The sequence below is a fragment of the Cellulosimicrobium sp. SH8 genome (assembly GCF_025818875.1).
Lineage (GTDB): Bacteria > Actinomycetota > Actinomycetes > Actinomycetales > Cellulomonadaceae > Cellulosimicrobium > Cellulosimicrobium cellulans_D.
Map to the genome: position 1 here is coordinate 115,343 of NZ_JAMXMH010000004.1, position 57,070 is coordinate 172,412.

Below are 57,070 nucleotides of genomic sequence, written 5' to 3' on the forward strand. Positions count from 1 at the left end.
TCGCTCGACGAGGGCGACTCGTTCTCCTACCAGCCGATCGCCTTCACGCACGCCCCGACCGGAGACCCGATCAACAGCGTGACCATGATCGGCCGCGGCGAGGGCACCGTCTCGCTCGGCTGGGTGGGTGCGGACGGCGAGACCGTCGACTCGCTCGCCGAGTTCCGCTTCGCCGGTGACACCTGGAAGGACGCCAGCCGCACGCTCACCGAGGTGCCGGAGGGCACCGGGACGCTCGTCGTGACGAGCACCGGCGGTGTGGACGTCGACAACCTGACCTTCGGGCGCAATGTCGTCGTCCCGGCCGACCAGGTGTCCATCCAGCTCTACTCGCTGATCCCGTGGGTCCGGGCGGACGGCCAGCAGGCCGTGCTCGACCGTCTGGGCGAGATCGGGCTCCAGAACGTCGAGCCGTACGGCGGCAACTACGCCGGCCTGACGGGCGAGGAGTTCCGTGCGCAGGCCGACGCAGCGGGCCTGAAGGCGCCGTCGTCGCACTACAACGTGGGCGAGGCGGACTTCGACACGACCCTCGAGTACGTGGGCGAGGTCGGGCAGCAGTACGTGGGCTCGGGTGGCTTCCCCTCCCCGGGGATCGGCACCTACGAGAACACGCTGGCCACCGCCGAGGCGATGAACCGCCTCGGCGAGCGGGCCGTGGCCGCCGGGTTCGAGAAGTTCTTCGGGCACAACCACGACCGCGAGTTCACCACGAAGTACGTGCACGACGGCGTCGAGATGTCCGCCTGGGAGATCCTCGTCGCGGAGACGAACCCGGAGTACGTGACGTTCGAGGTGGACGTCGCGTGGGCCGCTCACGCGGGCGTGGACGTCGCGGCGCTGCTCGAGCAGCACGGCGACCGGATCGAGCTCCTGCACATCAAGGACGCGACGGGGCTCGGCTCGAGCATCAGGTTCACGAACCTCGGTGACGGGGACGTGCCCCTGCAGGACATCCTGTCCGCCGCGGCCGAGGCCGGTGTCGTGTACTACGTCATGGAGTACGACCAGGCCCCGGACGGCGAGGACTTCGCCACCACCGGGTACGAGTACCTCACCGGCGAGCCCGCGGGCGGTCCGGACGAGCCCACCGAGCCGGTCACCGTCCCGGTGGACCAGGTCTCGATCCAGATGTTCTCCCTGATCCCGTGGGTCAACGAGGTGGGCCTGCCGGCCGTCCTCGAGCGCCTGTCCGAGATCGGGTTCCAGAACATCGAGCCGTTCGGCGGCAACTTCGCCGGCTATACGGCGGAGGAGTTCCGGGCGCTGGCCGACTCGTACGGCCTGAGCGTGAAGTCCTCGCACTACGACGTCGGCGAGAGCACGTTCGACGCCACGCTCGACTACGTCTCCACGCTGGGCCAGGAGTACGTGGGCTCGGGCGGCTTCCCCTCCCCGGGGATCGGCACCTACGAGAACACGCTAGCCACCGCCGAGGCGATGAACCGCCTCGGTCAGCGCACCGTGGACGCTGGGCTGGTGAAGTTCTTCGGTCACAACCACGACCGGGAGTTCACCACCACGTACGAGCACGAGGGCGAGACGCTCTCCGCCTGGGAGATCCTGGTCCGCGAGACAGACCCGGAGCTCGTGACGTTCCAGCTGGACGTCGGCTGGGCGACACACGCCGGTGTGGACGTGCCGGCGCTGCTCGAGCAGTACGGCGACCGGATCGCGCTCACGCACATCAAGGACGCGGTGAACCTGGGCGAGGAGGACGGCCCGACGTTCACCAACCTCGGTGACGGTGACGTGCCGCTGCAGGAGATCCTTGCGGCCGCGCAGGAGGCCGGCGTCGACTACTACGTGATGGAATACGACCTCGCCGCCGACGGCGAGGGCTTCGCCACCACCGGGTTCGAGTACCTCACCGGCCAGCCGGCCGGGGTGAACGAGCGGACGGTCGCGGTGACGGCGCAGCCGCGGTGCCTCGCGGGCAAGGCGTACCTCGCCGTCCGTGCGCTCAACGACGAGGACGTCCCGCTCGACATCACGATCGAGACGCCCTACGGCACCAAGACGTTCGAGGACGTCGCACCGGGCAAGAACGCCTACCAGTCGTTCGGCACCCGGTCGGACGAGCTCGGCGCCGGCAGCGTCAGCGTCGCGGCGACGGACGCCGAGGGAGGCACGGGCACGGTCACCGCGGAGCACGGCGCCCTGTCGTGCGGCTGACGGCAGCCTGACAGCGGCCTGACGGCCAGGTGAGGCGGACGTCCGACGTCGCCTCACCTGGTCGCACCACCGGCGGCCCGGGTGACGAGGAGCCCTCGTCACCCGGGCCGTCGGCGTGTCGGGGCCCGTGGTACGGCCGCTGGGCTCGCGAGCAGGGCCGAACGTGGACAGCATGGCCGTGGTGTCGAGCAGGGGCGCCGACCACGCCAGAGCGAGGACCGCCATGACCTCCACCGCCGTACCCGCCCAGGTCTCGGACACCGCAGCGGCGACCGCGACCTCTCCGACCACCGCCGGGACCGTGTCGGGCGCTCCCGCGGCGCCGGGCGCGGGGTGCCTGCCGATGCCACAGCCTCGCGGTCCCCTGACCGCCGCGCTCCTCTCCGCGCTCGGCGCGGGTGCGCCCGGGGAGGACGCGGCCGAGCGGCTGCGACCCGTCCGAGACGTCGTGCCCGCCGCGCTCGACGCGGCCACCGGCGCGCTGCTCCGGGACGACGACGTCCAGCTCGCCCTCACGGTCCTGTACGAGCTCCACTACCGCGGGGTCGACGGCGTCGACGACGCCTGGGAGTGGGCGCCGGACCTGCTCGCCGTCCGTGCACGGCTCGAGGCCCCGTTCGAGACGGCGGTGCGAGAGCGCGCCGGGCAGCCGGAGTGCGCGACGACGGACGCCGCGGGCGTCGCACGGCGGCTCTTCGAGCTCGCCGCCGCCGACGACGGACCGAGCCTGTCCCGCTACGTCGCCCGGCGCGCCGACGCCGAGCAGGCGCGCGAGCTCCTGGTGCTGAAGTCGCTGTACCAGCTGAAGGAGGCCGACCCCCACACGTGGGCGCTCCCGCGGATCTCGGGCGCGCCCAAGGCCGCCCTCGTGGAGATCCAGGCCGACGAGTACGGCGGGGGACGGCCCGGACGCATGCACGCGGAGCTGTTCGCGCGCGCGATGCGCGGGGTCGGGCTCGACGACACCTACGGGCGGTATGTCGACGCGGTGCCCGCCGTGGTCCTCGCGGCGGTCAACACGATGTCCCTGTTCGGCCTGCACCGCCGGCTGCGCGGGGCGATCGTCGGGCACCTCGCCGCGTTCGAGATGACGTCGTCCGTACCGAGCCGCCTCTACGGGAACGGGTTCCGCCGCCTCGGCCACGACGCGGACACGACCTGGTACTTCGACGAGCACGTCGAGGCGGACGCGGTGCACGAGCAGATCGCCGGGCGGGACCTCGCCGGCGGCCTGGTCGAGCAGGACCCCACGATGCTCGACGACGTCCTGCTCGGGGCGGCCGCCTGCCTCGCCGTCGAGGAGGACGTCGGCGCGTTGGCGCTCGACCGCTGGGAGCGGGGGGAGTCGGCGCTGCGGGTCCCGATCGGTCCGTCCGGGGTGACCGGGGGAGGCCGAGGGTGACGGGGGAGCCACGCGCGGCGCGCACCGAGGAGGTCGTCGTGACGGCCTGCCCCGACGGTCCGCTGCTCGTGCGCGGGCCGGTGCGGCTCGTCGACCTGGCGGGGCGAGAGATCGAGCGGCACCGCGCGACCGTCGCGCTCTGCCGGTGCGGCGGGACGGCGATCCCGCCGTGGTGCGACGGCACGCACAAGGTCAACGGCTACCGCAGCGGTGACGGGTCCTGAGGAGGTGCAGGGGGAGCAGCCGCGGACGGTCGCGTCAGCACCGCCGGCCGCAGGCGGTCGAGCAGCGCCGTCAGGTCGTCTACCTGTCGTCGCGCCTGCCGGTCGAGCTCCGCGAGGCGCGCCCGGTCGACGTCGACGTCCGCGGGGAGCTGGGCGAGGGATCGCCACCCGCTCTGCTTGCCCATGACCGCCGAGCGCAGGAGCTCGACCTCCAGGAGGGCCGAGAGCGGCGAGGACCGGGACAGCCGTCCGTTCGGCGCGAGACGCCCGATCCGCTCAGCCGCGGCGGCGAGGAGGATCTTGGTGCGACTGGCACGAAGGCCGAGGCGCTCGGTCGTGACCAGGAGGAACGCGCGCTCGTCCCGAAGCTCGTCGGCCAGCGGGCCCAGGACGGCGCCCACGGGCGTCCCGGCGTACGCGCGGGCCATCCTCGCGACGCGGCGCACCCCGACCGTCGCGCCCGCCACGTGGTCGTCGAGGTAGATCGCCAGCAGGTCGCGGTCGGTGTGCCGGGTGCTGGTCATCGAGTCACTCGGACCACGGGTCGAGCACGACCTTGACGCAGCCGTCCTCCTTGCGCTGGAACATCCCGTACGCCGCGGGCGCGGACTCCAGGGAGAGCCGGTGCGTGCGCAGGTCCAGGACCCCGAGCGGGTCGGAGGCATCGGCGACCAGGGGCAACAGGGTGTCCGTCCACCGGCGCACGTTGGCCTGTCCCATGCGCAGGGTCAGCTGCTTGTCGAAGAGCTGCATCATCGGCAAGGGGTCCTTGGCGCCGCCGTAGACGCCCGAGACGGAGACCGTGCCCCCGCGGCGGACGAGGTCGAACGCGGCGTACAGGGCCGCGAGGCGGTCGGCCCCCGCGCGCTCGGTGAGCGGGGCGGAGAGCAGGTCGGGCAGCAGGCCCACCACCTTCTGCGTCGCCTCCGCGACGGGAGATCCGTGCGCCTCCATGCCGACCGCGTCGATCACGGAGTCGGCACCACGACCCGCAGTGAGGTCGCGCACCGCGGCGGGGAGGTCGTCGACGGCCGTGGGATCGAGCGTCTCGACCCCGTGCCGCTCCGCCATCGCCCGTCGTTCCGGGACGGGGTCGACGCCCACGGCGCGCGCCGCCCCGCGGTGGAGCGCGATCCGCGCGGACATCTGCCCGATGGGGCCGAGACCCAGGACCACGACCGTGCCGCCGGTCGGGACGTCGGCGTACTCGACCGCCTGCCACGCGGTGGGCAGGACGTCCGACAGGTAGAGGTAGCGCTCGTCCGGCGACCCGTCGTCGGGCACGACGACGGGCCCGTACTGGGCCTGCGGCACACGCAGGTACTGGGCCTGGCCCCCGGGGACCTGGCCGTAGAGCTTGGTGTACCCGAAGAAGGCCGCACCCTTGTCCTGGGAGCGCACCTGCGTCGTCTCGCACTGGGTCTGCAGGCCGCGCTCGCACATCCAGCAGTGCCCGCACGCGATGTTGAACGGGATCACGACGCGGTCGCCGACACGCAGGTCCCCGGCCTCCGGGCCCACCTCCTCGACGACGCCCATCGCCTCGTGGCCGAGGACGTCGCCCGCGTCGAGGAACATCCCGAGCACCCCGTACAGGTGCAGGTCCGAGCCGCAGATCGCGGTCGACGTCACACGGACGATCGCGTCCGTGGGCTGCTCGATCCGGGGGTCGGGCACGTCCTCGACGCTCACCTTCTCGCGTCCCTGCCAGGTCAGTGCTCGCATGGGTCGTCGTCCTTCCGTGGTCGTCGTGCCGACCGCGGCGGCGTCAGCACGCCTGAGACGCCACCGTGCCCGACGGCGTCGGCGGGACTCTGCACCGACTCCGACAGTGAAGCACCGGCCCGTCCCGCTCACACCCCGGGCCGCCGCGGCCGAGGCGACGTGCGGGTGCGGGCACGGCGGGCGATCCTCGTGCTCGTGACGACCGACGACCGGGCAGCGCCCCACGTGCCAGGGGGCGAGGGTGCGACCTGGGCTCGCCGTGCGCTCGCCAGCGCGGCGCGGCGCTGGGTGCGGCACCCCCGCTGGTCGCTCGCGGTCAAGGGCGCGGTCGCGGCCGCGCTCGCCTGGTTCGTCGGCGAGCTCGCGCCCGAGCCGTTCTCCGACTACCCCTACTACGCGCCGCTGGGCGCCGTCGTCGCGACGACGAGCACGCTCGCCCGCTCGGTCCGCGAGTCCACCCAGGCGATCCTCGCGATCCTCGTCGGCGCGGCCATCGCGCGCGGCGTGGACCTCGTCCTCTCCCCGAGCGCGCTGTCCGTCGCGCTCGTCGTCGGCCTCGCGCTCCTGTGCGCGGGGTGGCGTCGCTTCGGCGAGATGGGCACGTGGGCGGTGACGTCGGCGCTGTTCGTCCTCATCATCGGCAACGCGGCCAAGGTCGAGTTCGTCGGCGCGTATGCGGGGCTCGTCGTCGTCGGCGCGGCCATCGGCGTCGGGATCAACCTCCTCCTCCCGCCGCTGCCCCTCACGCCGACCGAGGAGGCGCTCGACGAGCTGCGCGACACGCTCGTCGACCAGGTCGAGGCGCTCGCGGACGGGCTCGACGGGGAGCGGCCGCCGTCCGCGGAGGAGTGGGAGGAGCGCCGCCGCGAGGTGGAGCCGACGCTCGCCCGTGCGCGCGATGCCGTCGCACGCACGCGCGAGGCCGCGCGGGCGAACCTCCGCCTGCGCCGGCACCGGTACTGGGCGGTCTCCCAGGTGCGGCGCTCGCACGAGCTGGAGGTGTCCGCGGACGTCGTGGGGTCGCTCGTCCGGCTCCTCGTCGAGTGGGAGCGCGAGGGGCGCGACGACCTGGCGCTGGGAGCCCGCCTGCGCCCGCTCGCGGCCCGTGCGCTCGGCGCCTACGCCGCCGCCCTGCGCTCCGTCGGCACCGAGCCCGCCGACGAGGAGGCGCTGCGCGCCCTGGCCGCCCGCGCCGAGGACCTGCGCAGGGCGGTCCGAGAGGCGCGGCACGAGGTCGACGAGGACTACTTCGTCGCCGGCTCGCTCGTCCTCGCGGTCCGGCGCGGTGGGGTGGCGCTCGCGGCCGGGTGACAGCCGGCGACCGCGGCCCGCGCACGCACGAACCGCCCCGGTCCCGCGGGCTGGTCGGACGCAGCCTGGGCGGACCCGGGGCGGTTCGTGCGGTCAGGCCCGGGGGTCAGGACCCCCGGGCCAGGAGCCGGGCGTTACCCGCAGGCGTGCGCCGCGTGCTCGACGACTTCGCTCGACACCTCCTCGCCGTCGACCGTGGCGGTCGCGGAGACCGTGACCGTCCCCGCGTCGAACGCCGTCGCCCGCGACGCGAACGACTGGTAGGCGGCCTGGCCGGGCTGGACGGCCGCGACCGTCCGCGACCCGAACGCCGTCGTGAGCGTCACGTCCGCCGGGACGTCGGACGCGTTCGTCGCCGCGACGGCGAGGTACGCCTTGCCTGCGAGGCACCGCGGGGAGACCGCCACGTCGAGCTCGACCCCGGCCGGCTCCGCGGCCGGCGTGACCACGAGGCCGCGCAGGCTCCCCGTGTTGTCGAACGACCCGAAGCCGGCGCGACCCTCGGTGAACGTCGTGTCGTTCGCCGTGAGGAGCGGGGTGTCGAGGCCGTCGAGGTACACGGCGATGTCGCCGCTGTCCGCGCAGCGCACGACGCGCACGTCGTGCCACTCCTCGTCCGTCACGGCCGGGGGAGCACCGACCGCGCCGTCCCACTGGTCGTCGATCCGCTCCCGGTCCTTCCCGTCGACCTTGAAGATGCCGTTGTGGGCGTAGATCGTGTTGTCCTGCGAGAGGTGGGCGTAGTAGTACTCCGTGTCCGACTGCCAGCCGAACACCACGATCACGTCCCGGTTGTTCACCGAGGCCGGGGCGTCGAGCTTGACCTCGGCGTCGAGCGCGAACGAGCCGAGCTCGGGGCCCTCGGTGAGGACGGCGTACTCGAACGGGCGGCGGATGCCGTCGTTCGGGTTGTCGCCCACCTGAGCGAGGACGACCGCGTCGCCGGGGAACTGCCACTTCGACGGCGTCCGCGGCGCCCAGCTCTCGGCCGCCATCACGTCCGTGATCGGCTCGCCCGCCGGCGCGCACGACGGCGGCGCCGGGGGCTCGACCGGCTGCGCGCCGAACCGGGCGTACTGCGCCGCGACCTGCTCCGGCGTCGGGACGGTGTCGAGGAACATGAGGTCGTCCATGCGGCCGTGGAACGGGTTGGCCTCGCGCGTGTCCTGCGGGAAGCTGCCGCCGATCTTGATCCCCCGCGGGTCGGTCGGGGACGTGGCCCCGGCGCCCCAGGGGTTCGAGGCCGTGTACCGGCCCGCGAGCTCCTCGCCGTTCCTGTAGAGCTTCATCTCGCCGCCCGCGAAGTCGAACGTCGCCGCGAGGTGGACCCAGCGGTTGCGCTCGAGGATCTGGTCCCACGGGAGGTCGGCCGCGAACGTCCACGAGCCACCGCCGTCGACGCGGCGTCCGAGGGCGACGAGCTTGAGCTCGTCACCGACGGTGATGACCTCGAGCAGCGCGCGCACGGCATGACCGTCGGAGTCTCCGGTCAGCACCCCGGCGAGGCCGATCGCGTTGTAGCGGTCGTCGGGGTTCGCCGTGCCCGAGTTGAGGGCCGGGTGCTCGCCGGTCGGCTTGAACCAGCCCATGACCGAGATCTCGTCCGCGTCCGCGAAGGCGCCGAGCGAGTCCACGCCCGCCGGGTCGTAGACGCCGGCCTTCCAGTCGTCGTTCGACGACGTGAGCGGGCTCATCTGCTGCGTCTGGAGCGCCTCGCCCGCGCCCGGGTAGGCCCGGTCGGCCACGCGCATCTCGACGCCGCCGTTGACGAGCTGGATGTTCGTGCCGGACCAGCCCTGGTCCGCCTCCCACGTCGTCGAGCCCGCGACCGGGTGGTCGAAGTCGTAGTGCGCCGCGACGTTCCCGGCGAGCTCGGGGAGCACGACGGGCGAGGACGCCCCGGCGCGCCGCGCGCCGGTGACCTGCCAGATCTTCCCGTTGGCCTTCGAGATCAGGTACAGCTCGCCGTCGGCGTCGGACCCGAGGCGCAGGTCGACGCGCTGGTCGCCGACGAGCTCCTGGAACGTCGTCTCCTGCCCGTCGGCGAACACGCGCAGGTGCTCGATCTCGGCGAGGTCCTCGAGGTCGCCGTCGTTGCGGACCATCTCGTCCGCCTCGGTGGCCAGCACCCAGCCGCGCACGAGGTCCGTGAAGAGGTAGCGCCCCCGCAGCTCGGGGATGTCGCCGCGGTAGACGAACCCGCCGTTGAGCGCGACGCCCGCGTCGCCGGTCTGGCCGGGGTCGCGGTTGTGGTCGTAGGCGGCCACGGGGTACGTGAAGCCGTTCTCGGCGTCGTTCGCGGGCAGCGGGTAGATCTGCCGGTTGTCGGCGCGGAACGACCCCTCGCGCACGGACCAGCCGAAGTTGTCGCCCGGCTCGACGGCGTACACCGACTCGACCTGCCACTCGCCGATGTGCCCCAGGTACATCGTGTGGTCGCCCTCGGGGTCCCAGCTGATCCGGTGCGGGTCGCGCATGCCGACCGCGTAGATCTCCGGCAGCGCGCCGGCCGTCCCGACGAACGGGTTGTCCGCGGGGATCCCGTACCGCCCGTTCGCGGCGTTCGTGCCCAGCGGGTCGATGCGGAAGATCTTGCCCTGGGGCGTGGCGAGGTTCTGCGGGTTGCCGTTGCCGACTCCGTTGCCGCCGTCGCCCACGAGGACGTAGAGGTTGCCGTAGTCGGCGTCGCCCTCGGAGACCGTGGGGTTGAACGCGATCTGCTGCACCGTGTGCACGCGGCCGGCGAACGGCACGCGCAGGACCTCGCGGCTCGTGCCCGCGAAGACCGGCGCGGACGGGTCGGTCGCCTTCCACTCCGTGACCACGCTGTGGAACTGGGTGTTGCCGTACGCCGGGTAGTCCGGGGTGTCCTCCGTCAGGGCCGTGCCGCCCTCGGTGTGCACCGTGTAGAACAGGCCGTTCTCGGCGAAGTCGGGGTGGAACTCGGCGGAGCCGAGGCCGGTGCCGAGGCCCGCGCTGTTGTGGAAGTTGTCGAGGAACTGCTGGCGCACGTCGAGGTACGGCACGTACGCGCCCGTGTCCTTGTCGACGGTGTAGAGGACCGCGTTGTTGTCGGGCACCATGAGGCGGCCCGAGCCGTCGGGGATCTCGTCGAGGTGCGTGATGCGGTTGTGGCGCACGAGGCGCGGGTCCTGCGTCGCCGGGGTCGTCTGCGACGCGGGGAGCTGGGCGAGCTCCGTCACCTCGATGCCGAGGGTCGACGGCGTCGGGTCGGGCAGCGGGTTGAGCAGCGGCTCGTTGGGCGTCGTCCCGCCCGCGGCGCAGTCGGCGGGGTTGCCCGTCGGGATCGCGAGGTTCTGCCCGGCCGTGTCGACCGCGACGTCGTCGAGCATGAGGCGGCCCGCGCTGCTGGCGCCGTTGATCCAGAAGAACCGGTCGAGCGCCGAGGTCACGCCCTGGCGGAAGCCGAACTGCTGCTCCGTGCCCTCGGGGAGCCGGGTGATCTCCTCGTACGGGCCGCCCTGGCTGTAGACGCTGACCTTGTCCGTCGCGTTGTCGGCGACGATCCAGACGCACTGCCACGTGTCCCGCGACCAGACGCCGGCAGGCTTGAAGGCGCCGCCGTCGCGCACGAGCATCACGTCGTTGTTCTGGTTGTTCACGTACGCGCGGCTGTGCGCGTAGTCGGACGGCGCGTCGTTGTCCGTGATGCCGAACGACGTGTCGACGCTCCCCGTCCGCAGGAAGCGGAAGAACACGGTCCCGGTCGTGCCGTCGGCGATCCCGGGGACGGCGCGGTGGGCGCGCTGGGTGCCTCCGACCATCTCGAGCACCTGGTTGTTGCCGTTGAGCGGGTCGGCGACGACCCGGGCGGCGGACGAGGCGGTCCAGCCGTCCTGGCCGTTCAGCGCGGTGCGCTGGTAGGCCTCGAAGCTGAGGACCTCGCTGAACTCGTCGGCGGCCTCCTCCGCGGCCGCCGGTGGTCCGAGGAGGGTTCCCCCCAGGACGGCCGCGAGGGAGAGGGCGATCGCGGCTCTCCCTCGTCGGCTCGAATGCGTAGACGTCATCGTCTGCTCCGTTTCGTCGGGTGGTGCTGGCACGACAGCGGTGAGCGCTGTCATGTCTCCGACCCGCCGGCCGTCCGTCGCCGGGTCGGGCTCCTGCACTCCGCCGGTTCTCCTCGGCCGCGTCGTTGCGCCGGGGTCCGCACGGGCCGCGCGCACGGTCGGTGGCGGCCCCTCGGCCGCCGCGTCCTGGCTCTCCCGTCCGGCTCGAGCTGCACGTCCGTGTGCGCGACTCTCGCAGCGTAGGGAAGCGCTTTCCGCGTGTCAAGAGATCCGTCCGCGCGCCGCCGAGGCGGCCGCGGAGACGACGACGGCGGGCGACCGGACGTGCCGGTCGCCCGCCGTGAGGGCGTCGCGCGGACGGGTCAGGAGGCCCGCGCGAAGGTCTGGATGCGGTCGATCTGGAGTGGCGGCTTCTTCTCGCCCGCGGTCACCGCCACCGGCAGCCGGTTCTGCGCCGGAGCGAGCGGGCACGTCACGAAGTTCGTGAACGCGCACGGGAAGGAGAAGGCGCGGTTGAAGTCGACCACGGTGTCACCGTCCCGTTCGGTGTCGGGGACGCGCACGAGCCGGCCGTTGCCGTAGGTCTCCTTGCCGCTCGTGGTGTCGGTGAAGTGCGCGTTGCCGCGCTCGATGCCCGTGTCGTCGTCCGGGCGCCCGGCGACGAGGAGCGTGTGCTCCGTCCCGTCCAGGGTGAACGTGACGGTGCCGATCACGCGCTGCTCCTCGAACACCCCGCGCTCGACCGTCGGGTAGTCCGACGCCTGCTCGGCCGTCCGCGTGAACCGCGCAGGGAGGACCCAGCGCTCGTCGAGCGGGAACGTCTCGATGTCGTCGAGGCGCTTGCCGGCCGCCTCGCGCGGGTCGCGGACGCGCACGCCGAAGATCTGGCGGCCGGTCGCGTCGGTGCGGCGGATCGTCTCGACGCGCAGGTCACCGAAGAACGCGGGCACGAGGGAGTACTTGTGGCCGGTCGACACGGGCGTCGGCGCCGTCACGGGTGCGCCGTCGAGCGTGACGGTCTCCCCGCTGCCGTCAGGCGTGTACACGACCTCGTCGTCCTGGACCGACCAGGTGCCGGGCACGCCCTCGACCTCGAGCGGCTCCGGGCCCGTCAGCCAGTCCTGGCTGACCATGGACATCCACCCGTACGGGCTCGTCAGCTCGTCGATCCGGGCGCGGTGCCACCGCTCCCACTCCTGGCGGTACTCGGCGCTCACTGCGGACATGTCGGTCCTCTCGTCGATGGGTCGGGTCACAGGTCGGGACAGGTTCAGGGTCGAGGGGTGCGCGTCAGGGCACGCGCGTCGCGCGCTCCACGAACGCGCACACCTGCGCGAACGAGTCGGCGTCGGCGAACGCGTTGCCCGCGGGGGTCCCGCCGGCCGACAGCTCGATGCCGGAGACGGGGTGGCGGGTCGGGCCCTGGGCGACGGGGAGGTGCGGCAGGGCGATCGAGTGGCCCGCGTCGGGGTAGTCGAGCAGCAGCGTCTCGTGCGCGTGGTCCGCGGCGCGCAGCGTCTCGACGACCTGGCGCGCGTACATGCTCGAGGGCCACAGGCCGTCGGCCATCCCGGAGACGCACGCGACGGGGCCTGCGATGCGCTCGACGGGGATGCGCGACGCGGCGGCGAATCCCCGGTCGCGGAGGCCGTCGACGTAGACGTCGCGGTACCGGTCCGGGGGCGGCCCGCCCGTCCACGGCTGCCACGTCACGCCGGGGTTGCCCTGCCACAGGTGCGGGAGCGGCTCGCCGCCCAGCGTCCACGTGGGTGAGTCCCACCCCTGCGCGGGGTCCGCGGCGCCCTGGGCGCCGTGCACGTGGGCCCCGGGCACGTAGGCGACGACGGCGCCCACCAGGCCGGGGTAGGTGGCGCCCAGCAGGAGGGCGAGCTCGCCGCCCCGCGACTGGCCGCTCACCACGACGACGCCGGCGCGCGGCGCGAGCTCGCGGTGCACGTGGCGCAGCGCGGTCTCGAAGTACTCCAGCGGCGTGCGGGTGATGTGGTCGGGCAGGCCGGGCACGCCGAAGTAGCCGAGCGCGAGCGCCTGCACGCCGCGCGACGCGTAGAGCGCGCCCCGCTGCTCGTTGATGCCGCCGCCGGAGCCGTTGAGCACGACGATCGTCGGGTGCGGGCCGTCGCCCGGCGGCACGAAGAGCGTGCCGACGAGCCCGCCCTCGCGGACGTCGCGGCGTCGCACCCCGGGTCCGGTCCAGCGCTGCACGAGGTCGGCCGTCGCGCGCTGCGTGCCGTCGGACTCGTCCCACGCGTCGAGGCGCGAGCGCAGCGGACGCGCGACGTCGGTCGTGGGCGGCCGACCGGGCGCCGCGTCCGGCGTCGTGCCGGGCGTCGGGTCGGGCCGCTGCGACGTGAGGAGCGCCATCCCGTCGACGCGCCCGTAGTCGCCGGACACCGGCGGGTCACGGTCGAGCCGGACGGTGCCGGCCCGGTCCGCGCGGTAGGTCGCGCGGGCGGACCAGGCGGTCCCGGCGCGGTCCGTCGTCGCGCGGACAGTGACGAGCGCGCCGGGTGCGGCGCCGCTCACCTCGATGCGGCGGGCGACGTCGAGCAGGTCGTCGGCGGGGCTGACGGTGAGCCGGAGCGTCACGGCGCGCCTCCCGTCGCCGGGTCCAGTGCGTCCCAGACGTCGCGGTCGACGTCGAACGCCTCCGCGTCCGGCCGGGCGCCCGGGAGGCGTCCTCCGGCGCGCGTCCAGTCGTCGCCGAGGCGGTCCGCCCGGTCGGCGAGGTCCTCGGCGCCGAACGCGCGGGGGTCGAGCGCGAGCACCCAGAGCCCGCGCCCGACGGCGTCGCCTCGTGCGCCGGTGAGCAGCCCGGCGAGCGCCTCCACCGTGAGGCCGAGCAGGGACCCGAGCAGACCGGCCGGGAGCAGCGTGCCGACGGCGCCCGCGTCCCGGGTGGGCTCGCCGTCGGGGCTGAGCGCGGCGCCGTCGGGCAGGGGATCGCCCTCCCGGGCGCGGCGCCGCGCGTCGGCGAGCGTGACGGCGCTCGTCGCGGCGTCCACGACGAGCGCACGCCCCTGCCCGTCCCGCGGCACCGCCACGGCGAGCGGGTTCGTGCCGACCACGGGGGCGGTCCCGCCGTACGGGGCGACGGTCGCGGGGGACTGGGCGAGCGCGACCCCGACCAGCCCGTCCTCGGCGAGCGCCCGGACGTACGCGCCGACGCGCCCCGTCCCGCCCGCGTGGCGCACGGCGACCACGCCGACGCCGTGCCCGCGCGCGAGCCCCGCGGCCCGGCGGACCGCCGCGGCGAGCGCGACCGGCCCGGGGAGGTCGTACGCGTCGAGCGTCGCGGTCGCGCCGGTCACGACGGCGGACGGTCCCGCGGTCCCGGCCCGTTCCGCCGTCGTCCGCTCGTGCGCGTCCCGCAGCTCGCGGACGAGGAGCGCGAGGCCGAACTCCGGCCACCCCGACGCGTCCCCCGCCACCACGGCGCGGGCCGCGAGGTCGGCATCGGCGGGGTCGTGGGCGGCGAGCGCCGCGCGGGCCCGGGCACGGGCGTCCGCGGCGTCGACGCGCACGGTGGGGGTGGCGGGCACGGCGGTCCTCTCGGGTGGTCGGGGTGGGGCGGGTCGTGCGGGTGGATCGGGGCGGGGGAGACGCTCAGTCGTCGCCGAAGAACGCCCCGGAGTCGATCGCGAGGCCCATCACGACGCTGCGACCGCGGCGGATGTGCTCGAGCTCGAGCCGGGCGGCGCGCTCGCCGTCGCCCGCGCGCAGCGCCTCGATGAGGAGCCGGTGGTCGTCGAGCGGCGGCCCCGGCTCCAGGGGTTGGCGGCCGCAGAGCCGGAACGCCCGCTCCAGGTCCTCGAGCGCCAGCTCGGTGATCGCGTGCAGCCGGGGGTTGCGCGAGTACTTCGCGACCCGGCAGTGGAACAGGTGCGACGCCGACAAGATCGACTGCACGTCCTGCGCCTGCGGGTACGTGCCCTCGGCGATGGCCGCGAGCTCGTCGACCTCGGCCGGGCTCGCGTGGGCGGCCGCGAGGCGCGTCGCCATCGGCCCCGTCGCCTCGCGCACGTCGAGCACGTCGACGAGCGTCTTGAGGGTCACCGGGGCGACGCGGCACAACGCGCGCGGGCGCACGTCCACGAGGCCGTCGTGGTCGAGGCGGTGCAGCGCGTCGCGCACCGGCGTGCGCGACGTCCCGAACTCGGACGCCGTCTCGGTGACGTCGATCTCCTCGCCAGGGCGCAGCTCGGTGAAGATGATCCGGCGTCGCAGCTCGTGGTAGATCCGGTCCGCGGCCGGGACGACGCTCATGCGTCGGCCCCGGGCACGCGGGACGGGTCGTGGTGGGTTCGGTTCATGCTGCCTCCTACTGACGGGACCAGGGCACGAGACGTCGTTCGAGCACCGTGACCAGGGTCGTGGAGAGGTAGCCCAGCACGGAGATGGTGACGATGCCCACGTACATCTTCGCGACGGCGAACGTCGTCCAGGAGCTCCAGATGAGGTAGCCCAGGCCGTTGCGCGACCCGACGAACTCCGAGGCCGCGATGATGACGAACGCGCCGCCCACGGCGAGCTTGAGCCCGGTGAAGATGCTCGGCAGCGCGGCGGGCAGCGCGACCGTGCGCCACCGCTGGAGCCGGCCCGCCCCGTTCGCGGTCGCCACGTCGAAGTAGATCTGCGGCGTCTGGAGCACGCCGCCCATCGCGTTGTAGAAGACGTAGAAGAACACGCCGATCGCGACGATCACGTACTTGCTCGCCTCGCCGAGGCCGAACACGAGGAGCAGCAGCGGGAAGATCGCGACCTTGGGCACGGGCAGCAGGCTCGCGAAGATCGGCCCGAGGAGCGTGCGCAGGGTCGTGACCGACCCGAGCGCGATCCCCAGGACCAGCCCGGGCACGGCGCCGAGCACGAACCCGATCGCGATGCGCGTGAGCGTGATGCCCGCGTGCTCGAAGAGCTCGCCGCTCCCGACGAGCTGCGCGAAGGTCTCGGCGATCGACGACGGCGGCGGGAAGAACCGCGCGTCGAGCACGTTCGTCCGGCTCGCGAGCTCCCACACGGCGAGGAGCAGGAGCGGCGTGAACGGCCCGACGATCCGCACGACGCGTCCCGTCCGCTTCCGGCGCAGCTTCTCCGTCAGCTCGCGCGTGATCTCGGCCGTGCGGTCGTCGGCGTCGCGGGGCGCGTCCGGGGCGCCGCCCCTCGCGGCAGGACCGGTCGGGCGGGCGGTGGTGCGCTCGTCGGTCGGGGTCGTCATGCGACCGCCTCCCGGACGCCCGCGGCGGAGCGCTCGTCCGCCCCCGCCGCGTCGTGCGCCTCGGCGTCCTGCGCCTCCGCGTCCCGCAGCAGCCGCCACAGCTCGTACGTGATCTCGCCGTGGCGGGGGTCGCGGCGCAGCTCGAGGATGTCGCGCGGGCGGTCGAACGGGACCCGCACGTCGGCGAGGATGCGCCCGGGCCGGGCCGACATGACGACGACGCGGTCCGCGAGCACGAGCGCCTCGTCGACGCTGTGCGTGATGAAGAGCACCGACCGCGAGGTCTGCGACCAGATCTTCAGCAGCTCCTGCTGGAGCACGACGCGCGTCTGCTCGTCGAGCGCGCCGAACGGCTCGTCCATGAGGAGGGTCGCGCCGTCGTCGGCCAGCGCCCGCGCGACCGAGGTGCGCTGCCGCATGCCGCCCGAGAGCTGATGCGGGTAGAAGCCCCGGAACTCCGTGAGGCCCACCATGTCCAGCAGGGGGGCGACGCGTTCGCGCCGGGCCGAGCGTCGCACGCCGCGCAGGCGCAGCGGGTACTCGACGTTCTGCTCGACCGTGAGCCACGGCAGCACGCCGTGGTCCTGGAAGACGACGGACGGTCGCGCCGCCATGGTCACCGTCCCGCGGTCGGCTTCCTCCAGGCCCGCGAGGATGCGCAGGAGGGTGCTCTTGCCGCACCCGGAGGGTCCGAGCACGCAGACGAACTCGTTGTCCTCGATGGTGAGCGACACGTCCTGGAGCGCGACGAGCACGTCGTCGCGGCGACGGTCGTGGAACCCCTTCCAGAGGCCCTCGACGGAGACGGCCGTCACGAGCCGAGCTCCGCGGCCCGCTCACGCGCCTGCTCGAGGAGGTCGGCGCGGAAGATGCTCTCGACGTCCGCCTCGCCCTCGTACTCGAGCGTGCCGCGGTCGCGGAAGAACTGCTCCTGGGCGTGCACGTCCTCCCAGTCGATCTCGCCCGTCGGGTCCTGCTCCGTGAGCGCGAGCGACGTGAGCGTCTCGACGGGCAGCTCGGTGTACCGCGCGATGATCTCCTGGTTCGCCGGGTCGTCCCAGCCGCCCGCCTCGAGCTCCGCGGCGGCGCGCAGGTACGCGGCCGTGAACGCGACGACCGCGTCGGGGTGCTCGTCGACGTACTCGGTGCTGAAGACCAGGGCGCCGAGCTCGGTGCCGGCGTGGTAGTCGATCGGGAGGATCTCGGACGCGATGCCCTCGCTCTCCAGCGACGACGAGATGGGCTCGATCGACCAGGCGGCGTCGACGGAGCCGCCCACGAGCGCGGGACCCGTCTCCGGCGGGCCGACGTTGACGAGCTCGACGTCGTCGAGCGTGAGGCCGCCGGCCTCCAGTGCCTTGGCCACCGAGTAGATGCCGAAGCCCCCGTCGCCGGGGATGCCGACGCGGCTGCCGGCGACCTGCTCGATCGACGTGATGCCGGAGTCGGCCGCGACGACGAACGGTGCCGGGTTCGGCCCGCTCTCCGGCACGCGCGAGACGCTCGCGATCACCGAGAGCGACGCGCCGGCCTCGGTGGCGTTGAACAGGCCCGCGCCCCACGTCGCGCCGCCGGCCGTGACGTTGTTCGTGCTGACGAGCTGGTAGGTCTCGCCGGACGTCCCGCCCTTGGCGAGGAGCTCGACGTCGACGCCCGCCTCCTCGAAGTACCCCTTGTCCTCCGCGAGGAAGAACGGCGCGTAGTCCGCGTAGGGGGAGTAGAGGAACGAGATCTGCGGCGCGGCATCGTCCCCGCCGCCGGACGGGTCGCTCCCGCCCGCACAGCCCGCGAGGACCCCTGCCGCCGCGACGAGCGAGATGGTGATCGACGAGCGGCGTGAGATAGCCATGAGTCCTCCTGGGTCTGACACACGAGCAAGCGCGTCGTGATGTGCTTGGCACTATGCGCTAGTGCATCAGTTGGCCCTAGCGGGACCCCGGATGTCTCGGATGTTGGGACGATGTAACGTCGGACGGCATCGGCCCGTCATTTCCCCAGGATGTGCGCCTTCTGCTCCGTGAGCTCGGCGTCCGTGAGGATGCCCTGGTCGCGCAGAGCGGCGAGCTCGCGCAGCTGCGCGATCCGCACGTCCATCGCGTCGGACGCGCGCTGCCCCGGCGTGGCGGGCGGGTCCGGAGGAGCAGTGGGCGGTGGGTCGTCGCCGGAGGCGGGTTCGCGCAGGCCGGAGGCCACGGCGAGCAGGCCGGCCAGGTCGGTGTCACGGAGCCGGTAGGACGTGAGCGACCCCGGGAGGGCGTGGCCGACGTCGCGCAGCATCTCCTGCACCAGCGCGCCCACGGGACCGCGGACGACGACCTCGACGTCGGCCCGCTGCCCCGGCGTCGCGGTGCGCAGCTCGACGAGCTCGAGACCGAGCGCGGCGAGCCGCTGGAGCAACCCGTAGAGCGCGGCCTGGTCGCGCACCGTCGCCTCGAGCAGCGTGCACTCCGCGGTCCGGCGCACGCCCAGCTCCGCCAGGTCGGCGGCAGGGAGCGTCACGGGCCCCAGCACCGTCACCTCGACCATCGTCGTGCCGTCCATGCGCCTCTCCCGGCTCGCCCACGTCGGTCCAGGATGTGCGCGCACCGGGCGGCGCGGATCACCCGGTGCGGGTGGCCCCTGGACGGTACGTCGGCGACTACCCCCGGCGGGTGAGCACCGATGGCGCTCCTCGACCCACAGTGAGAGCATCGCGAACGTTCGCGACCTGACACGAGGGGTGCCCCATGGACGGCTTCTGGGACTGGTTCTGGCTCATGGTGTGGTGGTTCTTCTTCATCGCCTACCTCGTCGTCCTGTTCCAGATCGTGGCCGACCTGTTCCGCGACAAGGCGCTCAGCGGCTGGTGGAAGGCGCTGTGGATCATCGCCCTGATCTTCGTCCCCTACCTGTCGGCGCTGGTCTACGTCATCGCCCGGGGTCGTGGCATGGCCGAACGGCACGCCGAGGAGGACCGCGCGCGGCGTCAGGTGATGGACGACTACGTCCGGGCGACCGCGAGCACCGGCCGTTCGCCGGCGAGCGAGATCGCGGACGCGAAGGCGCTCTACGACGCCGGGACGATCGACGCGGACGAGTTCGCCCAGCTCAAGGCGCGAGCGCTCGCCTGAGAGGCCGGGGATGACCGACGAGAGCGAGCCCGGGACCGGGGCCGGCACCGCGACCGACGACGTGGCCGCACGGCTCGCCGCGCTGGAGCGCGAGAACGCGGAGCTGCGGCGCCGCCTCGAGGAACGACCAGCCCCGGGCGGCGACGGGGCGGGGCTGGGCACGGGCACAGCGCCGCCGACCGCCGTGCGCCGTCCGCGGCGCCGGCTGCGGGCCGTGGCGTGCGCCGTGCTCATCACCCTGGGGGCGCTGCTCGCCCCACTGGGCGCGGTCTCGGCGTGGGCGCAGCGCGAGCTGACCGACACCGACCGGTACGTCGCGACCGTCGGCCCGCTCGCCGCGGACCCGGTCGTGCAGTCCGCCGTCGCGGGACGCCTCACCGAGGAGGTCATGTCCCGCATCGACGTCGGGGCGCTCGTCGACGACCTCGTCGGAGGGCTGGAGGAGCGGGACGTCCCGCCGCGCGCCACCCAGGCGCTCGCCGCGCTCGAGGCGCCGCTCCAGAGCGGCGTCGAGTCCCTGGTGCACGAGACCGCGACCCGGCTCGTCGAGAGCGACGCGTTCGAGGGCGCCTGGCTCCAGGCGAACCGCGTGGCGCACCAGCAGCTCGTCTCGGTCATGCGCGGCGAGGACGGGGACATCCTCCAGGTCGACGACGGCCGCCTCAGCATCCAGCTCTCCGGTCTGATCGACCTGCTCAAGGAGCGGCTCGTCGACCGCGGGCTGGACGTGGCCGCGCGCATCCCGTCGGTCGACGCGACGTTCACCATCGCGCAGTCCGCGGAGCTCGTCATGCTCCAGAACCGGTACGCGCAGATCGTGACGCTCACGACGTGGCTGCCGTGGGTCGCGCTCGGTCTGCTCGCCGCCGGTGTCCTCGTCGCGAACCGTCGGGCGCGTGCGCTCGTCGTCGCCGGGCTTGCGCTGACGGGGGCGATGGTCGGGCTCGGCGTCGGGCTCGCGGTCGCGCGCGGCCTCTACCTCGGGGCGCTCTCCGGGCAGGTCCTGCGGCTCGACGCGGCCGAGGTCGTGTTCGACCAGGCCGTGGGGTACCTGCGCCTCACGCTGCGCACGGTCGGGGTGCTCGGCCTGGTCGTCGCGCTCGCCGCGTACCTGGGCGGCTCGAGCGAGTCCGCGCGCAGCCTGCGAGCGGGGCTCGGGCGCATGGGCGCCGCCGTGCGGGGGTGGGGCGAGGGCCGCGGGGTCTCGGCGGGTCCCGTGGGCGACTGGCTCGGGCGGCACAAGGCGTTCGTGCGCGTCGTGGTCATCGGGGCGGCGGCGGTCGTCCTGCTGCTCGCCGGATCCCTGACGCCGGGCCTCGTGGTCGGCGTCGCGCTCGTCGCCGGCCTCCTGCTCGTCGTGGTCGAGATCCTCGCCCGACCGCCCGTGGTCACCGAGCCGGCGAGCTCGTCGTGATCGACGCCGTCGAGCCGCCGCCCGGGGCCCGGCCGGCCTGACCTCTTTCCACCCGGCGTTCGCCCTGCGCTTCCCTGGCCCCGGGAATAGCCTGCCCTCATGACCTCGGTCGAGCCGCGTGCCGAGCTGGAGGACGTCGCGCTCGTCGCCGACAGCTTCGAGACGATGCATGCCCGGACCTCGGTCCCGGCGCTCCCCGCCTCGACCGTTCCGCGGCCCGCGGTCGAGGCGCTCGTGGCCGCCGCGGTGGCGCGGCGCCTGACGCTCGTGTCGGCCGGGCCCGGCTGGGGCAAGACCACCGCGGTGGCTCGGTGGGCGCGTGCCGAGACCGGCCCGCGGGTCGCCTGGCTGACGCTGGAGCCGTTCGACGACAAGCCGGCCGTGTTCTGGGCCGACGTCCTGTCTGCGCTGCGTGCCGCCGGCGCCGTCCCCCCGGGGCACCCGCTCGAGACGCTCGTCGTCCCGCCGCGGCTCTCGCCCGCGCTCCTGCGCCGGATCCTCACCGCCGTCGAGCAGCTTCCGGAGCCGGTCGTGCTCGTGCTGGACGACTTCCACCACGCGGCGCGCGCCGACGTCGCCGCGACCGTCGACGACATGCTGCGCTACCCGCTGCCCCTCCACCTCGTCGTGCTCACGCGCGTCGACCCGCTGGTCCGGCTCCAGCGGTTGCGCGCGCAGGGTGAGGTCGCCGAGGTGGGTGCGGCCGACCTCGCGTTCGACGCCCCTGCCGTCACGACGCTCGCCGCGGTGCAGGGGAAGCCGCTCTCGGCGTCCGACGCGGGGCGCGTCCTCGGCGAGACGGGCGGCTGGGCGGTGGGCGTCCGCCTCCGGGTCGAGGCCGACGACGCCGCGAGCCGGGCCCGTGCCGACCGCTCGGCGGCGGAGTTCCTCCTGGCGGAGGTCCTCGACGGCCAGGACCCGGCGACCCGCAGCTTCCTCCTGCGCACGAGCGTGACGTCGGCCGTGTGCCCCGACCTCGCGGCCGCGCTGGACCCGGGGGCACCGGCGGAGCGGCTCCTCCCGGGCCTCGCCGCGGCCGACGGCTTCGTCATGACGGCGGGCGAGCATCGCACCTGGTACCGGTACCACCCGCTCCTGCGCGAGATGCTCCTGAGCCAGCTCCGGGTCGAGGACCCGGCTCGGCTGCGCGACGGGCACCGCGCAGCGGCGCGCTGGTTCGCGCGGGACGGCGAGGCGGTGCGGGCGCTCGAGCACGCGGCCGCAGCGGAGGACTGGCCCCTCGTGGGCGAGGTCTTCGTCGAGGGGGCCGCCGCGCAGCTCGCGGGCCCGCACCGGGAGACCGTCGCGGACACCCTGCGACGCGTGCCGTACGCGACGATCGGGGTGGACGCGCGGTTGCACCTGTGCGCGGGCGCGCTGGCGTACGTCGACGAGCGGTTCGACGCCGCCCGCGGCCACGTCGCGACGGCCCGCGACCTCCTCGACCCCGCCGAGCAGCCCGCCGCGGCCGTGCTCCTGGAGCTCCTCGACGCCTCGATCGCGCGCGCGACGGGGGACGTGCGCGGCCTCGCGACGGCGGCCGGCGCCGCCCTCGCGACCGCGGACGGGGCGCCGTACCCGTTCCCCGCGCTCGACACCTACCGCGGCCTCGCGCGAGCCCACCGCTCCGCGGGCCTCGCCTGGTGCTCGGTCGGCCCCGAGCCGGCGACGGCCTCGTCCGCGCTCGCGCCGCCGCCCGGTCGCGCCTGGCGGGCTCCCCAGCTCTTCGTCCTGGGCGCACGGGCGGCCGCGTCCCTCCTTGCTGTCGCGGAGGGACGGCTCGACGAGGGCGACGCGGTCGCGCGGGAGGTCGTCGCGGAGGCCGAGCCTCGGGGCTGGGCCGGGCACGCCCACGTGCGCCCGGCGCACGCGGCCCGGGCGTGGGCGCTGTACCTGCGCGCGTCGGACGACGCCCTCGACCGGGAGCTCGCGCACGCGCTGGCGGCAGACTCCGGTGGGCGTGAGCCGGCGTCCGAGGCGGCAGTCCGTCTCCTCCAGGCACTGGTGGCCGCGGACCGTGGGCACGCCGGGGCCGCGCGGCACGCGCTGGTCGCGGCCGACCGTGCGCTCGGACCCGTCGCGACGCCTCCGCTGCTCGCCGACCTATGGGTCCGGGCGACGGCCACGGTCCGGCTGCTCGACGACGGGACGCAGCCGGCGCTGCCGGTGCGCGTCCGGCGGGAGGGGCTGGGCACGGCCGCCGTCGTCGCGGTGTGCGGCGCGCGCGAGCTGCTCGCCACGGGGCGGACCGGGGCCGCGCTGCGCGCCGTCGCGGGGCTCGTGGACGCGGGGGAGGACGAGGTGGACGACGTCGTGCGGGTCGAGGCGGCGCTCGTCGAGGCCTCGGCCCTGGCCCGGGCCGGCACCCGCCGCGTGGAGGTCCCGCTGGCCCGCGCCCTGGACCTCGCAGCCGTCGAGCGGGTCGCGCGCCCGTTCCTCACCGTCGTCGTGCGCGAGCTGCGTCCGGCCCTCGCGCGCGCCGTCGCCGCGCGCGACGACGCGCTCGCCGCGCGGCTGCGCGCCCACCTCGACCCCGCGGACCGCGCGCCGGAGCCGGCCCCGCTCGTCGAGCCCCTCACCGAGCGGGAGCTGGCGATCCTCGCCGTCCTGCCGTCGATGGCCAGCAACGTCGAGATCGCCGAGGACTTCTTCGTCTCAGTGAACACCGTGAAGGCGCACCTCAAGTCCGTCTACCGCAAGCTCGGCGTGAGCTCGCGCCGCGACGCCGTGCGTCGGGGCCGCGAGCTCGGCGTCGTGCCCTGAGCAGCCGCCCTCAGACCTGCGCGGGCGAGACCGGGGCGGGCGCGACCCGGGTGAGGGCTCCGGCGTTGGCGGGCGTGCCCCGGTGCCGGTCGACCTGCCGCAGCACGAGCTTGCCGAGCTCGGCCAGCACGAGGAACGCGAGCGCGACGAGCGCGCACACGCCCCACTGGCCGCCGTCGAGGTCGACCGTGCCGAAGATCCGCTGGAGGCCGTCGAGGGTCGTGACGAGGAACGTCAGACCCAGGGAGGCGAGGAGCAGCACGACGAACCGGCCGTTGGCGAGCGTCTCGAACGACAGGATGCTGGCCCGCGGGTCGCGCCACTCGAGCGCGGCGACGACGTGCAGGAGCGACATCGCGGTGAGGCCCATCGTCGTCGCGACGGCCAGGTCGGCGTCGGCCTCGCCCCACGCCACGGCGACGAGCGAGCCGACGGCGATGAGCACGCCGCCGACGGCGAGCCGGACCCCGAGCCCGCGCCCGATGACCGGCTCGGTCGGCGGCCGGGGGCGGCGGCGCATGAGGCCGGGCGTCGCGGCGTCGAAGCCGAGGCCGATCGCGAGCAGCACGTCGATCGCGAAGTTCACCCAGAGGATCTGGAGCGGCGTGAGCGGCGTGCCGCCCGCGACCGTGAAGATCCCGGCGCCCACGAACGTGAGGATGAAGCCGACGAGCACGACCATCTGGAAGCGGATGTACTTCATGAGGTTGTCGTAGAGCCCGCGACCTCCCTCGACGGCGGCCACGATGGTCGCGAAGTTGTCGTCGGTGAGGATCATCTCCGCGGCGTCCTTGGTCACCTCGGTGCCGGTGATGCCCATCGCCACGCCGATGTCCGCGCGCGTGAGCGCCGGGGCGTCGTTGACGCCGTCGCCCGTCATGGCCACGACGTCGCCCGTGCGCTTGAGCACGTCGACGAGGCGCACCTTGTCCTCGGGCGCGACGCGCGCGACCACGCCGATCTCCCCGACCTCCGCCTCGAGCTGGGCGTCGGACATCGCGGCGAACTCGGCCCCGGTCAGCGCGCGGCCCTCGATGCCGAGCTGCCCGGCGATCGCGGCCGCGGTGGTGACGTGGTCGCCCGTGATCATCCGGACGCGGATGCCGGCGTCGCGGCACTCCGCGATGGCGTCGCGCGCCTCCCGCCGCGGCGGGTCGACGATGCCGACGAGCGCGACCAGCTCGAGGTCGCGCACCGCGTCGAGGAGCTCCCCGGACAGCTCGTCCCGGCCGACGGTCCGCCGCGCCACGGCGAGCACGCGCATGCCCTCGCCCGCGAGCGCGTCGTTCTCGGCCACGACGCGCGCGCGGGCGTCGTCGTCGAGGGGCGCCGTCCCGCCGTCGGCGGTGAGGTAGCGGCTCGACCGGGCGAGCAGCACGTCCGGGGCGCCCTTGACGAAGCACGTGAGCACGCCGTCGATGTCGTGGAACGTCGCCATGAACTTGTACGCCGCGTCGAACGGGACCTCCGCGACGCGGGGGTGCTCGGCCCGCGTCTCCTCGACGTCGAGGCCCGCCTTCGCGGCCAGGACGACGACGGCGCCCTCGGTGGGGTCGCCGATGCACTCGCCGTCGCGCACGACGGCGTCGCTCGCGAGCGCGAGGGGCAGCGCGACGGGCTCGAGCGGGACGTCCGTCGAGCCCGCGGCCGCCAGGATGCGGCCGGTCGTGGAGTAGCCCTCGCCGTCGACCGAGAACCGGCGGCCCGCGAGGACGAGGCGGCGCGCCGTCATCTGGTTGAGCGTGAGGGTCCCGGTCTTGTCCGAGCAGATGGCCGACGTCGACCCGAGCGTCTCGACCGACTTCAGGCGCTTGACGATCGCGCCCTCCTCGGCGAGCCGGCGCGTGCCGAGCGACAGCAGCATCGTCACCACGGCGGGGAGGCCCGTCGGGATCGCGGCGATGGCCAGGCTGATCCCGACCACGAACAGGCTGTCGAAGTCCTCGCCGCGCACGAGGCCCAGGACCACCACGACGACGAGGGCGATCGCCGCCATGACGGTGATGATCACCGTGATGCGGTCGAGCTGGCGCGTGAGCGGCGTCTTGTCCTGCTCGACGCCGCTGAGCATCCCGGAGATGCGGCCCACCTCGGTCGTCATGCCCGTCGCGGTGACGACCATCTCGCCGCGCCCGCGCGTCACCTGCGAGTTCATGTACGCCATGTCGGTGCGGTCGCCGAGCGGCGCGTCCTCGGCGACGACCGTCTCGACGCCCTTGGCGACCGGGGTGCTCTCGCCGGTCAGCCCCGCCTCCTCGATCTCCAGCGACGCGGCGACGAGCAGCCGCCCGTCCGCGGGGATCTTGCTCCCGGCCTCGAAGCCGACGACGTCGCCCGGCACGAGCTCCTCCGCGGGCACCTGCTCCTGCCGCCCGTCGCGGCGCACGGTGGCCGTCATGACGAGCATCTGCTGCAGCGCCGCGACGCTCTGGGCGGCCTTGCCCTCCTGGTGCAGGCCCATGAGGGCGTTGAGCACGGTGAGGCCGAGGACGACGACGCCCGTCGTGACGTCGCCGAGCGCGATGATGCTCACGACCGCCGCCCCGACGAGCACGAGCTGCATGAGGTCCCGGTACTGGCGCAGGAACGCCTGCCACGGCTTCTCCTTGCGCTCCTCCGCGAGCGCGTTGGGCCCGTACCGGGCGCGCCGCTCGGCGACCTGCGCCGACGTCAGCCCGACCGCCGGGTCGACGTCGAGGGCCGCGCACACGGCCTCCGTCGAGGCGGTGTGCCACGGGCCCGTGGCGGGAGGGACCTGCTGTCGGGGGATCTGCGCAGCCGTCATCGTGGGCTCCTCTCCGGCGCTCGTCACCACCGTCGCAGCGGACCCGGGGCGGAGCCTCACCCGTCGGGGGTGAACGCGGCGCACCGGGCACGGCCGGGAGCGCCGGGTCAGGACCGCGACCCGACCAGCCCGCTCTCGTAGGCGACGATCACGGCCTGGACCCGGTCCCGGACCCCGAGCTTGGCGAGGAGGTTGCCCACGTGCGTCTTGACCGTCGTCGACGACAGCACGAGGCGCTCGGCGATCTCGGCGTTGGACAGGCCCTCGGCCACGCACCGCAGCACGTCGAGCTCCCGGGGCGTGAGCGACCGCAGGCGCGGGTCGAGGCCGTCGTCCGTCGGCTGCTCGCCGGCGGGCAGATGCGGGGCGAAGAGGTCGAGCATGCGGCGCAGCACCCGGGGCGCGACCACCGAGCTCCCCGCGGCGACGGTGCGGATCGCCTCGACGAGGTCGTGCGGGCGGGCGTTCTTCAGCAGGAAGCCGCTCGCGCCGGAGCGCAGCGCCGCGAACGCGTACTCGTCGACGTCGAACGTGGTCAGCACGAGCACGCGCGTCCCGGGGTGCTCCGCGACGACGCGGCGGGTCGCCTCGATGCCGTCCATCCCGGGCATCCGGACGTCCATGACGACGACGTCCGGGGCGAGCGCCGCGACCTGGTCGAGCGCGACCCGGCCGTCGGACGCCTCGCCGACCACCTCGAGGTCGGGCTCCGACTCGATCACGAGCCGGAAGCCCATCCGCAGGAGCGCCTGGTCGTCCACGAGCAGCACGGTCGTCATGGGAGCCCACCCTCGTCCTCGTCGTGCGGCTGGTCGCGCGGCTCGTCCCGGGGCCCGGGCCACGGAAGGGCGACGCGCACGACCCACCCGCCCTCGGGGCGCGGGCCGGCCTCGACGCTGCCGCCGAGCAGGGCGGCGCGCTCGCGCATGCCGAGGATGCCGCGGCCGGTCCCGCCGCCCGTGCCGGGTCGGGTGCCACCTGCGTCGCGGACCTCGACCTCGACGACGTCCGCGCCGCGCCGCACCTCGACCCGCGCGTCGGCCGTCCCGGGCGCGTGCCGCAGGACGTTCGTCAGCGCCTCCTGCACGACCCGCACCACCGCGAGCCGGAGCGACGTGTCCTCCGGGAGCGGGACGTCGAGGCCGGTCGCCGTCACGGGCACGCCCGCGGCGCGGAAGCGCGCGACGACCGCCGCGAGGTCCGTCGCCGTCGGCTCCGGCCGCCCGTCCGGCGCCACGGGCTCCTCGTCGCCGGGGTCGAGCGCGCCGAGGACGCGCTGCATGTCGGTCAGCGCCTCGCGCCCCGTCCGGGAGAGCTCCCGCAGAGCCTCGCGCGAGCGGTCGGGCGCACGGTCGAGCGCGGCACCCGCGCCGTCGGACAGCGCGACCATCACCGAGACGCTGTGCGCGACGACGTCGTGCATCTCCCGGGCGATGCGGGTGCGCTCGGCCGCGCGGGCGAGCGCCGCGCTCTGGTCCCGGTCGCGGGCCATGGCCCGATAGCGCTCCGCCAGGTCCTCGGCGTGCAGCCGCCGGGCACGGGCGCCGGAGCCCGTGGCCATGCCGAGGAGCAGGAGCGCGAGCAGGAGCGAGACGGACGCGGACCGGCGGCCGGGGGAGAAGGGCGGCTCGGCGAGGTCCCGTACGGGGTCGCCGTCCGGTGCCACGACCGGGTCGCTCCAGAGCAGGATCTCGGCGAGGCCGATGTCCTGCCACCACCACAGCGCGACGGTGACGACGGCGAGCACCGCCGCGCACGTCAGCCACGCCGTACGCGGCGGGCGCGACGCCGCGACGGCGTGCACCGCGCACGCGAGGCACACCCCGAGCACCCCCAGCACGCCCGCGGCCGCGAGCGACGCGACGGCCAGTGCCGTGATCGCGGCCGCGACGACGAGCGGTCGCGTGCGACGGGCGAGCAGGAGCGTCGCCCCGAGGACCGTCCCGGCGAGCCAGGCCGTGACGACCACCTGGGCGACGGGCTCGTCGGGCCGGAAGAGGCCGAGCCCGGTAGACCCCTCGACCGTCGCGAGCCCGAGGACCGCGGTGACGAGCCCGAGCGCCACGACGCCGGCGACGAGCGCCGCGTCCGCGGCCCGCGGGCGGTCGGCGAGGAACCGGCCGAGCGGCCCGCGCCGCCGGAGGTCGGGCGGGGTGAGGGCGACGTCGTCGGTCGCCGTGCGCACGGCAGTGGCGGGGGACGGCGGGGGCATGGCCCCACTCTCCCATCCGTCTCCCGCCGGGTCAGGTGACGTCATGGCGACGCAGGCGGATCCCCGCCGCGACGAGCAGGACGACGGCCCACGCCGCGAGCACGAGACCGCCCGCCCACGGACCGACGAACGGGCCCGGCGTCGTCGCCTCGAGGACGGCGAGCTGCTCGTCGCCCTGGAGGAGCCGTGCCCCGGCGCCCGGGAGGAGGGTGCGCGCCGTGTCGGCGACCCGGCCGGGGTTCGTGGCGAGGAGGTGGTCGAGCACGACGACCAGGACCACCCCGGCGACGAGCGCGGCGTCGGGCCGGCGCAGCAGCGCCCCGAGCCCCAGACCGACGAGCGCGACCCCGGTCTGGTAGAGCACGAACCCCCCGAGGAGGCGCGCCGTCTCGGGGTCCGCGACGTCTAGCACGAGCCCGGTCGCCGCGCGCTGCGCCGCCGTCGCCGCGAGCGCCGCGCCCAGCGCGACGGCGGCCGTGACGGCCGCGACCGCCGTCGTGACGAGCACCTGGGCCGCGAGCACGGGGATGCGCCGGGGGACCGCGACGAAGGTGACGCGCGCCGTGCCGGTGCGGAACTCGCCCGCGCCGGTCGTCGCGCCCAGGACGAGGAACCCGAGCTGGGCGAGCACGTACCCGGCGACGGCCACGGGCGCGCCGGACGCGCCGTCGTCGGGCCGGGCGAACAGGCCGAGGGCCCAGGCGCTGGCGGCCGACGCCGCGACCGTCGCGAGGGCGAGCCAGCCCGTCGCGCGCAGGCTCGTGAGCTTGTCCCACTCGGCCGCGAGCACCCGGCGGAGGGTCACCGGCGAACGGTCCGCGGGGCGGGCGGCGGGGATCTGCGTCGTCGCGGCCACGTCAGACCACGTCCCGCGTGCGGAGGCGGACGCCGGCCAGAGCCAGGGGCACGGCGACCCACGTCGCCAGGACGAGCCCGCCGCCCCACGCGCCGAGGTCGGGCGCGCCCTCGACCGCGCCCTCGGTCGTCAGCAGGGACCCGGCGCCGGCGGGGAGGAACGTCACCGCGGTGTTGACGGCGGCCTGGGCGGGCGGGACGCCCGCGGACGCGGCGAGCGGGTCGCCCGCCAGGTCGGCCGCGAGCACGAGCGCGACGGGCAGGACGAGGACGACGAGGACCGCGACCGTCAGGGCGGGCACCGGCCGACGGAGCAGCGCGCCGAGCGCGAGGCCGAGCAGGGCCATCGCGACGAGCAGGAGCACCATCCCACCGAGCACCTGGGGCGTGCCGTCGCTCGCGAGGTCGAGGGCGATCCCGCGGGCCCGCGCCGAGGGGACCAGGGCGACGACGGCGGCGCCGACCGCGAGCACGGCCGTGAGCAGCGCGAACGCGGCGGTGACGACCGTCTGCGCGGTGAGCACCGGCCAGCGCCGCGGGACGGCGACGAACGTCGTGCGGAACGTGCCGGTGCTGTGCTCGCCCGTGCCGACGAGGACGCCCAGGACGAGCGGCGGCACCTGGGCGAGCAGCAGCCCGGACGTGAGGGAGCCCATCGGGTCGAACCCCGGGTCCACGGACGACGCCTGGGCCGAGAGAGAGGTCAGCGCGGCGGAGACCGCCACCGTGAGCGCGGCGGCCCACCAGGAGGACCGGAGGCTCGTGAGCTTGGTCCACTCGGAGCCGACGACGCGCGCGAGCGTCGGGCCCCGGGGCGTCGACCGCGCAGGGGCCGGGGGAGCGTGCAGCGGGACCGGGGTCGCGGCGGTCATCGGGCACCGCCTGTCGCGGCGCGGTCGGACCCGCCGGAGGCGCGGCCCCGGTACTGGACCGCTCCGGCGGTGAGCCGCAGGTAGGCGTCCTCGAGCGAGCCCGCGTCCGCGGCGAGCTCCTGCACCGGTGCGTCGGCGAGGAGACGGCCCCGGCCGATGACGACGACCCGGTCGGCGCAGAGCGCGAGCTCGTGCATGAGGTGCGAGGAGAGGAGCACGGTCCGGCCCTCGGCCGCGAGGCCCCGGACGAGCCCCCGCACCCACAGGACGCCGTCGGGGTCGAGGCCGTTGACCGGCTCGTCGAGGATGAGCGTCCCGGGGTCGCCGAGCAGCGCCCCGGCGATGCCGAGGCGCTGCCCCATCCCCAGCGAGAAGGTCCCGGCACGCCGTCCCGCGACGCTCTCGAGCCCGGTCATGCCGATGACCTCGTCCACGCGGGCGCGGCCGATCCCGTGGGTCCGCGCGAGGGCCCGCAGGTGCCGGAACGCCGTGCGCCCCGGGTGCACGGACCGCGCGTCGAGCATGCACCCGACGGCGCGGAGCGGCGCCGGGAGGTCGGCGTACCGGCGGCCGTCGACGGTCGCCGTGCCCGACGTCGGGCGCTCGAGGCCGACCACGACGCGCATCGTCGTCGACTTCCCCGCCCCGTTCGGGCCGAGGAATCCCGTCACGGTGCCGGGCCGCGCCGTGAACGTCAGCCCGTCCACCGCCGTCGTCGGCCCGTAGCGCTTGGTGAGCGCCTCCACCTGGATCATGCGTCCTCCCGTCGTCGCGGGGCGCCCGGTCCTGGACGCCGCCGTCGTCGACGCTACGGACGGCCACCGGGACCGCGGCTCCCGCCAGCGGTCGAGATCGGCGCGGGCTGGCCCTCCTCCTCGAGGAGGAGGTGGTCGTGCCGGGGTGGGACCGGCGGTGGCCGCGTGCCGGGCGTCACGTCGCGCCCGGGCCGTGCCGCTCCGCCGACCGTTGCGCCACGTCGACGCCGGCCGACCAGCCCGGGGCGCGCCCGCCCCCGGGCGGCTCGTGATCGGTCGGGAGACCGGCGCGCGCCAGCAGCCACGCGACCAGCGAGTTGGAGTTCCACATGGCGCGGGCACCGGGCGGGCGGCGGCCCCAGGTGAGGGCGGGGACGGCCGGGACCGCGTCCAGGAGCCGGGCGACCGCGGCGGTGTCGGAGGCGACGACGACGGGCGGCCCGACGGCGTGGGCGCGGTCCGGGATCACCCCGTAGGGCCAGCAGCGCACCTCGTACCGGAACCAGCGAGACCGGCCCAGCGGTCGCGCGCCGACCGGTCCACTGGCGACGACGCCACGGTCGGTCGGGGCAGCGCCCCACGCGGGGGTCATCTCGACGGTGTACGGGACGCCGCCGAGGCGCGCGTCGAGCGCGGCGTGGAACAACGGGCGGGGACGACGTCTCTCGGCGAGCGCGCACGCGCGCTCCCACCACGCGCTCGTCCGACGCACGACACGACCGTCGGCGCCGACCGGCAGCCAGAGCAGCTCGACCCGGTCGTCGTCGGGGAGCGCGCTCGTGGTCACGCGACGACGCTATAGGCTGGGGGCATGCTTCCGGCGCGAGAGCGCCGGCGGGATCCGATGAGACAGCGGATCGAGAAGCCCCGTCGCTCCACACGGCGGGGCTTCTTGCTACCCGGGTGAATGCGTGGCGCGGGGATTGTCGCCCGGCGGCGGGCGGGCGTAGCGTCGGAGAGCGCCACGACGACACCGGGGTCGACCGATCGGGCGGAGGACCAGATGACCAGCAGGCTGCCTCCCCCCGGACCGCTGCCCGCGGGCCAGCACGCCGGGTGCGACACGTCGGGCATGTTCCTCGTCCACCGGATCTTTCGCTGGCTCTACCGCGAGCTTCCCGTGCTGGTGCGCGAGGTCGCGCCGGGGGACACCGCGCGCTCCGCCGTCCTCGGGCGCTACGCCCACCTCGACTTCTTCGCGCTGCACATGCACCACGAGACCGAGGACATGGTGCTCTGGGACAGGCTGGAGGCCCGCGCACCCGCCTGCGCGCTGCACGTCGGGCAGATGCGGGCGCAGCACGCCGAGGTCGCGGTGCACCTCGCGCGGATCGAGCCACAGCTCGCACCGTGGGTGGCCACCGCCGACCACGGGCTCCGCGACGCGTTCGCCGCCGACGTCGAGGCGCTGCGGGACCTGCTGTCCGCGCACCTCGGGCAGGAGGAGGGCGACATCCTTCCCGTCGCAGGCGAGGTGATGTCGCAGCAGGAGTGGGACTTCATGGAGGAGCACACGCGCGCGACGCTGATGGCGCACCGCAAGGAGCTCGGCAAGGACGTCATGGCGCTGCAGCTCGGGCTGCTGGTCGCGAGCGTCCCCGAGGCCGAACGGGAGGACTGGTTCCGGGCGAACGTGCCGGCCCCGGTCCGGGTGCTGTACCTCCTCCTCCTGAAGCGCCGGTACGACAACGCGATGCGGGCGCTCTACCCGGACCGTCCCGTGCCCGCGATGGTCTGACACCGGGTGCCGGGAGGGGGACGGACCGTGTGGCGACGCGTGACGCTCGACGTCCACCTGGACCACCCGCCGTCGCGCGTCTTCCCCTACTTCGCCGACCCGGGCCGGTGGCCGGAGTTCGCGCCCGCGGTCGTCTCCCGCAGCCCGGTCGACGACGGGCCGCTGCGGGTCGGGAGTCGTTGGGCCGCCGTCGACCGCGTAGGTCCCTTCCGGGTGCGGTTCACCGACGTGCTCGAGGTCGTCGAGCCCGACCGGCGGGTCGTGTGGCACTCCACGGCGCCCTGGAACTCTCGCGTCGAGTACGTCACCACGCCGGACGGCGGCGGCACGCGTGTCCGTGCCGACTACCACGGTGACGTCGCCGCCGGGCTCCGGCTGGTGGCCCTTCTCCCGACGGCCGTCCTCGCGCGGATCCTCCTGCGCGACTTCACGGGCCTGCGCCGGGTCCTCGAGACGGAGGACCGGGCGCGCGCGCGTCGGCCGTGAGGCGGCACCCCGCGTGCCGCTACCGGCGGACCGGGACGGTCTCCCGCGCCATGCGGTCCCGGAAGGCCTCGTGCCGCTGCCGCTCGCTCTCCGTCCGGGAGCCGACCACGACGAACACCAGGAGCACGACGGAGCCGCCGCCCCCGAGGAGGAGGGCACCGAGCAGGTCCAGCATCGGTACGCCGCCGTCCGGTGCGCCCGGCTGACCGGTCACCGAGACGCCCCACATGCCGGTGTAGTGCATCCCGGCGACCGCGACCCCCATGACGAGGGCCGACACCGTCATGGACAGCCCGCCCCGTGCGTGCACGCAGAGCCAGAGCGCCGCCGTCGCGGCGGCGACCGCGATGAGCACCGCGAGGACGACGGAGACCGCGCTGTAGTGCACGGTGCCGTGCATGCGCATCGCCGCCATGCCCATGTAGTGCATGCCGGCGACGCCGAGCCCGGCCACGGAGCCTCCCACGACCAGCAGCAGGGGCCGGTAGCCGAACATCATCACCAGGTGCAGGCCGACCGACACGACCACCACGGCGACCAGTGCGGAGACGATCGTCAGCGGCACGTCGTAGTGGATCGGCATGCCGGTGACCGTGAACCCGAGCATCGCCACGAAGTGCATCACCCAGATGCCCGTGCCTCCGATGGCCGCGGCCCCCAGCCACAGCCACGCCGAGCGCACGTGCCACGGCGCGTCGACACGGGACCGGGACACCGCGGACAGGCCGCAGGCAGACCCGGAGACCGCGGCCGCGTAGGAGATGAGCGGAGTCACGGCTCCGTAGGTGAAGTGATGGACGTCGAGCATCGCATACCGCCTCAAAAGCATCAGAAAGGACATGCCACCGTAAAGCGGGACGTCCGACTGCGCATCCCGAGGCGGGCCGGGGACACCTCGCTACGATGAGATCCCGCGGGCCCGGGCTGTGCCGGGGTCGGCCCCGGCGACGTCGAAGGGGAGCGCATGGGCGAGTCGACGAGCGAGCGCGGACGGATCTCCGCGGCCGAGTTCCACCGAGCACCGGGCGTGTCCGACTGGCGCGTCACCGGGACAGGACCGCAGGCGGTCTTCACGGCGACGTCCCTCGCGCGTGCCGCCGCCCTGGTCCCGGCGGTCGTGGAGGCCGCGGAGCGCGCCGGGATCCTGCCCGACGTCGACGTGCGTCCCGAGGGAGTCGTCGTCCGGGTCCCGTACCGCGACCCGGACGGCATCCCCGCGACGGCTCCGGACTTCGCGGCGAGCGTGTCGCGCACGGCGGCCGAGCTGTCGCTGACGCCCGACCCGACGCGCGCGCAGTCGGTCGGTCTCTACGTCGCGCAGCACTCCCAGGCGGACGTGCGGCCGTTCTTCACGGCCGTGCTGGGCTACGAGGAGCTCGGCGACACGGACGCCGCCGACCCGCTGCGGTGCGGCCCGCAGCTCGCCTTCAACCCGATCTCCGGCGACTCCCCAGGACGCGGACGGACCCATCTCGACGTCTTCGTGCCGGCCGACCAGGCACGGGCGCGCGTGGACGCCGCGCTCGCCGCCGGCGGGCGGCTGGCCGACGACTCGCACGCCCCGGCGTGGTGGTCGCTCGCGTCGCCCGACAACCACGGCGTCGACGTCGCGTCCTGGACCGACACGGACGACGGCTGACGGCGCCGGCGAGAGCGTGCAGGTACGCGAAAGGCCAGGTGAGAAGAAGGATCTTCTGACCTGGCCTTCGCTGGCACAGTGAGTGCCATGCGGTGTCCGGAGGGGGACTTGAACCCCCACGCCCGATAAAGGGCACTAGCACCTCAAGCTAGCGCGTCTGCCATTCCGCCACCCGGACGAGTGGACCTTCCCGGCGTTTCCGCCGTTCCGGTGCGGGGAAAAACATAGCACGGTTCGGGCGTGGTCCTCACATCGCGGTCGCCCGCCGGCACCGGGCCGACGTGGGACGACGGGTCCGGTGCCGGCGCCCGGCGTGGGGGGACGACCTGGGGCAGACTGGGCGGATGGTGGCCACGACCGGGCGGAGGCACGTGTGACGGACGAGCAGCGACCGGCGGCAGCGGTCCCGACCCCGCGGCCGGGCTCCGGTTCGGACCGCTCGGCGGCGTCGGTGAAGCACTTGGCGGGCGCGTCGAGCGCGGCGCGCAAGGTGGCGGGGGCGCGGCGCAACCCGTCCGTCGTCGGGTACGACGAGTCGGTGCCCGCGTGGCTGCGCACGACGGCGGGCTGGTCGTGGCGCCTCCTCATGATCGTCGCGGCGGTCGCGCTGATCTTCTTCGCGACGGCGCAGGTGCAGCTCGTCTTCGTGGCCGTCTTCCTGGCCCTCGTCATCACGTCGGTCCTGCGGCCCGTCACGGACTTCTACGCGAAGGTCATGCCGCGGGGGCTCGCGACCGGGCTCGCGATCCTCTCCGCGCTGCTGTTCATCGCGGGCCTGCTCGCGTACGTCATCACGTCGGTCGCGGGCCAGTGGCAGAGCCTCGCGGACCAGTTCAGCAGCGGCATCGACCAGATCCTCGAGTTCCTCGAGAACGGCCCGTTGCCGGTGACCATCACCGCGGACGACGTCAACGGCTGGATCGAGAACGGCCGGCAGTGGCTCACCGAGCACGGCGGCGACATCGCGAGCCAGGCGGCCGCGAGCGCCGGGTCGGTGTTCGAGGCGTTCGCGGCGATCGCCCTGGCGATCTTCTGCACGGTGTTCTTCCTCGCCCGGGGCAAGGACATGTGGACCTGGTTCCTCAACCAGCTCCCGTCGCGCTCGCGCGACAGCTGGAAGATCGCCGGCGGCGCGGGCTGGTACACGTTCTCGGGCTATGCCCGGGGCACCGTGATCATCGCCCTGGTCGACGGCATCCTCGCGGGCATCTTCCTCGGGATCCTGGGCGTGCCGCTCGCCGCGCCGCTCGCGGTGCTCGTCTTCATCGGGGCGTTCATCCCCATCATCGGCGCGCCCCTCGCCATGATCATCGCGGCCATCGTCGCGCTCGCGGCCAAGGGCATCGTCATCGCGCTCGTCGTGACGATCGGCATCGCGCTCATCGGGCAGTTCGAGGGCCACATCCTGCAGCCGCTCGTCATGGGCAAGCAGGTGTCGCTGCACCCGGTCGTCGTCGCGATCGCGGTGACCGCGGGGACGCTGCTCGCGGGGATCCTCGGTGCTGTCGTGTCCGTGCCGCTCGTCGCCGTCGCCTGGTCGGTGTTCTCGCACCTGCGGCACAAGGACCCACCCATGGAGGAGGACCTGCCGACGGCGAAGGAGATCGCGCTCGGAGACGCCCTGCCCGGGTCGCCGGACCGCACGGCGGAGGACGCCGCCGGCTGACCAGGGGGAGGCGACGCGCCGGGATCGGGCGGCGAGCGCCTCACCGGGGGACGGCCGAGACCTCCGCGGCGAGCCGGACCGCGACGTGCACGGTGTCCCCGACGCCCTTGCCGGTCGCGGTGCGCACCGACCGGAGGACGGCGAGCAGGTGCGGACCGCCGTAGGCGACGAGCGAGGCGTGGTACCGCACGTCGTCGACCTCCGCGGTCACCGGGACCCGGCCGCGCGTGCCGAACAGGTCGACGGCGTCGTACGGGAGCGCGACGAACGCTCCCGAGCGCGTCCCGGCGGCGATCACGACGGCGTCGAACTCGACCGTGCCCGGGTCCGTCCACGTGGGCATGTCGTCGACCGTAGCGGACGTCGTCGCGGCGGGGAACGGGCCGGGAGGGCGATTCTCGGGAGCGTCGGCGCGCTCAGGGCGTGGTGCGCCGACGCCGTACGAGCGTGACCGTGACGGCACCGAGGGCGAGGAGCGCCGGGGCGACGAGGGACGCACCGGCGAGGACGAGCAGGACGCCGGTGAGGGCGGTCGCGACGGCGGCGAGCCACCAGCCGACGGTGCGGCGGGGGAGCAGGCGCAGGGCGGCGAGCATCCCGAGCGCGTACACCGCCACCATGCAGCTCGTGTGCACCCGGACGAACGGCTCGAGGTCGAGGCCGGTGGCGACGAGCACCGCGAGGTACGCCGCGCTGAGCACGAGGGTGACGGCGAGCGCGCGCCGCGGGACGTCCGCGCGGCCGGAGAGCGCGGCGAGCGGGCGCGGCAGGTCACCGTCGCGCGCGAGCGCCTGGCCCAGGTTGGCGAACGCCGCGAGGTAGGCGGTGAGGACGCCGGACGTGACGATCGCCGCCACGACGCCGACGACCACGGGCCCCGCGGCGGGCGCGCCGGTGCGCGCGAGGTCGAGCAGCGCGACGGTGCCGGAGCCGGCTCCGGCGCCGAGCACGCCGACGGTGGTGACCTGCAGGGCGAGGTAGGCGACGCCGACGACGACCAGCGCGATCCCGGTCGCGGCGGGGATGGTGCGGCGCGGGTCGCGGAAGTCGGCCGAGACGTGCGTGCCGACCTCCCAGCCCGCGAACGCCCACACGAACAGGCTCACCGCGGAGCCGACGCCGGACCAGCCCTCGCTGAGGAACGGCGTGAACCGCTCCGCGCTCGCGGCGGGCGCCGCCACCGCGACCACCACGACGACGGCGGCGAGCAGCAGGGACGTGAGCCCGAGCTGGACGGCGCCGGCGACGCGGATCCCGAGCCACACGGCGACCGACGGCACGACGACGAGCGCGACGGCCACGACGGGGACGGTCCCGCGGTCCGCCCCCACGACCGCGACGACGTACTCCGCGCCGAGCACCGCCACGACGGGCACGCCGACGCACACCCCGAGGTAGAACCAGTAGCCCGTGGCGCGGGCCGCCGTCGGGCCGAGGGCCGCGCGCACCGCGCTCGCGACGCCGCCCCGGTCGGGGTGCCGCGCGGCGAGCGCCGCGAACGTGCCGGCGAGCGGGACGCTCGCGACGAGCACCAGGGCGACGGCGAGGACGGACGCGGGGCCCGCGACGCGCGTGGCGAGCCCGGGCAGCGCGAGCACGCCCGTCCCGAGCACGCTCGCCACGTACAGGGCGCTGCCGCGCGCGAGCCCCAGGGTGCCCGACGACGCGTGCTCGCGCGGGGGAGCGGTGGTCGCCGTCGCGGCGTGGTCGAGGGCGGCGCGCGGCGTCGCGAGAGGTGTCGTCGGGTCCACGCGCCCACCCTGGCAGCGGGTCGTGCCCGAGACGAGCGGCAGGAAGGACGCTCTCCGACAAGATCCTGCCACCCTGCGCGCGACGGGGTGGTGCGACCACACTGGACCATGAGGATCGGCATACCCACCGAGGTCAAGAACCACGAGGACCGCGTCGCGCTCACCCCCGCCGGCGCCCACCACCTCGTGCGGGCCGGGCACGACGTGCTCGTCCAGTCCGGGGCCGGTGCCGGCTCCCACCTGTCCGACGCGGAGTTCGAGGGCGCCGGTGCCCGGATCGTCGCCTCCGCCGAGGAGGTGTGGGGCGAGGCGGAGCTCGTCTGCAAGGTCAAGGAGCCGGTCGCGAGCGAGCACGCGCTCCTGCGCGACGACCTGCTGCTCTTCGCCTACCTGCACCTCGCCGCGGACCCGGCCTGCACGCGGGCGCTCCTCGACGCCGGCACGACCTCCGTCGCGTACGAGACGGCGCAGGCGCCCGACGGCACGCTCCCGCTGCTCGCGCCCATGAGCGAGGTCGCCGGGCGCATGGCCACCCAGGTCGGCGCCTGGCTCCTGCAGCGGCCCGCGGGAGGTCGCGGCGTCCTGCTCGGCGGCGTGCCGGGCACGCGGCCCGGGCGGGTCGTCGTGCTCGGGGGCGGGACCGCGGGCCGCAACGCGGCCGAGGTCGCGGTGGGCATGCGCGCCGAGGTGACCGTGGTCGACCTGTCGCTGCCCGTGCTGCGCGCCGTCGACCAGGAGTTCTCCGGGCACGTGCGCACGGTCGTGTCGAGCGCGTACGCGATCGAGCGGGAAGTGCTGGAGGCCGACCTCGTCGTCGGGGCCGTGCTCGTCGCGGGGGCGCGCGCCCCGCGCCTCGTCACCGACGACCTCGTCGCGCGCATGCGCCCCGGCGCCGTGCTCGTCGACGTCGCCGTCGACCAGGGCGGCTGCTTCGAGGGGTCGCGGCCCACCACGCACGACGACCCGACGTTCGCGGTCCACGGCACGACGTTCTACTGCGTGGCGAACATGCCCGGCGCGGTCCCCGTGACCAGCACGCTCGCCCTCACGAGCGCGACGCTGCCCTACCTCGCGGCGCTCGCGGACGGTGGGGTCGAGGCGGTGCGGGACGTCCCGATCCTCCGGTCGGGGGCGTCCACCCACCGCGGCGCCCTCCTCAACGAGGCGGTCGCCGCCGCGCACGGCCTGCCGTGGACGCCCGCCGAGGACGCCCTGCGCGCGTGACGCTGCCCGTGCCCGTGCCCGTGCCCGTGCCCGTGGTGCGGGGCGGCCGCGGCGTCGCGGGCGACGGCCCGCGGCAATCCGGGTGACGCCGCACGGCGGGACGTGCCAGGCTCGGGCGGTGCACCCCTTCACCCTCGACGACGGCCACGTCCACCTGTCCACCCCGACCCTCGACGACGCGGACGCGATCACGGTGGCGTGCCAGGACCCGGCGGTCGCGGCGTGGACCGTCGTCCCGTCCCCGTACGCGCGCGAGGACGCGGTGCAGTTCGTGTCGGAGTACGTGGGACCGGGCTGGGAGCGCGGGGACGTCCTCACGTGGGGCGTGCGCGCGAGCGCCGGCCCCTCGGGCATCCCCGGCCCCGACGGCGCCGGTCCCCTCCTCGGGATGGTCGGACTGAGCCTCGACGACGCGCCCGAGGGGCGGCGGTCGGCCGAGATCGGCTACTGGGCGGCCCCCGAGGCACGGGGCCGTGGTCTGACGACCGCGGCGTGCAGGCTCGTCGTCGACTGGGCGTTCGACGCGGAGGGCCTGGGGCTCGCGCGGCTCTTCTGGCAGGCGTACGTCGGCAACTGGCCGTCGCGACGCACCGCCTGGCGGCTCGGCTTCCGGGTCGAGGGCGCGGTGCGCGGGTTCGCGCTCCAGCGCGGCGAGCGGCGCGACGCGTGGCTCGGCACGCTCCTGCCCGACGACCCGCGCGAGCCGAACGAGCCCTGGCCGGCGGACGCGCCGTCGTCGGGCCGCGCCGCCTGACGCTCGCACCTGCCCGCCCGGTCCCCGGGCGTCCGCGAATGCGTTTCCGTCGCGCCCGCCCGCGGGGTCAAGATGGGCACCATGACCTCCGAGCCCACGACGCGCACCGACGCGCCCGCGCCCACCTCCGCGCCCGCTGTCACCTCCGGCCCGATCGACCTCGATCCCGCCAACCCGTTCGCCGCGCCCTCCGCGCTGCCCTACGAGCTGCCCGACTACGACGCGGTCCGCGAGGAGCACTACCTGCCCGCGCTGCGCGCGGCGACCGCGGCCCAGCGTGCGGCGATCGAGGCCGTCGCGACCGACGACGCGGCCCCGACCGCCGTCACCGTGCTCGAGGCGCTCGAGCGGTCGGGCCGCGAGCTCGCGCGCGTGCTCAACGCGTTCTACAACCAGCTCTCGGCCGACGCGACGCCGGGGCTGGAGGAGATCGAGGAGGAGTTCGCGCCCGAGCTCGCGGCGCACCACGACGCGATCTACATGGACGCGCGCCTGTACGCGCGCGCCCGTGCGCTGCAGGACTCCGTCGACGCCGGCGAGCAGCCGCTCGAGCCCGACGCCGCGTGGCTGCTGCACACGCTCCTGGTGCGGTTCCGCCGCTCGGGCGTCGAGCTCGACGCCGCGCAGCAGGAGCGCCTGCGCGAGCTCAACGGCCGCCTCACCACGCTCGAGGCCGCGTTCGGCCGCAAGCTGCTCGCGGGCGCGAACGCGGCGAGCGTGCTCGTCACCGACCGCGCCGAGCTCGACGGCCTCGCCGAGGACGCCGTCGCGGGCGCGGCGGCTGCCGCCGCCTCGCGCGGGAACGAGGGGGCGTGGCTGCTCGAGATGCAGCTCCCCACCCAGCAGGGCGTCCTCGCGTCGCTCGCGCGCCGCGACGTGCGCGAGCGCGTGCAGCGGGCGTCGGAGTCGCGCGGCGCGACCGGTGACGACCACGACACGCGCGAGATCGTCCTGGAGACCGTGCGCCTGCGTGCCGAGCGCGCGCGCCTGCTCGGCTACGAGCACCACGCCGCGTACGTCGCGGAGGACGCGACGGCGAAGACGACCGAGGCCGTCGACGCGATGCTGGCGCGGCTCGCTCCCGCTGCCGTCGCGAACGCGCGCCGCGAGGCGGCCGACCTCGAGGTCGCGCTGCGGGCCGACGAGCCCGGCGCGACGCTGCGCGCGTCCGACTGGTCCTTCTACGCCGAGCGCGTGCGCAAGGACCGCTACGCGCTCGACGACGCTCTCCTGCGCCCCTACCTGGAGCTCGAGCGCGTCGTGCACGACGGCGTCTTCGCGGCGGCGAACCGGCTCTTCGGCGTCTCGTTCGCGGAGCGCCACGACCTCGTCGGCTACCACCCGGACGTCCGGGTCTTCGAGGTCTTCGACGCCGAGACGCCGGGCGAGCCCGGCCAGGGCCTCGGCCTGTTCCTCGCCGACTGGTACACGCGCGAGTCCAAGCGCGGCGGGGCGTGGATGAACAACCTCGTCGACCAGAACCACCTGCTCGGGCAGAAGCCGGTCGTCGTGAACAACCTCAACATCGTCAAGCCGCCGGCCGGGCAGCCCACGCTGCTCGTGTGGGACGAGGTCATCACGCTCTTCCACGAGTTCGGGCACGCGCTGCACGGACTGTTCTCCGACGTGCGCTACCCGTCGCAGTCCGGCACCGAGGTGCCGCGCGACTTCGTCGAGTACCCCTCGCAGGTCAACGAGATGTGGGCCTGGGAGCCGTCGGTCCTGCGCTCCTACGCGGTGCACCACGTCACGGGCGAGCCGATGCCCGCCGAGTGGGTCGACACCATGCTCGCCTCGCGCCAGTTCAACGAGGGCTTCGGCACGACCGAGTACCTCGCCGCGGCGCTGCTCGACCAGGCCTGGCACCAGGTCGGGCCCGACGGCGTCCCGGCGTCCGAGGCCGACGTCGTGCCGTTCGAGGCCGCCGCGCTCGAGGCGGCGGGCGTCGCGTTCGCGCCCGTCCCGCCGCGCTACCGCACCACGTACTACAACCACGTGTTCGGGGGCGGGTACGCGGCCGGCTACTACTCGTACATCTGGTCCGAGGTGCTCGACGCCGACACCGTCGAGTGGTACCGCGAGAACGGCGGCCTGTCGCGCGAGAACGGCGAGCGCTTCCGCCGCGTCCTGCTCGCGCGCGGCGGCTCGCAGGACCCGCTGCAGTCGTTCCGCGAACTGCGCGGCCGCGACGCCGACATCGCGCCGCTCCTCGCCCGCCGCGGCCTCGACGCCTGACCCGAGGACCCGTCCCGCCGAGGGAGAGCCCCGGTGACGCGAGGGAGAGGTGTGGTCATGACCACGCCTCTACCTCGGCGGGGTGCCCGGGCGGACCAGGCCGGTCTCGTAGGCGACGACGACGAGGCCGGCCCGGTCTCGCACGCCCAGCTTGGCGAGGATGCGGCCCACGTGCGTGCGGGCCGTCGCCGGGCTCATGAACAGCGTCGCGCCGATCTCGTCGTTGGTCAGCCCGCGTCCGACGTGCGCGAGCACCTCGCGCTCGCGGTCCGTGAGCCGGCCGGCGACCTCGGCGACGAGAGCGTCGTCGCGCCGCCCGGCGTCGACCGCCAGCGCGACGACGCGCGCCGTCACCGCGGGGGAGAGCAGCGCGTCGCCCGCGGCAGCGGTGCGCACCGCGGCGCGCAGCTCGTCGGGGCTCGCGTCCTTGAGCAGGAAGCCCGACGCCCCCGCCCGCAGCGCCGCGAAGAGGTTCGCGTCGTCGTCGAACGTCGTGAGGACGACGACGCGCGGCCCGGCCGGGTCGGCGCCCTGGGGGGTCGCCCGGGTGGCGCCCTCGACGATCTCGCGCGTGGCGGCGATCCCGTCGAGCACGGGCATCTGGAGGTCCATGAGCACGACGTCGGGGCGCACGTGGCGCACGAGCGCGACGCCCTCCCGGCCGTCGGCGGCCTCGCCGACGACCTCGACGTCGTCCGCGCGCTCGAGCAGCGCGCGGATGCCGGTCCGCACGAGGGGCTGGTCGTCGACCAGCACGACGCGGATCACGCGACACCCCCGTCGGAGGACTGCGGGCCCCGCACGGAAGCGGTCCCGCGCGCCGCGGCGCCGGGCGCGACCGGCACGCGCGCCCGCAGCCGGAACCCGCCGCCGTCGGGCGTCACGGTCTCGACCGTGCCGCCCAGGACCGCGACGCGCTCGCGCAGGCCGCGCAGCCCGAACCCGCCACGGTCCGTCGCGTCCCCCGCGGCCCGTGCCCCGTGGCCGTCGTCGTGCACCTCGACCGCGAGCACGTCGCCGCCTGCACCGGGCGAGCGCTCCAGCGCCACGCGGACGACGGCGGCGCGCGCCCCGGCGTGCCGCAGCACGTTGGTCAGCCCCTCCTGGACGACCCGGTACGCCGCCGCGCCCGCGGCGGTGCCGTCCGCCGTCCCCGACGGCAGGTCGACGTCCAGGGTGACGTCGAGCCCGGCCGCCCGGGCCGTGCGCGCGAGGTCCTCGAGCCGGTCGATGCGCGCCTGGTCCGCGAGCCCCGCGGGCGCGGTCGTCCCGCGCAGCGCGCGCACCGTGGCGCGCAGGTCCGCCAGGGCCGTCGTCGTGGTCGTCCGGACGAGCTCGAGCTCGGCCCGCACGGTCGCGAGCGCGTCCGACGCCGCCGCACCGTCGGGGCCCACGTCGTCGAGGACCTCACGGGCGACGTTCGCGTGCAGGGAGACGACGGCGAGGTGGTGCCCGACGACGTCGTGGAGGTCGCGGGCGACGGCCTCGCGGTCGCGCGCGAGCCGGTCGGCGGCCTCGAGCTCGTGCGTCTGCTCGCGCAGCGCGTCGGCGTGCCGCCGCTGCTCGTCGCGCTGCCGGCGGGCGAAGGAGCCGTGGCCGAGGGCGATCGCGGCGGCCATGAGCGCGACGGTGGTCGCGAGCTCGTACCCGACGACGTACCGGACGTCGTCGCCCTCGGCGAGCCGGAAGTACGTCGAGGCGACGACGAGCACCGCCGCGACCCCGACGGCCCACCCGAGCCGGCCCGCGACGGCCGCCGAGTAGAGCGCGACCGAGACGGGCAGGGCCAGGCCGATCGCGGGCAGGTCGAGCGTGTAGTAGGCGCAGATGACGAGCGCCGTCGCGACGAGCACCCCGACCGGGAAGCGGCGCCGGCCGAGCACGAGCAGCCCGAGCACGAGGGCGGTCGGGTACGCGACCCACGGGTCGGCCCGCGTGCCCCCGACGTCGGCCGCGATGGCGAAGGCGACGACGTCGAACACCGCGAACCCCAGCAGGGCGTCGATGAGCCACGGCGGTGGCGACGGGCGCGACGGCCGGGTCGCGGGCGGCGATCCGGCGGGCGGGTCGTGCGGGATGTCGGGGGACGTCACGACGACCGAGTCTAGGAAGACCACCCCGACGCCGCGTCCGTCGCGGGGCGGGTCTCGATCGGGGTCGGCTACGTCGAGACGCGTACGCGAGGGGCGCGGGACGACGCATCGCGTCGCGCGCCAGGGCGGACGCGACGCCGCACCCCGCTCCCTAGCGTCGACGTCATGAACCCGACTCCCGGCCCCGCACCCGATCGTCCGACCCCGCCCGCGTCGTCGGTCCCGCCCGGACCCGGCGTCCCGCCAGACGCGCCCGCACGGCCGGACGCGCCGTCCCGCCCGACCCTCGGCGAGACGGTCCGCACGCTGAGCTGGCCGCTCGTCCTCGGGCTCGGCGCGCTCGCCCTCGTCCGCCCGCTCCTGAGCGTCACGGGCCTCGACGACGCGATCGGGCGGCCCGCCGCACCCCTGCTCACGACCCTCGCGCTCACGGTCGCGTGGGTCGTCGCGATCGTCGTCGCCCGTCCCGCGCACCCGCTCGCGACCGGCGTGGCCGTCGGGCTCGCCTACGGCGTCCTCGCGCTGGTGCTCAGCGCGATGCTGTCGCCGATCCTCACCGGCGAGCTGCAGGGGCCCGTCGCGCGGCCCCTCGCGATCGTCCCGATGCTGCTCACCAACGCGGCCTGGGGCGCGCTCGCGGGAGCCGTGGCGCTGGGTCTCCTCGCGGCCCGACGCCGCTGAGCCCCGTCCTCCCTCCGTCCTCGCCCCCGTCCCCCCGCACCGTCCCCGACCGGCACCACCCCGAGCCGCACCTCCGCGCCCTCAGGGTCGGTTCCGGGCGCGCGTACGCTTCCGAGCGGACGCGCCCGGCACCGCCCGGTCCCTAGCGTCGACGGCGTCGCCCGCACCGCCGGGCCACCGTCGACCCGCACCCGCCGACCGCCGTCGTCCACCCTGGAGAAGACCCGATGACGACCACGTACACCACCCCGCCGCCCGCCGTCCCGCCGACCCCCGGGGCGCCCGCCGGGCCGCCCGGGCGTCGCCCGCGGCGGCGGCGCAGCCCGCTCGCGCGCGTCCTCGTCGCGCTCGGGCTCGTCGTGCTCCTGTTCGTCGCGGCGGTCGTCGCGGTCGTGGGCGTCGCGTGGGCGCGCGCCGCGACCAGCACGGCGGGAGCCGTGGAGTTCACGCGCCCGCTCGCCGTCCCGCCGCTCGCGGAGTCCCGCGTCGAGGACGGGGTGCGCGTCTTCGAGCTCGAGGCGCGCGACGGGGTCGCCGACCTCGGCGCCGCCGCGCCCACGCCGACGATCGGGCTGAACGGCGACTACCTCGGCCCCACCCTGCGCGCCGCGCGCGGCGAGCGCGTGCGCGTCGACGTGACGAACTCGCTCGACGAGACGACGACGCTCCACTGGCACGGCATGCACCTGCCGCCCGCGATGGACGGCGGGCCCCACCAGATGGTCGAGCCCGGAGAGACGTGGTCGCCCACGTGGACGATCGACCAGCCCGCCGCGACCCTCTGGTACCACCCGCACCTGCACGGGCAGACCGCGAGCCAGGTGTACCGCGGGCTCGCAGGGATGTTCCTCCTCGACGACCCGGCCGGCGCCGACGGCCCCGCGGCCGACCTGCCGCACGAGTACGGCGTCGACGACGTCCCCGTCATCCTCCAGGACAAGAGCTTCCACGCCGACGGGCGCCTCGACGACAGCACCTCGTTCCTCTCACCCGTCGGCACGCTCGGCGACACCGTGCTCGTCAACGGCACCCCCGGCCCGTACCTCGACGTCACGACCGAGCGCGTCCGCCTGCGCCTGCTCAACGGCTCCGACTCGCGCGTCTACGACGTCGGCCTCGCCGACGGCGGCGCGGTCCAGCTCGTCGGCACCGACGGCGGGCTGCTCCCCGCCCCGCAGACGGTCGAGCGCGTGCGCCTCTCCCCGGGCGACCGGGCGGAGGTCGTCGTGACCATGACCCCCGGGCAGCGCGCCGTCCTGCGCAGCTTCCCGCCCGAGCTCGGCGTCAACCCGCTGTTCGAGCGGTTCTCCGGCGGTGACGACACGTTCGACCTCCTCGAGCTGCGCGCCGCCAGCACGCTCGCGCCGAGCCCCGACGTGCCCGACGCCCTCGCCGCCGACCCGGCGGACGCGCTCGCCGAGGCCGACGCCGTCCGGACCCGGACGTTCCAGCTCTCCGGCCGGTCCATCAACGGACGGTCGATGGACATGTCCCGCGTCGACGAGGTCGTCACCATCGGGGAGACCGAGGTCTGGGAGGTCACCGGGCTCGACGACACCCCGCACAACTTCCACGTCCACGACGTCCAGTTCCGCGTCCTCGACGTCGGCGGCGAACCACCCGCGCCCGACATCGACGGCTGGCAGGACACCGTCTACGTCCAGCCGGGCCGCGTCACCCGCCTGCTCGTCCGGTTCGAGGCGTCCGAGGGGACGACCGACCCCACCACCCCGTACATGTTCCACTGCCACCTGCTCACGCACGAGGACCAGGGCATGATGGGCCAGCTCGTCGTGGTCGCCCCGGGCGAGCGGGCGCCGTCCCGCATCGACGTGCCCGACGACGGCACCCACCCCGACCACGACGCCGCACCCCTGCCGGCCGACGGCACCGGCCCCCGTCGCCTCGACCCCGACCGGCACGACGACCACTGACCTGCTCGACCGGCGACCACCCGCTCGGACCGCGCCGCCTCCTCGGCGATGTCCGCGATGTGGGCGGGTGGCGCGGTCGGTCGGTCGGGTCGACGGCGGCGGGTAGCGTGTCGCCATGACCGCTCCGCACCCGGACTCCCTGGCCAGCGCCCGCACCCCGGCGACCGTCGACGTCCCCTCCGGCACCGTGCCGCGGGCGGAGGACGAGGTGGTGCGGATCTGCCGGGAGCTGCTGCGGATCGACACGTCGAACTTCGGCGACGGGACCGGGCCGGGGGAGCGGCGCGCGGCGGAGTACGTCATGGGGCTGCTGCACGAGGTCGGCCTCGAGCCGGAGCTGTTCGAGTCGGAGCCCGGGCGGGCGAGCGTCGTCGTGCGGCTCGAGGGTGCGGACCCGACGCGGCCGGCCCTCGTGCTGCACGGCCACCTCGACGTGGTGCCGGCGCAGGCGGCGGACTGGTCGGTCGACCCGTTCGCGGGCGAGGAGATCGACGGCCTGCTGTGGGGCCGCGGCGCCGTCGACATGAAGGACATGGACGCGATGATCCTCGCGGTCGTGCGGCAGATGGTGCGCGAGGGGCGCAAGCCCGCGCGCGACGTCGTCGTCGCGTTCTTCGCCGACGAGGAGGCGGGCGGCGTGTACGGGGCCCGCTACGCCGTCGACCACCGACCCGAGCTGTTCGAGGGCGCGACCGAGGCGATCAGCGAGGTCGGCGGGTTCTCGGTCGAGGTCGGGGGGCGGCGGGCCTACCTGCTCCAGACCGCGGAGAAGGGCATCGCGTGGCTGCGCCTCGTCGCGGAGGGCCGTGCGGGCCACGGGTCCCAGGTGAACGACGACAACGCGGTGACGCGGCTCGCGGAGGCGGTCGCGCGCATCGGGGCCCACCACTGGCCGAACACGCTCACCCCGACGGTCGACAGGCTGCTGCGGGGCGTCGCGGACCTCACGGGGATCCGGTACGACCCGGAGGACCCGTCGTCCGTCGCCGCGCTCGTGGCGGCGCTCGGCCCGGCGTCACGGTTCGTCGGCGCGACGGTGCGCCACACGTCCAACCCGACGCAGCTCACGGCCGGCTACAAGGCGAACGTCATCCCGGGCCGGGCGGAGGCGACGATCGACGCGCGCCTGCTCCCCGGGCACGAGGACGAGGGTTTCGCGACGCTGCGCGCGCTCGCGGGCGAGCACGTGCGGGTCGAGGAGATCCACCGCGACATCGCGCTCGAGGTGCCGTTCGAGGGCGACCTCGTCGACGCGATGGTCGACTCGCTCCTCGCCGAGGACCCGGAGGCGACGGTGCTGCCGTACACGCTCTCGGGCGGCACGGACAACAAGTCGCTCGCGCGGCTCGGCATCACGGGCTACGGCTTCGCGCCGCTGCGCCTGCCGGCGGACCTCGACTTCTCCGGCATGTTCCACGGGGTCGACGAGCGCGTCCCGGTCGACTCCCTGCGCTTCGGCGTGCGCGTGCTGGACCGCCTGCTGCGCACCTGCTGACGCCGTCCGGGTCGACGGCTCAGGCGTCGCCGAGCAGTGCCCGGACCGACGAGCGGAGCTGCGCGCGGTAGCCGCCGCCGAACAGCACCGCGTGCACGGCGACGGGGTACACCTGGTGCAGGGCGACGCGGTGCCGCCACCCGCGCGCGAGCGGGTGTGCGGCGTCGTACCCGGCGACGATCTCGTCGAGGTAGGGCGCGCCGAACAGCGCGAGCATCGCCAGGTCCGCCTCGCGGTGCCCGCCGTGCGCGGCGGGGTCGATGAGCACCGCCTCGACGCCGCCCGGACGCCCGCCCGGGCCTGGATCGAGCGGCGACCACAGCACGTTGCCCGACCACAGGTCGCCGTGCACGCGCGCGGGGGAGTCGGCGAGCGCGGGGCGGGCCAGGTCCGCCAGGCGGTCGCCCAGCCGCTCGAGCAGGCGCGCGTCGTCGGCGTCGAGGGCGCCGAGGTCCCGGCCCTGCCGCGCGACCGGGAGCAACCGCGCCTCGGCGTAGAAGGTCGGCCAGTCGGGCCAGGAGCCCGTCGCCATCGGCAGCGGGTCGTCGAGCGGCCCGAAGAACGCGTTACCGTCCCATTCCGGCGGCGACGCGCCCCACGCCGGTGCCCCGGCGTCGTGCACGACGGCGAGCGCCCGGCCGAACTCCTGCGCCGCCTCGGGCGTCGGCGCGGCAGGCAGGACGCGTTCGAGGTCGAGGCGCGTCGGGCCCACGTCGAGGACTCGGGCGACGCGGGGTCCGCCCGCGACGCTGAGCCAGGTGAGACCCGCGGCCTCGCACGCGAAGAACCCCGGGGGCGCGTCGGTGCGCGACTTCGTGAAGACGCGCGCCGACGGCGTGTCCCCGGAACCCACCTCGCGGTGGCGCGCAGGCCCGCTCACGGGACCGTGCTCACGTGGTCGGGCCCACGGGGGAGCTCACAGGGTCGAGCTGACCCGGATGATCTTGCGCCGCAGCCAGACGCGTCGCTCGCCCCCGACGTAGAGACGCGTGCGGGCGAGCTCCCAGCGCCCGTACTCCGCCTCGTCGGTGAGGAGCCTGCTCGCGTCCGACCTGCTCGTGGAGCGGTCGATCGTCAGGACGCGGTACTCGTACTGCCCGCCGTGCGCGGCCCATCCGGACCGCCGACGTGACGTCGGCCTCTCCTCCACGTGCCACCGTCCTCTCTCGCCTGTCTCGGTCGTCGGCCGGGCGGGGCGGACCTGCCCGACTAACGAGTGCCATTGTGCCCCTCTCGGCGCTACCGTCAGGGTATGACCGCTGACCCGCGTGCCGCGCTCGACCGGTTCATCGCCGCGCTCGAGGCCCACTACAACGCCGTCGCCGCACGCCGCGGGGAGGACGACCCCTCCGTCGACGACGCCTACTACGTGCTCGCGGACGCCTTCGAGGTCTACGACGAGGCCCTCGGCCAGGTCCACGGGGAGGCGACGCCGTTCTACCTCGCGGAGGAGGACGACGACGAGGACGACGAGGACGACGACGAGGAGGACGAGGTCGACGACCTCGACGACACGCTCGACGACGACGTCCTGTCCGGCGAGCTGGAGACCGACGGCGCGCGCTGACGCGCCGCGCCGTCACCACCGCTCGGGGTAGCCGACCTCCAGGTCGCTCACGTCGTCGAGCGCCGCACGGACCGCGTCGGGGAGCTCGAGGTCCGTCGCGGCGAGCGACGTGCGGAGCTGGGCGGGGGTCCGTGCGCCGACGATCGCGCTCGCCAGGGTGGGGCGGCCCAGGAGCCACGACAGCGCGACGTCGAGCGGGGCGCGGCCCAGCCCGTCGGCCGCGGTGACGACGGCCTCGACGATCCCCGACGAGGACTGGTCCAGGTAGGGCTCGACGAACGCGGACAGGTGCGGGGACGCACCGCGCGAGTCCGCGGGGAGCGAGCGGCGGTACTTGCCCGTGAGCACGCCCCGGCCCAGCGGCGACCAGGCGAGGAGGCCGAGCCCGAGCGCCTCGGCCGCCGGCACGACCTCACGCTCGGCGCCGCGCTGCAGCAGCGAGTACTCGAGCTCGACCGCGGCGAGGCCCACGTCGTCGGCGCCGCCGAGCAGCGTCGCCGCGCGGGCCGTCGCCCACGCGGGGTGGTTGGACAGGCCGACGTAGCGCGCGCGCCCGGACGTCACGGCGTGGCGCAGCGCAGAGAGCGTCTCGGTGAACGGGGTGCTCGGGTCAGGCGCGTGCACGAGGAACAGGTCGACGTGGTCGGTGCCCAGGCGCGACAGCGAGTCGTCCAGCGAGTCGAGGAGCGCCCCGCGGGACGCGTCGACGACCGGCCCCTGCGCCGTGCGGCGCACGCCGGCCTTGGTGCACAGGAGCACGTCACGCCGGTCCACCTTCGTCCCCAGCAGCGACCCGAGCAGCGCCTCGGCGTCCCCGTCGGCGTACGAGGCGGCGGTGTCGACGAGGGTCCCGCCCGCGTCGACGAAGTCGCGCAGCTGCTCGGCGGCGTCGAGCTCGTCCGTGTCCCGGGCCCACGTCATGGTGCCGAGACCGAGCTCGGACACGCGCAGGCCGGTGCTGCCGAGGTGGCGGTGTTCCATGGGAGCCGAGGGTACCGGCGGACCCCGCCGCGCGACCGTCGGGGCGCGCGGCGGGGCGCGGGGAGCGACGAGGTTCACCCTGCCCAGAGCGCCCGCCGTCGCCGCCGGCGGGGCGGTGTTCACCCGCCCGTGGCCGGGCGTTCACCCGGGGACGCCGACCCGCCGACGAGGTGCCGGAGGGGCCCGCCCGAGCGGGTATCGTGGCCGCTCGTGAACGCGTGGGAAGCCGTCCTCCTCGGCCTCGTCCAGGGCCTGACCGAGTTCCTCCCGATCTCCTCGAGCGCGCACCTGCGCATCGTGGGCGAGCTCATCGGCTCGCAGGACCCGGGGGCCGCCTTCACGGCGATCACCCAGATCGGGACCGAGACGGCGGTCCTGCTGTACTTCCGGCGGGACATCGCGCGGATCTGCGTGGCGTGGTGGCGCTCGGTGCGCGGCGACCACGGCACGGACTGGAGGTCGCGGCTCGGCCGGCACGACCACGACGCCGCGATGGCCTGGTACATCGCCCTGGGCTCCGTCCCGATCGTCGTGCTCGGCCTGCTCTTCCAGGACGCGATCGAGAACACGTTCCGCAACCTCTACCTCACGGCGCTCATGCTCGCGGTCTTCGCGCTCCTGCTCGGCTGGGCGGACCGGGTCGGCGCCAAGCGGCGCGCGCTGCGCGAGCTCTCGCCCGGCCAGGCCGTCGCGTTCGGGCTGGCGCAGGCGCTCGCGCTCGTCCCGGGCGTCTCCCGCTCCGGCGGCACGATCACCGCAGGACTCCTCATGGGGTTCACCCGGGAGGCCGCGGCGCGCTACTCGTTCCTGCTCGCGATCCCCGCGGTCATGGGCTCGGGCCTCTACCAGCTCTTCAAGTCCGCGGACGAGCCGGCGCCCGGAGCGCCCGGCGCGGGCGCGACCCTCATCGCCACGCTCGTCGCGTTCGTCGTCGGCTACTTCGTCATCATCGCGTTCCTCAAGATCGTCTCGACGTTCAGCTACAAGCCGTTCGTGATCTACCGCCTGGCGCTCGCGGCGATCGTCGTGCTGCTCCTGCTCACCGGCGTGCTCGAGCCCGGCGGGACGGCAGCGTCCACCCCGTGACCTGCTGTCAGAGCCAGCCGACCCGCTTGAACACGCGGTAGAGCACCAGGCAGCCGCCCGCCATGAGCGCGAGCGCGAACGGGTAGCCGAACGCCCAGTGCAGCTCGGGCATGTTCCGGAAGTTCATGCCGTACACGCCCGCGACGATGGTCGGGTAGACGAGGATCGCCGCCCAGGCCGAGATCTTGCGCATGTCCTCGTTCTGGCGCACCGACACCTGGGACATGTGGACCTGGAGCATGTCCGAGAGCAGGTCGTCGTGCGCGTCGAGGTGGCGGTCGATCCGCTCGACGGTCGTCACCACGCGCTCGAGCATGCGCCGGTTCACCGCGAGATGGTCGGGCACGTCGGGGTCGAGGAGCTCGGGCAGCTCGGCCGAGACGGGCATGAGGGCGCGCCGCGCCTCGGTGATCTCGCGCTTGAGGTCGTAGATGCGCTCGACCGGGTCCTCGCGCTGCTGGTCGAAGACGACGCGCTCCGTGTCCGCGACCGCGTCCCCCAGGCCGAGCTCGACCTGCGACGCGCCGCCCACGATCGCCAGGACGGCGGCGGACACGATCCGTTGGACGGGCGTACCCCGCGGGTCGCCCGGGCCTGCGAGCTTGTCGAGCATCGTCGCGTGCACGTCGGCGTCCCCCTCCTCGGCGGTGACGACGGTCCCCGGCCCGAGGAGCGCGGCGAACTGGCCGGTGTGCACCTGGCGGTCCGCCTCCGTGAACCAGGCCGTCGGCGTGACGAGCAGGAGCCAGTCGGCCGCGAGACGGCGCACGTGCGCGAGCGGGTGGTGCGCGTGCCGGGACAGCTCGTGGCGCGTCGGTCCCGGGCCCGTCGAGACCCGCGCCGCGGCGTCGAGCACGGCGTCGAGATCGGCGACCCGCGCCCACGTCGCCGGGCCCCGCGCGCCCCGGCGGCCCTCGTGGTCGCCGTCCTCGCGGTCGCTCTCGCCGTGGTCCCGTGGCGCGTGGTCCCCGGCGTGCGCGTCCCCGAGCGTGCCGGGGTCGACCTCGCGCACCCCGGTCGCTCCGGGCTCCACGGACCACGCCGCCAGGACCCTCACGCCCGGGAGCAGCGGGCCGTTCTCGCTCGACCCGTCCCGCGGGGCCTCGACGCGGGGGTCGGTGGGCTTCGTCACGTCCGCATTGTCCCGCGCCCGGCGCGGACCTGCCCGGTCGCGCGGGATCGCCGTCGATGCGGCAGCGGTGCGCCGTCCTGCTCCGTGCGCGCGGCGCCCGCCTCCCGGACGACGGTCCGGCGCCGACGTCCCGACGGCTAAGGTTGACGCGTGCACAGCTGGCCCGCCCCGCAGATCCCCGAGCTCCCCGGACGAGGCCTCCCGGTCCGGGTGCACGACTCGACGACCCGTGAGCTCGTCGTCGCGGCCTCGGGCGAGGACGCCACCCTCTACGTGTGCGGCATCACGCCGTACGACGCGACCCACATCGGCCACGCGGCCACCTACGTCGCGTTCGACCTGCTCGTGCGCGCGTGGACGGACGCCGGCCAGCGCGTGCGGTACGCGTCGAACGTCACCGACGTCGACGACCCGCTGCTCGAGCGCGCCGCCGCGACGGGCGTCGACTGGCGCGCGCTCGCCGTCGACCAGACGGCGCTCTTCGCGGAGGACATGACGGCGCTCGGCGTCGTCCCGCCCGACGTCTACGAGGGCGCGGTCGAGACGATCCCCGCCGTCGTGGAGGCGGTCACCCAGCTCCTCGACGCCGGGCTCGCCTACCGCGTGCCGGTCGAGCCCGGCGCGGGCGGTACCGACCCGGGGCTCGGGGACGTCTACGCAGACCTCTCGGCCGACCCCGCGTTCGGGTCGGTCTCGCGCCTCGCGCGCGACGTCATGCAGCACCTCTTCGCCGAGCGCGGGGGCGACCCCGACCGCGAGGGCAAGAAGGACGCGCTCGACCCGCTCCTGTGGCGCCGCGAGCGCCCGGGCGAGCCCGCGTGGGACGGGGGCGCGCTCGGCACCGGGCGACCCGGCTGGCACGTCGAGTGCGCCGTGATCTCGCGCGACGGCCTCGGCCTGCCGTTCGACGTGCAGGGCGGGGGAGCGGACCTGCTGTTCCCCCACCACGAGATGTCGTCCTCGCACGACCGCATGCTGTCGGGCGGCGGCGCCCCCCGCGCCCACGTCCACGCCGGCCTCGTCGCGTACGACGGCGAGAAGATGAGCAAGTCGCGCGGCAACCTCGTGCTCGTCTCGAAGCTGCGGGCCACCGGCGTCGACCCCATGGCGATCCGCCTCGCACTGCTCGCGCACCACTACCGCGGCGAGTGGGAGTGGACCGACGACGACCTGCCCGCCGGGGTGCGCCGCCTGGAGACCTGGCGCGACGCCGTCTCCGGCAACGGCGGTCCGGACGCCACCGCGACCCTCGCCGCCGTGCGCGCCGCGCTCGCCGACGACCTGGACGCGCCCGCGGCGCTCGCTGCGGTCGACGCGTGGGCCGCGGAGTCGCTGCGTCCCGGTCGCGACACGTCCGGCGACGACGAGGGCGCGCCCGGCGTGGTCGCCCGCGCGGTCAACGCGCTCCTGGGCGTGCGGCTGTAGGTCCGGGTCGTGACGCCCGGGTGCCGGTGGCGGACGCGCGGGCGTGAGCTCGTCGGGTCCGCGCGCCTGCGCCCGAGCGGGGGCCGGGTCGTCGTCCTCGTGCTGGGCCTCGGGCTCGCGGTCGCCTCCGTCGTGGTGCTGCGCGGGGCGACCGCCGTCGCGGCGGTCGACGGCTGGACGGCGCGGCAGGACCCGTGCCTGTCCTCGCGCGGGTGCGCGCCCGTCGTCGTCGAGGCGGTCGTCGGGGCCGTGCTGGCGCTCGGGGCGCTCGCGCTGCTGCTCGGCTCCGTGGGCCTCGTGCTCCGGCAGCCGGTCCTCGTCCTGACGGAGGCCGGCGTCCGCGGGCGGCAGGCCCGCAGCGACCACGCGCGGACGGTGCCGTGGGAGGACCTGACCGGGGTCTCCCCGTCCGGACGCCGACACCTCGTCCTCCAGGTCCTGGGTGACCCTCCGGCCGAGGTGGCGGTCCGGAGCGCCCGACCCGCGTCCGACGCCGCCGTGCTGCGCGGCTTCCTGGGCGACCCGCACGCCCGCGCCGCGATCGGGACACCCGTGGCGGAGCGCTCGGCCACCGTCTGGGCCGCGGGCGGTTCCTGGCCACGCGACCCCGACGAGACCTAGGGCGTGTCTCCTAAGTCTCACCGCCACGACGTTGCAGAGTTTGCGGTCGTGGAACGTGGTCGGGAGTTGTCAGACGAGCAGTGGGCGGCGATCGGCCCGTTGATGCCGAAGGTGTCGGGCAGGTCGCGTCCGTGGCGTGATCATCGTCAGGTCGTGGAGGGGATCGTGCACCGGTACCGGACCGGGGTCGCGTGGCGTGATCTTCCTGAGCGGTTCGGCCCGTGGCAGACGGCGTGGAAGCGCCACGCGCGGTTCTCCCGGGATGGGACGTGGGACAAGATCCTGACGGCCTTGCAGGTACGTGCGGACGCGAGCGGCGGTATCGACTGGCGGGTGAGCGTGGACTCCACGATCAACCGGGCACACCAGCACGCCGCGACCTTGCCCCGGACCACAGGGGGCACCGGCGAATCACAAGAATCCGGAACGGCGCGAACCGGCTGATCACGCGTTGGGCAGGTCCCGGGGCGGGTTGTCGACGAAGATCCATGCTGCGGTCGACGGCGACGGGCGGCCGCTCGCGGTGCTCGTGGGGCCAGGTCAGGGCGGTGACGCTCCGATGTGCTTGCCCCTGCTGGACGCGATCCGGGTCCCACGCGCGAGTGCCGGGCGCCCGCACGACGCCGGATGCCGTGTTGGGCGACAGGGCGTACTCCTCGCGCGCGATCCGTGCCGAGCTGCGCCGGCGGGGCATCGTCGCGGTCATCCCCGAACCGCGCGACCAGCAGGCGCATCGGCGCCGGCGTGGGTCACGCGGTGGTCGGCCAGTGACCTACGACCCCGTCGCCTACCGGGGCCGCAACACTGTCGAGCGGTTCTTCAACCGCATCAAGCAGTGGCGAGCACTCGCGACCCGCTACGACAAGCACGCGCTCGTCTACCGCGGGGGCGCCGTGCTCGCAGCGATCCTGCTCTGGGCGTCGAGCACATCGTGATTAACGAGTCGGCGCCACGATCCGAGGCAGGTGCTGCTCGATGATCCCGGCTGCGGCACGGTCCAAGGCGAGCTCGACCAGGTTGGGCAGCTCGAGCGCTCCGGCCGCCTCAGGGTCCAGTTCGAGCGCAAGGACATCGCCCTGCACCTCGAACCGAACAAGACCGCCGTAGTGCACCGCTGCACCACCACGCACGATCGCGTAGGTATCTATCCCCAGGCTCACGTCCTGCGGGTCGTGGGCCAGCGAGCGTTGAAACTCGATCGTGTCTCCCGACTCCACGTCCAGCAACACGATCGCCTCGTAGTCATCCTCAATGCTGCGCGTGAAACCAACCCTGATCACAGCCGAGATTCTGCCGCATCAGGAACCACCACCAAGACGTGTCTTCTTACTGACGAGGCGGCGCGTTGAGCGCACGAATCGTGTGTCGGACGGACCCGGTCCTGTGACGTTGGGACGCGAGGTTCGCACCTAAGGTGGGGCCCGATGGACGAGAACATCGCACAGCAGATGCGCGACCGCCCTGCGGAGCAGGTTTGGCTCGTCTACGACCCCGTACCGCGACACGACTTCGATGAGGTCGCGCTGGCGGCCGGGCTGAGGCCGTTGGGCGAGGACTGGATCGAGGTAGATGCTGATCGCGCCGAACAGGTTCTCGCACGAATCCTGTATCTCGGTCTGGCCTATCAGGACGAGCTCATGCCCGAACACCAGGCCCGGCGGCTCGCGCGAGAGTTCATCCGGTCGTGCGGCAGCG

General features: G+C 74.9%; 50 protein-coding genes, 1 tRNA gene and 1 pseudogene (2 of these 52 cut by a window edge). 23 read left to right on the forward strand and 29 right to left on the reverse strand.

Features of this window, described 5'->3' with window-relative positions:
• The 3 genes from NF338_RS07130 to NF338_RS07140 all read left to right on the forward strand — a co-directional run.
• On the forward strand, window positions 1-2,175 hold the end of the coding sequence (locus NF338_RS07130) for a TIM barrel protein (RefSeq protein WP_264030135.1). The gene continues 2,367 nt to the left of window position 1, outside the view; only the last 2,175 of its 4,542 coding nucleotides appear in the window; its start codon lies off the left edge, out of view; its stop codon occupies window positions 2,173-2,175.
• Window positions 2,176-2,398: 223 nt separating this feature from the next.
• Window positions 2,399-3,577 (forward strand): iron-containing redox enzyme family protein, encoded by a 1,179-nt coding sequence (locus NF338_RS07135; RefSeq protein ID WP_412846311.1) that lies wholly within the window; start codon window positions 2,399-2,401, stop codon window positions 3,575-3,577.
• A complete protein-coding gene (locus NF338_RS07140) occupies window positions 3,574-3,801 on the forward strand; it encodes a CDGSH iron-sulfur domain-containing protein (protein WP_264030136.1) in 228 nt (75 codons plus the stop codon). The genes NF338_RS07135 and NF338_RS07140 overlap by 4 nt, the downstream gene beginning before the upstream one ends.
• Here the strand turns inward: NF338_RS07140 and NF338_RS07145 are convergent.
• The gene (locus tag NF338_RS07145; protein WP_264030137.1) at window positions 3,777-4,325 is read right to left on the reverse strand and encodes a hypothetical protein; all 549 of its coding nucleotides are present in this window, start codon (window positions 4,323-4,325) and stop codon (window positions 3,777-3,779) included. The genes NF338_RS07140 and NF338_RS07145 overlap by 25 nt on opposite strands.
• Window positions 4,326-4,329: 4 nt before the next feature.
• On the reverse strand, window positions 4,330-5,526 hold the full coding sequence (locus NF338_RS07150) for a zinc-dependent alcohol dehydrogenase (RefSeq protein ID WP_264030138.1): 1,197 nt from the start codon (window positions 5,524-5,526) through the stop codon (window positions 4,330-4,332).
• 195 nt (window positions 5,527-5,721) lie between these two features.
• Here NF338_RS07150 and NF338_RS07155 point away from each other — a divergent pair, with 195 nt between their 5' ends.
• A complete protein-coding gene (locus NF338_RS07155) occupies window positions 5,722-6,837 on the forward strand; it encodes an FUSC family protein (protein ID WP_264030139.1) in 1,116 nt (371 codons plus the stop codon).
• Between the two features lie 134 nt (window positions 6,838-6,971).
• On the opposite strand, the gene NF338_RS07160 is transcribed toward NF338_RS07155, so the two are convergent.
• From NF338_RS07160 to NF338_RS07200, 9 genes are all read right to left on the reverse strand, one after another.
• Window positions 6,972-10,865, reverse strand: coding sequence for a PQQ-dependent sugar dehydrogenase (locus NF338_RS07160; RefSeq protein ID WP_264030140.1), 3,894 nt, complete (start codon window positions 10,863-10,865; stop codon window positions 6,972-6,974).
• A 362-nt stretch (window positions 10,866-11,227) separates the two neighbouring features.
• Window positions 11,228-12,091, reverse strand: coding sequence for a DUF1684 domain-containing protein (locus NF338_RS07165; protein WP_264030141.1), 864 nt, complete (start codon window positions 12,089-12,091; stop codon window positions 11,228-11,230).
• A 64-nt stretch (window positions 12,092-12,155) separates the two neighbouring features.
• On the reverse strand, window positions 12,156-13,472 hold the full coding sequence (locus tag NF338_RS07170) for an acyl-CoA thioesterase/BAAT N-terminal domain-containing protein (protein ID WP_264030142.1): 1,317 nt from the start codon (window positions 13,470-13,472) through the stop codon (window positions 12,156-12,158).
• Entirely contained in the window at window positions 13,469-14,425 is a 957-nt protein-coding gene (locus NF338_RS07175; RefSeq protein WP_264030143.1) for an Ldh family oxidoreductase, read from the reverse strand. Before NF338_RS07175 ends, NF338_RS07170 begins: the two co-directional genes overlap by 4 nt.
• Window positions 14,426-14,489: 64 nt before the next feature.
• Window positions 14,490-15,149, reverse strand: a complete 660-nt coding sequence (locus NF338_RS07180; RefSeq protein ID WP_021483335.1) for a GntR family transcriptional regulator — start codon at window positions 15,147-15,149, stop codon at window positions 14,490-14,492.
• Window positions 15,150-15,204: 55 nt separating this feature from the next.
• Window positions 15,205-16,101, reverse strand: coding sequence for an ABC transporter permease (locus tag NF338_RS07185; protein ID WP_264030144.1), 897 nt, complete (start codon window positions 16,099-16,101; stop codon window positions 15,205-15,207).
• Window positions 16,098-16,916: an ABC transporter ATP-binding protein gene (locus NF338_RS07190; RefSeq protein ID WP_264030145.1), complete on the reverse strand. Its 819-nt coding sequence runs from the start codon at window positions 16,914-16,916 to the stop codon at window positions 16,098-16,100. Before NF338_RS07190 ends, NF338_RS07185 begins: the two co-directional genes overlap by 4 nt.
• Complete coding sequence (locus NF338_RS07195; RefSeq protein WP_264030146.1) at window positions 16,913-17,950, reverse strand: ABC transporter substrate-binding protein; 1,038 nt, start codon at window positions 17,948-17,950, stop codon at window positions 16,913-16,915. Before NF338_RS07195 ends, NF338_RS07190 begins: the two co-directional genes overlap by 4 nt.
• Window positions 17,951-18,087: 137 nt before the next feature.
• Window positions 18,088-18,642 (reverse strand): SHOCT domain-containing protein, encoded by a 555-nt coding sequence (locus NF338_RS07200; RefSeq protein ID WP_264030147.1) that lies wholly within the window; start codon window positions 18,640-18,642, stop codon window positions 18,088-18,090.
• A 185-nt stretch (window positions 18,643-18,827) separates the two neighbouring features.
• Here NF338_RS07200 and NF338_RS07205 point away from each other — a divergent pair, with 185 nt between their 5' ends.
• The 3 genes from NF338_RS07205 (at window position 18,828) to NF338_RS07215 (ending at window position 23,388) form a co-directional block, all read left to right on the forward strand.
• Window positions 18,828-19,211: an SHOCT domain-containing protein gene (locus tag NF338_RS07205; protein WP_264030148.1), complete on the forward strand. Its 384-nt coding sequence runs from the start codon at window positions 18,828-18,830 to the stop codon at window positions 19,209-19,211.
• Between the two features lie 10 nt (window positions 19,212-19,221).
• Window positions 19,222-20,625 (forward strand): hypothetical protein, encoded by a 1,404-nt coding sequence (locus NF338_RS07210; protein WP_264030149.1) that lies wholly within the window; start codon window positions 19,222-19,224, stop codon window positions 20,623-20,625.
• 99 nt (window positions 20,626-20,724) lie between these two features.
• Window positions 20,725-23,388, forward strand: coding sequence for a LuxR C-terminal-related transcriptional regulator (locus tag NF338_RS07215; RefSeq protein ID WP_264030150.1), 2,664 nt, complete (start codon window positions 20,725-20,727; stop codon window positions 23,386-23,388).
• Window positions 23,389-23,398: 10 nt separating this feature from the next.
• Here the strand turns inward: NF338_RS07215 and NF338_RS07220 are convergent, their stop codons facing one another.
• The 7 genes from NF338_RS07220 to NF338_RS07250 all read right to left on the reverse strand — a co-directional run bounded on the left by NF338_RS07220 (window position 23,399) and on the right by NF338_RS07250 (window position 31,654).
• Window positions 23,399-26,173 (reverse strand): cation-translocating P-type ATPase, encoded by a 2,775-nt coding sequence (locus NF338_RS07220; RefSeq protein ID WP_264030151.1) that lies wholly within the window; start codon window positions 26,171-26,173, stop codon window positions 23,399-23,401.
• 107 nt (window positions 26,174-26,280) lie between these two features.
• Window positions 26,281-26,952, reverse strand: a complete 672-nt coding sequence (locus tag NF338_RS07225; protein ID WP_264030152.1) for a response regulator — start codon at window positions 26,950-26,952, stop codon at window positions 26,281-26,283.
• The gene (locus NF338_RS07230; RefSeq protein ID WP_264030153.1) at window positions 26,949-28,385 is read right to left on the reverse strand and encodes a sensor histidine kinase; all 1,437 of its coding nucleotides are present in this window, start codon (window positions 28,383-28,385) and stop codon (window positions 26,949-26,951) included. Before NF338_RS07230 ends, NF338_RS07225 begins: the two co-directional genes overlap by 4 nt.
• A gap of 31 nt (window positions 28,386-28,416) precedes the next feature.
• Window positions 28,417-29,190: a hypothetical protein gene (locus NF338_RS07235; protein ID WP_264030154.1), complete on the reverse strand. Its 774-nt coding sequence runs from the start codon at window positions 29,188-29,190 to the stop codon at window positions 28,417-28,419.
• 52 nt (window positions 29,191-29,242) lie between these two features.
• The gene (locus tag NF338_RS07240; RefSeq protein WP_264030155.1) at window positions 29,243-30,112 is read right to left on the reverse strand and encodes an ABC transporter permease subunit; all 870 of its coding nucleotides are present in this window, start codon (window positions 30,110-30,112) and stop codon (window positions 29,243-29,245) included.
• A complete protein-coding gene (locus NF338_RS07245; RefSeq protein WP_264030156.1) occupies window positions 30,109-30,867 on the reverse strand; it encodes an ABC transporter ATP-binding protein in 759 nt (252 codons plus the stop codon). Before NF338_RS07245 ends, NF338_RS07240 begins: the two co-directional genes overlap by 4 nt.
• Window positions 30,868-31,042: 175 nt before the next feature.
• On the reverse strand, window positions 31,043-31,654 hold the full coding sequence (locus NF338_RS07250; protein ID WP_264030157.1) for a hypothetical protein: 612 nt from the start codon (window positions 31,652-31,654) through the stop codon (window positions 31,043-31,045).
• 216 nt (window positions 31,655-31,870) lie between these two features.
• Here NF338_RS07250 and NF338_RS07255 point away from each other — a divergent pair, with 216 nt between their 5' ends.
• Together NF338_RS07255 and NF338_RS07260 are read left to right on the forward strand one after the other, a co-directional pair.
• Complete coding sequence (locus NF338_RS07255) at window positions 31,871-32,605, forward strand: hemerythrin domain-containing protein (protein WP_264030158.1); 735 nt, start codon at window positions 31,871-31,873, stop codon at window positions 32,603-32,605.
• 39 nt (window positions 32,606-32,644) lie between these two features.
• Entirely contained in the window at window positions 32,645-33,091 is a 447-nt protein-coding gene (locus tag NF338_RS07260; protein WP_157759645.1) for an SRPBCC family protein, read from the forward strand.
• Between the two features lie 19 nt (window positions 33,092-33,110).
• On the opposite strand, the gene NF338_RS07265 is transcribed toward NF338_RS07260, so the two are convergent.
• A complete protein-coding gene (locus NF338_RS07265) occupies window positions 33,111-33,899 on the reverse strand; it encodes an MHYT domain-containing protein (protein ID WP_264030159.1) in 789 nt (262 codons plus the stop codon).
• Window positions 33,900-34,055: 156 nt separating this feature from the next.
• Between NF338_RS07265 and NF338_RS07270 the strand changes: the two genes are divergently transcribed.
• Window positions 34,056-34,730 (forward strand): VOC family protein, encoded by a 675-nt coding sequence (locus NF338_RS07270; RefSeq protein ID WP_264030160.1) that lies wholly within the window; start codon window positions 34,056-34,058, stop codon window positions 34,728-34,730.
• Between the two features lie 93 nt (window positions 34,731-34,823).
• Here NF338_RS07270 and NF338_RS07275 read toward each other — a convergent pair.
• Window positions 34,824-34,908, reverse strand: a tRNA-Leu gene (locus tag NF338_RS07275).
• A 273-nt stretch (window positions 34,909-35,181) separates the two neighbouring features.
• Here NF338_RS07275 and NF338_RS07280 point away from each other — a divergent pair.
• A complete protein-coding gene (locus tag NF338_RS07280; RefSeq protein ID WP_087472993.1) occupies window positions 35,182-36,396 on the forward strand; it encodes an AI-2E family transporter in 1,215 nt (404 codons plus the stop codon).
• A gap of 40 nt (window positions 36,397-36,436) precedes the next feature.
• Here the strand turns inward: NF338_RS07280 and NF338_RS07285 are convergent, their stop codons facing one another.
• Both NF338_RS07285 and NF338_RS07290 read right to left on the reverse strand, forming a co-directional pair.
• The gene (locus NF338_RS07285; protein ID WP_264030161.1) at window positions 36,437-36,739 is read right to left on the reverse strand and encodes a DUF1905 domain-containing protein; all 303 of its coding nucleotides are present in this window, start codon (window positions 36,737-36,739) and stop codon (window positions 36,437-36,439) included.
• Between the two features lie 73 nt (window positions 36,740-36,812).
• Complete coding sequence (locus tag NF338_RS07290) at window positions 36,813-38,147, reverse strand: APC family permease (protein WP_264030162.1); 1,335 nt, start codon at window positions 38,145-38,147, stop codon at window positions 36,813-36,815.
• A 108-nt stretch (window positions 38,148-38,255) separates the two neighbouring features.
• Between NF338_RS07290 and ald the strand changes: the two genes are divergently transcribed.
• From ald to NF338_RS07305, 3 genes are all read left to right on the forward strand, one after another.
• The gene (ald, locus tag NF338_RS07295) at window positions 38,256-39,371 is read left to right on the forward strand and encodes an alanine dehydrogenase (RefSeq protein ID WP_264030163.1); all 1,116 of its coding nucleotides are present in this window, start codon (window positions 38,256-38,258) and stop codon (window positions 39,369-39,371) included.
• A 118-nt stretch (window positions 39,372-39,489) separates the two neighbouring features.
• A complete protein-coding gene (locus NF338_RS07300; RefSeq protein ID WP_264030164.1) occupies window positions 39,490-40,125 on the forward strand; it encodes a GNAT family N-acetyltransferase in 636 nt (211 codons plus the stop codon).
• A gap of 81 nt (window positions 40,126-40,206) precedes the next feature.
• Window positions 40,207-42,360, forward strand: a complete 2,154-nt coding sequence (locus NF338_RS07305; RefSeq protein ID WP_264030165.1) for a M3 family metallopeptidase — start codon at window positions 40,207-40,209, stop codon at window positions 42,358-42,360.
• Window positions 42,361-42,429: 69 nt separating this feature from the next.
• Here NF338_RS07305 and NF338_RS07310 read toward each other — a convergent pair whose 3' ends face one another.
• Window positions 42,430-43,128 carry a response regulator gene (locus NF338_RS07310; RefSeq protein ID WP_264030166.1) on the reverse strand — a complete coding sequence of 233 codons (699 nt, stop codon included), beginning with the start codon at window positions 43,126-43,128 and terminating at the stop codon, window positions 42,430-42,432.
• A complete protein-coding gene (locus NF338_RS07315; protein ID WP_264030167.1) occupies window positions 43,125-44,453 on the reverse strand; it encodes a sensor histidine kinase in 1,329 nt (442 codons plus the stop codon). Before NF338_RS07315 ends, NF338_RS07310 begins: the two co-directional genes overlap by 4 nt.
• 165 nt (window positions 44,454-44,618) lie before the next feature.
• Between NF338_RS07315 and NF338_RS07320 the strand changes: the two genes are divergently transcribed.
• The 3 genes from NF338_RS07320 to NF338_RS07330 all read left to right on the forward strand — a co-directional run bounded on the left by NF338_RS07320 (window position 44,619) and on the right by NF338_RS07330 (window position 48,563).
• Entirely contained in the window at window positions 44,619-45,134 is a 516-nt protein-coding gene (locus NF338_RS07320) for a hypothetical protein (protein WP_264030168.1), read from the forward strand.
• Window positions 45,135-45,361: 227 nt separating this feature from the next.
• The gene (locus NF338_RS07325; RefSeq protein WP_264030169.1) at window positions 45,362-47,068 is read left to right on the forward strand and encodes a multicopper oxidase family protein; all 1,707 of its coding nucleotides are present in this window, start codon (window positions 45,362-45,364) and stop codon (window positions 47,066-47,068) included.
• Between the two features lie 115 nt (window positions 47,069-47,183).
• Window positions 47,184-48,563 carry a M20/M25/M40 family metallo-hydrolase gene (locus NF338_RS07330; protein WP_264030170.1) on the forward strand — a complete coding sequence of 460 codons (1,380 nt, stop codon included), beginning with the start codon at window positions 47,184-47,186 and terminating at the stop codon, window positions 48,561-48,563.
• A 19-nt stretch (window positions 48,564-48,582) separates the two neighbouring features.
• Here NF338_RS07330 and NF338_RS07335 read toward each other — a convergent pair whose 3' ends face one another.
• Window positions 48,583-49,443 carry a fructosamine kinase family protein gene (locus tag NF338_RS07335; protein WP_264030171.1) on the reverse strand — a complete coding sequence of 287 codons (861 nt, stop codon included), beginning with the start codon at window positions 49,441-49,443 and terminating at the stop codon, window positions 48,583-48,585.
• Between the two features lie 36 nt (window positions 49,444-49,479).
• Window positions 49,480-49,713 carry a DUF5703 family protein gene (locus NF338_RS07340; protein ID WP_009861400.1) on the reverse strand — a complete coding sequence of 78 codons (234 nt, stop codon included), beginning with the start codon at window positions 49,711-49,713 and terminating at the stop codon, window positions 49,480-49,482.
• Window positions 49,714-49,815: 102 nt separating this feature from the next.
• Between NF338_RS07340 and NF338_RS07345 the strand changes: the two genes are divergently transcribed.
• A complete protein-coding gene (locus tag NF338_RS07345) occupies window positions 49,816-50,130 on the forward strand; it encodes a primosomal protein (protein ID WP_264030172.1) in 315 nt (104 codons plus the stop codon).
• A 12-nt stretch (window positions 50,131-50,142) separates the two neighbouring features.
• On the opposite strand, the gene NF338_RS07350 is transcribed toward NF338_RS07345, so the two are convergent.
• Window positions 50,143-51,111 carry an aldo/keto reductase gene (locus tag NF338_RS07350; RefSeq protein WP_264030173.1) on the reverse strand — a complete coding sequence of 323 codons (969 nt, stop codon included), beginning with the start codon at window positions 51,109-51,111 and terminating at the stop codon, window positions 50,143-50,145.
• A gap of 210 nt (window positions 51,112-51,321) precedes the next feature.
• On the opposite strand from NF338_RS07350, the gene NF338_RS07355 reads away from it, so the two are divergent.
• On the forward strand, window positions 51,322-52,197 hold the full coding sequence (locus NF338_RS07355; protein ID WP_264030174.1) for an undecaprenyl-diphosphate phosphatase: 876 nt from the start codon (window positions 51,322-51,324) through the stop codon (window positions 52,195-52,197).
• 7 nt (window positions 52,198-52,204) lie between these two features.
• On the opposite strand, the gene NF338_RS07360 is transcribed toward NF338_RS07355, so the two are convergent.
• On the reverse strand, window positions 52,205-53,329 hold the full coding sequence (locus NF338_RS07360) for a magnesium and cobalt transport protein CorA (protein WP_264030175.1): 1,125 nt from the start codon (window positions 53,327-53,329) through the stop codon (window positions 52,205-52,207).
• 150 nt (window positions 53,330-53,479) lie between these two features.
• Between NF338_RS07360 and mshC the strand changes: the two genes are divergently transcribed.
• The 3 genes and pseudogenes from mshC (at window position 53,480) to NF338_RS07375 (ending at window position 56,310) form a co-directional block, all read left to right on the forward strand.
• Window positions 53,480-54,754, forward strand: coding sequence for a cysteine--1-D-myo-inosityl 2-amino-2-deoxy-alpha-D-glucopyranoside ligase (mshC, locus tag NF338_RS07365; protein ID WP_264030176.1), 1,275 nt, complete (start codon window positions 53,480-53,482; stop codon window positions 54,752-54,754).
• Window positions 54,755-54,763: 9 nt separating this feature from the next.
• Window positions 54,764-55,375 carry a hypothetical protein gene (locus NF338_RS07370; RefSeq protein ID WP_264030177.1) on the forward strand — a complete coding sequence of 204 codons (612 nt, stop codon included), beginning with the start codon at window positions 54,764-54,766 and terminating at the stop codon, window positions 55,373-55,375.
• A 48-nt stretch (window positions 55,376-55,423) separates the two neighbouring features.
• Window positions 55,424-56,310 (forward strand): annotated as a pseudogene (locus tag NF338_RS07375) (IS5 family transposase).
• On the opposite strand, the gene NF338_RS07380 reads toward NF338_RS07375, so the two are convergent.
• The gene (locus tag NF338_RS07380; protein WP_264030178.1) at window positions 56,311-56,655 is read right to left on the reverse strand and encodes an Imm10 family immunity protein; all 345 of its coding nucleotides are present in this window, start codon (window positions 56,653-56,655) and stop codon (window positions 56,311-56,313) included.
• A gap of 144 nt (window positions 56,656-56,799) precedes the next feature.
• On the opposite strand from NF338_RS07380, the gene NF338_RS07385 reads away from it, so the two are divergent.
• Window positions 56,800-57,070, forward strand: partial view of a hypothetical protein gene (locus NF338_RS07385; RefSeq protein WP_264030179.1) — the 5' portion only. Its footprint extends 149 nt past the window's final position; the window shows 271 of its 420 coding nt (coding positions 1-271); its start codon is at window positions 56,800-56,802; its stop codon lies off the right edge, out of view.

Bases quoted from the DNA above. Each gene is read 5' to 3' on its own strand.
- NF338_RS07135 (WP_412846311.1), top strand. From the start codon at position 2,399: ATGACCTCCACCGCCGTACCCGCCCAGGTCTCGGACACCGCAGCGGCG.
- NF338_RS07145 (WP_264030137.1), bottom strand. From the start codon at position 4,325: ATGACCAGCACCCGGCACACCGACCGCGACCTGCTGGCGATCTACCTC.
- NF338_RS07150 (WP_264030138.1), bottom strand. From the start codon at position 5,526: ATGCGAGCACTGACCTGGCAGGGACGCGAGAAGGTGAGCGTCGAGGAC.
- NF338_RS07160 (WP_264030140.1), bottom strand. From the start codon at position 10,865: ATGACGTCTACGCATTCGAGCCGACGAGGGAGAGCCGCGATCGCCCTC.
- NF338_RS07165 (WP_264030141.1), bottom strand. From the start codon at position 12,091: ATGTCCGCAGTGAGCGCCGAGTACCGCCAGGAGTGGGAGCGGTGGCAC.
- NF338_RS07180 (WP_021483335.1), bottom strand. From the start codon at position 15,149: ATGAGCGTCGTCCCGGCCGCGGACCGGATCTACCACGAGCTGCGACGC.
- NF338_RS07185 (WP_264030144.1), bottom strand. From the start codon at position 16,101: ATGACGACCCCGACCGACGAGCGCACCACCGCCCGCCCGACCGGTCCT.
- NF338_RS07195 (WP_264030146.1), bottom strand. From the start codon at position 17,950: ATGGCTATCTCACGCCGCTCGTCGATCACCATCTCGCTCGTCGCGGCG.
- NF338_RS07200 (WP_264030147.1), bottom strand. From the start codon at position 18,642: ATGGACGGCACGACGATGGTCGAGGTGACGGTGCTGGGGCCCGTGACG.
- NF338_RS07205 (WP_264030148.1), top strand. From the start codon at position 18,828: ATGGACGGCTTCTGGGACTGGTTCTGGCTCATGGTGTGGTGGTTCTTC.
- NF338_RS07210 (WP_264030149.1), top strand. From the start codon at position 19,222: ATGACCGACGAGAGCGAGCCCGGGACCGGGGCCGGCACCGCGACCGAC.
- NF338_RS07215 (WP_264030150.1), top strand. From the start codon at position 20,725: ATGACCTCGGTCGAGCCGCGTGCCGAGCTGGAGGACGTCGCGCTCGTC.
- NF338_RS07220 (WP_264030151.1), bottom strand. From the start codon at position 26,173: ATGACGGCTGCGCAGATCCCCCGACAGCAGGTCCCTCCCGCCACGGGC.
- NF338_RS07225 (WP_264030152.1), bottom strand. From the start codon at position 26,952: ATGACGACCGTGCTGCTCGTGGACGACCAGGCGCTCCTGCGGATGGGC.
- NF338_RS07230 (WP_264030153.1), bottom strand. From the start codon at position 28,385: ATGCCCCCGCCGTCCCCCGCCACTGCCGTGCGCACGGCGACCGACGAC.
- NF338_RS07240 (WP_264030155.1), bottom strand. From the start codon at position 30,112: ATGACCGCCGCGACCCCGGTCCCGCTGCACGCTCCCCCGGCCCCTGCG.
- NF338_RS07245 (WP_264030156.1), bottom strand. From the start codon at position 30,867: ATGATCCAGGTGGAGGCGCTCACCAAGCGCTACGGGCCGACGACGGCG.
- NF338_RS07255 (WP_264030158.1), top strand. From the start codon at position 31,871: ATGACCAGCAGGCTGCCTCCCCCCGGACCGCTGCCCGCGGGCCAGCAC.
- NF338_RS07265 (WP_264030159.1), bottom strand. From the start codon at position 33,899: ATGCTCGACGTCCATCACTTCACCTACGGAGCCGTGACTCCGCTCATC.
- NF338_RS07270 (WP_264030160.1), top strand. From the start codon at position 34,056: ATGGGCGAGTCGACGAGCGAGCGCGGACGGATCTCCGCGGCCGAGTTC.
- NF338_RS07285 (WP_264030161.1), bottom strand. From the start codon at position 36,739: ATGCCCACGTGGACGGACCCGGGCACGGTCGAGTTCGACGCCGTCGTG.
- ald (WP_264030163.1), top strand. From the start codon at position 38,256: ATGAGGATCGGCATACCCACCGAGGTCAAGAACCACGAGGACCGCGTC.
- NF338_RS07305 (WP_264030165.1), top strand. From the start codon at position 40,207: ATGACCTCCGAGCCCACGACGCGCACCGACGCGCCCGCGCCCACCTCC.
- NF338_RS07320 (WP_264030168.1), top strand. From the start codon at position 44,619: ATGAACCCGACTCCCGGCCCCGCACCCGATCGTCCGACCCCGCCCGCG.
- NF338_RS07325 (WP_264030169.1), top strand. From the start codon at position 45,362: ATGACGACCACGTACACCACCCCGCCGCCCGCCGTCCCGCCGACCCCC.
- NF338_RS07330 (WP_264030170.1), top strand. From the start codon at position 47,184: ATGACCGCTCCGCACCCGGACTCCCTGGCCAGCGCCCGCACCCCGGCG.
- NF338_RS07345 (WP_264030172.1), top strand. From the start codon at position 49,816: ATGACCGCTGACCCGCGTGCCGCGCTCGACCGGTTCATCGCCGCGCTC.
- NF338_RS07350 (WP_264030173.1), bottom strand. From the start codon at position 51,111: ATGGAACACCGCCACCTCGGCAGCACCGGCCTGCGCGTGTCCGAGCTC.